Origin of the sequence: Caulobacter radicis (assembly GCF_003094615.1) — a bacterium.
Taxonomy (GTDB): Bacteria; Pseudomonadota; Alphaproteobacteria; order Caulobacterales; family Caulobacteraceae; genus Caulobacter; species Caulobacter radicis.
Genome location: NZ_QDKO01000030.1, coordinates 56786 through 110360, shown reverse-complemented (window position 1 = coordinate 110360; position 53575 = coordinate 56786). Strand labels below are relative to the sequence as shown.

The following is a 53575-nucleotide window of genomic DNA, read 5'->3' as shown; positions in this document are numbered from 1 at the left end:
ACGTTCAGCACGCCCCGGATGCGGCTGAGGTGATCGGCCTGGAAGCGGCGATAGGCGGCGATGTCGGCGGCGACCACGCGCAGCAGCATGTCGCAATCGCCGAGCATGACGTAGCACTCGACCACCTCGGGCATCTTGTTGATCTCGGCCACGAAGTGGTCGACGGCGTCCTCGTGCTGCGAATTCAGCCAGATGCGGGTGAAGAAGGTCTGGCCCCGGCCGACCTTGGCCGCGTCGACCACCGCCACGTAGCGGGCGATGACCCCCGTCTCCTCCAGGATCCGCACCCGGCGCAGGCACGGCGAGGGCGACAGGCCCACGCGCTTGGCCAGCTCGGCGTTCTGGATGCGGCCGTCCTTCTGCAGTTCGCGCAGGATGCGGCGGTCGATATCGTCGAGCTTCATGGAATCGAGAACCAATATCTGGCGATCAGCTTCGCTTGGATGCCAATCATCGATCATATGGGAGCATGATCGCAACCCGATTGCGCGGGCTTTGCGCTAGGCTGCCAATCCTTCCCGCAACCGCTCCTCCCCCGGTCGCCATGACAATCGAAACCTGCGCTCCCGCCGCCATGCCTGGCGAGCGGCCTTCCGAACTGCGTTCCAGATCCAGGCCCGAATTCATGCGGGGCCTGGTCGCCTCGCTGCCGGTGACGGCCGGCTTCGTCCCGTTCGCCCTGGTGCTGGGCGCCCAGGCCGGCCAGAAGGGATTGTCGGCGCTCGAGACCCCGCTGATGACGGGCCTCAACTTCGCCGGCGGGTCGGAGTTCGCGGCCATCGGCCTGTGGACCTCGCCGCCGCACCTGGCCCTGATCACCGCCGTGACCCTGATGGTCAACAGCCGCCACCTCTTGATGGGCGCGGCCCTGGCGCCGTTCCTCAAGGCCCTGCCCAAGCGGCGGGTGCTGCCGGCCCTGTTCCTGATGTGCGACGAGAGCTGGGCCATGGCCCTGGCCGACGCCCGCGCTCGCGGGACCTTCAGCCTGGCGCACTACATGGGCGTGGCCCTGCCGATGTGGCTGGCCTGGATCGCCTTCACGACCCTGGGCGCCCTGGTCGGGCCGGTGCTGGGCAATGTCGAGACCCTGGGCTTCGACATGGCCTTCCCGGCCATCTTCCTGGTGCTGCTGCGCGGCATGTGGACCGGCTTGCGCGCAGCGCGGCCGTGGCTGGTCAGCCTGGCCGTCGCCGCGACCGGCCACCTGCTGGCGCCGGGAGCCTGGACGGTGGCGGCCGGCGCGATCGCGGGCCTGGCCACGGCCTGGCTGTGGGCCGCCCCGCGCAAGACGGGAGCCGCCGCATGATCTCGCTGCCCGTCCTGGCGACCATCCTGGCCATGGCCGCCGTCACCTACCTGACCCGCATCGGCGGCTATCTGGTGCTGAGGAACCGCACGCTGGGCCCGCGCGCCACGGCGGTGATGGAGGCCGCGCCCGGCTGCGTGCTGATCGCGGTGATCGCCCCGCACTTCGTCTCGCCCCGCCCGGCCGACCTGCTGGCGCTGGCGATCACCTTCCTGGCGGCCCTGCGCCTGCCCATGCTGGCGGTCGTGCCGATCGGCATCGTCGCCGCGGCTAGCTTGAGGTGGCTGCTGGGCTAGAGCCGGCGCGAGGTCCTCGTCCTTCGACAAGCTCAGGATGAGGACCATTGCAAAGGCCGGGCAGCCACAAACCTCACCCTGAGCCTGTCGAAGGGCGAGGTTTCGCCCTCCCTCAGGCGTCCAGGCGCCAGGCCGCCTCGAACACCGAGGCCTCCACGGGGGTCAGCGAAAGGCGATCCTCGCCCTCGACGACGTCTTCATCGTCGAGCAGGGCCTCGACCGAGTCGTGGAAGTCGTCTTCCGACAGGCTGGCCTCGCCAGGCAGTTCGTGCTCGCGCCCGACATAGTTGGCGACGGCGTCGCGCTCGCGGCTGCCGTCTCGGAAAACATCGATCAGGCGCAGCACCCGGCCCTCGTCGTCGACCTCGTAGAAGATCGAAACGGGCTCCTCGGCGCTCTCGTGGGCCCAGTCGCAGCGGAAATAGGAAAGGCTCATGGGCGCCCCTTTCCCCGAACTGCGGCCGCGAGGCAAGCGCCGACCTTGCCAGCCGGGGTCCGCACGGCCATGTCTTTGACCATGACCACGCCCGCCGAAGACCTGCTCGACCGCGCGGCGGCCGCCGCGCTTTCCCTGGCCGCCGACCGTCCCTGGCCGCAGATCGCCCTGCGCGACATCGCGATCGCGGCCGGCGCGCCGTTCGCCGAGCTCTATGTGAAGGCCGACAGCAAGGCCAAGGTTCTGGCCCACCTGTCGCGCCGCTTCGACCAGGCCGCCCTGAACGCCGACGCCGGCGAGGGCGCGGCCGCCCACGACCGCCTGTTCGACGCCGCCATGGCCCGGGTCGAGGCCATGGAGCCGCACCGCCACGCCCTGATCGCCATCTCCAAGTCGGAAGGCCTGCCCCGCGCCGCCGTCCGCTTTCCCAAGACCGCCCGCGCGATCCTGGAAGCCGCCGGGATCGAGGCCACGCCCGTGCGGCTGGCGGCCATGACCGCCGTCTGGGCCCGCACCCTTCAGGTCTGGCGCGACGACGAGGGCGCGCTGAACCGCACCATGGCCGAGCTCGACAAGCGCCTGAAGCAGATGGCCGAGCAACTGGCCAAGGTCGGCGCCGGGTTCTGAAGCCAGGTTGCAGGCCCAGGCCGTTACGGCCGATAGTGGCGCCGTAACGACCGTCGGGGGACGAAAGCCGCACATGACCTGGAAGACCACGCTGGCCTGCGCCGCCGCGATCGCCGCCCTTGGCGCCGCGCATTCGGCCGCCGCCGAGGAGACCCGCGACTTCGTCACACGTCCGGTTTGGGCGCGCACGCCGTCGGTCAACGACATGCACAACTACTATCCCGTGCGCGCGGGAACCAAGGGCGGCAAGGCCGTGCTGGAATGCCGGGTCGACGCCGCCGGCGCCGTCTCCGGCTGCACCGTGACCAGCGAGGCCCCGACCGATGCCGACCTCGGCGCGGCCGCCCTCAAGCTGTCGCGCCTGTTCCGGATGAAGCCCAAGGACGCCGAGGGCAAGCCGGTCGACGGCCGCTGGCTGACCCTGCCGATCGAATGGAAGCCGGGCCGCTGGTGACCTCGAAGGCGTAGCGCAATACGCTACACAGACCTTGCCAAACGTAGCGCAACGCGCTACACTCAATCCTCTAATGATCGCCGCCAATGATCCAGAGCTGGAAGAGCGACGCCGCCTTGGCCGTTTTCCTCGGGGGCTCGCCTAGGGGTTTCCCCGCCGACCTCATGAAGCGGACCCGCCGGCTGCTGGCTCAGTTGAACGCGGTCACCGAGGTTGCGCAGATGCGCATCCCGCCGGGAAATCGCCTGCATGCGCTGGAAGGCGATCGGGCGGGCGAATGGTCGGTCAGTGTCAACGACCAGTTCCGCATCACCTTCCGGTGGGGCGCGGACGGACCGGAGGACGTCTGGTTCGGCGACTATCACTGAGGATACGCAACCATGAGCGCCACCTTCCTGGGTCTCGATTTCGTCAGCCCCCTGCCTCATCCGGGCGAGATCCTGCGCGAGGACTTCATGGCGCCGATGGGCCTGACCGCCGGGGCGCTGTCCAAGGCCATGGGCTTGAAGGACCGCACGCGGATCGAACGCCTGACCCGTGAAGCTCAGCCCATCACCCCCGACACCGCCCTGCGGCTGGAGCGGGTGTTCGGCATGAACGCGCAGTTCTGGATGAACCTCCAGGCCCAGCACGACCTTTCGAAAGCCGTGATCGAGCGCCGCGCCGACCTGGAGGCGATCGAGCCTCTGGTCGCCGCCTGACCGATTGCGAGACAGAGGCCCGCCATGCGCTCCGAGCACCTATGGCTTGTCCCGTGCCTCGTCGCCTGCGGGATAGGCATGTTCGCCGGACGCGCACCCTGGCTCCTGCGCTGGGCCATGCTTTCAGGCGGCCTTCTGGGGCCACTGCTCGTCACGGACGCTTCGATCAACGCGTTTCACGTCGTGGCTTGCGTCGGCGGGGCAGGCCTGTTCCTGGCCTGCTCGCACGTTCTGACCCGCCTGATCACCTCGGCGGATCGAGCATCCAGGACGCCTCGCGTTCGCTAGTCAGGCCTCGTTCCACGACAGGCCGGCCGTGCGCGTCACCTTGATCGCACGGGGGACCGGCGGCGGCACGGTGGCGGGCCAGCGGGCGCCGAGGAAGCGGTCCTTGCCCAGCCAGGCCAGCGAGACGCTGTCGGACTGGTTGCCGCCGAGGATGCGGTAGGCGCCGGCCTCGTCCTCGCCGGCGTAGAAGCCGACATGGCCCTTGCCGCCGCCCCGGCTCTCTCGCCAGAACACCATCACCGCCCCGGGCGTCGGGGCGATCGGGATGCCGAACCGCTCCCAGGCCCGCGCCGCCAACAGGTTCGAGGGCGTAGCCTCGCGGTCCAGCGTGCTGCTGACGCAGTGGCCGACGAAAAGGCCGCACCAGGGGATGTCGTCGCCGGTATAGATGCTCTTGAGGCCCTGTTCGGAGGCCCAGTCGAGGATCTCCGGATTGTCGCCCTTGCCGGGCTTCTCGCGCGTGCCGATCAGGCGGCGGGCCTCATGGAACCAGACGAGGCCGGGATCGTCGAAGCCCGTCAGGGACGAGGGCGTCGGGGCGGCGGCGGCCGGCGCGCCCTGGAACAGCGCCGCCAGGGTCAGCGGGCCGACCACGCCGTCGGGCTCCAGCCCGTGCCGCCCCTGGAAACGACGGACGGCGGCGATGGTCTGGCGGCCCCAGATCCCGTCGATCGGCCCCGGCGTGTAGCCGCGCGCGGCCAGTTGCTGCTGGATGTCCTTGATCTTCATGGCGCGACCCCTTTTGCGTGGCGCGAAAGCGGGAAAGGCGAACACGGCGAATAATCAACCCATAGATGCACTCAAGACCGTTGCGCGCAACGCGAAATAGCGGGAGCCTCGCGCCATGCCGCGCATACCCCTCACCGCCCTTTCGATCCTCGTCGCCCTGGGCCTGGCCGGCCCGGCGCTCGCCCAGGCGCCCTCGCCCGACACCCCGGCCAACCTGGCGGCCGCCCGCGCCCTGCTGCCGGCCGACGCCGCCCCGACCGCCCATCGGTTCAGCCCCGACCACATGCTGGCCGTGATGGGCCGCTTCGAGTTCGGCGACGCTCCGGCTCCGATCGCGCCCGGCGTCTGCGGCCGTCGCATCCACGAGGTCGGACTGCGCTACCGCCAGGATCCGGGCGGCGGCGATCCGACGATCGCGCCCGATCCCGCCAAGGTCGGCGTCAAAGAGACCCTGGCCGCCGGCGCCGCCTGCCAAGGCTCGAGCCTGGAGGGCTTCGCCACGGTCTCGGGCGCCTCATCCGAGGAGGCCGCGAAGCTCCTGGCCTGGCTGGTCGGCCAGCAGGCCCGGGGCCGGCGCGCCGAGGCGAGCCTGGCCTGCGACACGATCAGCGGCCCGGCCGCGTGCCCCAAGGGCGAGGCGGCCGCCTTCGCGGCCCTGCCGCTGGCGGGCCTCTATCACCTGCGCAAGGACAAGGACGGCCGCTGGAGCCTGTGGATCAGCCGCCATCCCCGGCCGCTCGGCGACAGCGTTCACCTGATGTACGACGTGTCGGTCGAGCGCGCGCCGGAGGCCCGGCCCAGGATCCTCATCCAGGGCCGCATTCCCGCGCCGTTCTAGCCCGGCAGCCTCATCACCGCCCGCAGGCCGCCCATCGGCGAGCGCTCCAGAACCAGATCGCCGCCCAGCCCGCGCGCCATGTCGCGAGCAAGCGCCAGGCCCAGGCCCACGCCCTTCTCGTTCTGGTTCCGCGACTCGTCGAGCCGGTTGAAGGGCTTGAAGGCGTCCTCGTAGCGGTCCTCGGGAATGCCCGGACCGTCGTCGTCGACGATGATGCTCACCCCGCCCGTCAGCCGCGCCTCCAGAGTCACCCGGACGGTGTCGCCATGGGCGGCGGCGTTGTCGACCAGGTTGGCCAGGGCCCGCTTGAAGGCGCTGGACCGCAGGTTGGCCACAAGATCCTGTTCGAGCACGGTCTCGACCCGCGCCCCGCCGCGCTCGGCCGCCGCGCAGACGCCGGCGATCAGCGGCGCCAGCTCGATCTCCTGCAGCGCCTCGCCGCCCTCTCCGCGCGCGAAGGCCAGGTATTCGTCGATCATGTGCTCCATTTCGGAGAGATCGCGCTTGATGGCCTCGACCTGTGGACCGGGCTCGGAGAGGGCCATCTCCAGCTTCAGCCGGGTCAGCGGCGTGCGCAGGTCGTGGCTGACGCTGGCCAGCAAGGCCGTGCGCTGCTCGATGTGGCGCTGGATGCGGGCCTTCATGGCCAGGAACGCCTGGGCCGCCTGGCGCACCTCGCGCGCGCCGTGCGGCTTGAACTCGTGGTCGGCGCCGCGACCGAAGGCGTCGGCCGCATCGGCCAGGCGCTCGATGGCCCGCACCTGGTTGCGGATGAAGAGGATGGCGATGGCCGTCAGCAGCATCGTCGCCACCACCATCCACAGGATGAAGATGTGCCCCTGGGTGGCGAAGGCGCGGTCGGTGGGGGCGTAGATCCGCAGCACGCCTTCCCTGACTTTCACCTGGATCTGGACGTGGGCGGCGTAGCGGTTGGAGGCGTCGAACCAGAACCGCTCGTCCAGCCGCTCCTCCAGGGCCCGCTGCATCGAGCGGTCGAGCGAGGCGAACATGGCCGGCCGCTTGCCCGTCGGCAACTCGCGCCCCCTCAGGAGGGCGATCGACAGATCCATCGTCTCCTCGGCCCGCTGGGCCATGCGGTCGACGGCGGCGGGGCTGGGGTCGTCCTGGTAGGTGGCCACGGCCCAGGCGATGTCGCCGGCCAGCCCCTCGGACAGGCGGCTGTTCACCGTCTCCCAGTGGGCGTCGAAGAACCCCCAGGTGACGGCGATCTGCATCACCGCCACGGGCAGCACGATGATCAGCAGCGACCGGCCGAACAGCGAGGTCGGCAGCCAGCGCTTGATCTGGCGCGGAATGAACAGGCGGGTGCGCAGGCGCATGACTTAGATCCTCCCCCTGAAGGGGGAGGTGGCGGCGCAGCCGACGGAGGGGGAAGTGAAGTCCCCAGCCCCGCAGATACTTCCCCCTCCGGCGCTTCGCGCCACCTCCCCCTTCGGGGGGAGGATCGCAAACAAGGAACCTCTTCCTGTGGGGGAGGCGATCACCGAGCGATCGGTGGGGGGAGTGAACGCGAAATCGGCCAAGCCCTGCGGAAGCTGAAAACGGCCCCCCACCGGCCTTCGGCCGCCTCCCCCACGGGGGGAGGTTCCTTGCGGCATGATCCTCATCAATCCGGCGCCAGCCGATAACCCACCCCCCGCACGGTCTGCAGGTACCGAGGGTTCTTGGGGTCGGGCTCGATCTTGCGGCGCAGGCGGGTGACCTGGACGTCGACGGCGCGGCCGGTGGCGTCGGCGGTGTCGCGGGCCAGTTCCAGGCGGTCGACCGGCTCGTGCAGGGCCCGGGCCAGGCGCCGCAGCAGCGCGACCTCGGCCTCGGTCAGGCGCACCGGGGCGCCGGCGCGGGTCAGCTCGCCGCGATCGGGCATGAAGGCGCAGTCGCCCATGACGATCTCCTGCGGCCCCATCGGCTTGGGCGCGGCGCGGCGCAGGATCGACTCGATGCGCAGCAGCAGTTCCTGCGGCTCGAACGGCTTGGCCAGGTAGTCGTCGGCGCCGTGGGTCAGGCCCTCGATGCGGTCGCCGGTGGTGTCGCGCGCGGTCAGCATCAGGATCGGCATGCGGCCGACCTCGCCGCCCTTGGCCCGCACCCGCCTGGTGAAGGCGAAACCGTCCTCGCCCGGCATCATCACGTCGAGCACCAGCAGGTCGAAGTCCATCACCCCGATCAGCCGATCGGCATGGGCGGCGTCGGCCGCGGCGCTGACCCGGAAGCCGGCGCGGCTGAGGAACTGCTTGAGCAGCTCGCGGATGCGATCGTCGTCGTCGACCACCAGCAGGTGGCGGTCGCGTCTTTCCTCGGGGCTCACAGCGCCTCCCTTCGATTGACGCCCACCCCCTGGCGTGGACCGGCCAGGGCCGCCAGGATCCGCCGCGCCCCCGGAACCCCGTCGAGGCCGCCGGTGCGATAGGCCCGGCCCAGGAGCGCCCGCAGCCGCTCGCTGACCCGCGCCTCGAAGGCCTTGCCGGCCTCGGTCAGCACCGCCGGACGGCGTCGCGCGTCGAGATCGCCCGAGGCCTTTTCCGCCAGGCCCAGGCGCTGGAGGTCCGAAAGGGTCTTGCTGGCCGCCTGCTTCGACAGGCTGGTGAGCTTGGAAAGGTCCTGCACGCCGATGCCCGGACGCCGGCGCAGCAGGAAGGCCGCGCGCCAATGCGAACGGCCCAGGCCCGGCCCTTCCGTCTCAAGCACGCCATCGACCGCCGCCCACAGGGCCGCCTCGGCCAGGAGAATCAACTCCAGGCCGCCGTCGAGCTCCTCCTCGCGTAGGATCAGACGGGGATCGGCGTGTGGCGTCATGCTCGAGCGTCCATTTCGTTTGACCTTCGGGCTCCTCGGGCGTCTAAGGACCGGGTTCCAAATAAGGAGGTATTGGACCGATGTCTCTCGTTCCCTTCGATGATCGCGACGGATGGATCTGGCTGGATGGCCAGTTCGTTCCCTGGCGCGAGGCGAAGGTGCACGTACTGACGCACGGCCTGCACTACGCCTCGTCGGTGTTCGAGGGCGAGCGCATGTACGGCGGCGAGATCTTCAAGCTGACCGAGCATACCGAGCGCCTCTTCAAGTCGGCCGAAATCCTCGACTTCAAGATCCCCTACACGGTGGCCGAGATCGACGAGGCCTGCAAGGCGACCGCCGCCAAGAACGGCCTGAGCGACTGCTACCTGCGCCCGATCGCCTGGCGCGGCAGCGAAATGATCGGCGTTTCGGCGCAAGCGACCAAGATCCACGTGGCCATCGCCGTGTGGGACTGGCCCAGCTACTTCGACCCGGCGCTGAAGGCCAAGGGCATCCGCCTGACCTGGGCCAGGTATAACCGCCCGGATCCGAAGACGGCCCCCGTCGCCGCCAAGGCCGCTGGTCTCTACATGATCTGCACCATCTCCAAGCACGCCGCGGAGAAGGACGGCTATACCGACGCGATGATGCTGGACTACCGCGGCTACGTGGCCGAGGCGACCGGCGCCAACGTGTTCTTCGTCAAGGACGGCGTGCTGCACACGCCCAAGCCCGACTGCTTCCTGGACGGCATCACCCGCCGCACGGTGATCGAGATCGCCAAGGGCCAGGGGATCGAGGTGGTCGAGCGCCACATCGAGAAGGAAGAGCTGGCCGGCTTCAGTGAATGCTTCATCGTCGGCACCGCCGCCGAAGTCACCCCGGTGGCCGAGATCGGCGAGTTCACCTTCACGCCCGGCAAGCTGTCGCTGGGCCTGATGGACGCCTACGCCGCCCTGGTGCGCCGCGAGGAAGTCGTCCCGGCGTAAGGCCTGGTTCGAGCTTTGAATTGAAAGACCCCGGGGCGGCGACGCTCCGGGGTTTTTTATTGACCTTCCCCCTGAAGGGGGAGGTGGCCCGAAGGGCCGGAGGAGGAAGCGGCTTCTGAAACGCCGCAATCACTTCCCCCTCAGTCGCTCCGCGACAGCTCCCCCTCTGGGGGAGGTGGCCCGGAGGGCCGGAGGGGGGACGTTTTCAGCTTCCGAAACGTCGGAAACAACTTCCCCCCACCGATCGCTACGCGATCGCCTCCCCCAGAGGGGGAGGTTCCTTGCCTCACTCCGTCACGCCGACCGTCGCCACCAGCCATCCGCCGCCCCACGGCGTGTTGACCACGGCCTCGTCGTGAACCTCGCCCATGGCCTTCAGCGTCCGCCACAGGCGCAACGGCTTCAGCGACAGCCACATGGTCAGGCCGACGGCCCCGCCGGGCGCCAGCATGGCCCGATAATGCTCGATCAGCGGCTCGACCTGCCCCAAGTGCTCGATGCACTCTGAGAACACCACCACGTCGAAGGCCTCGTCGGTGGCGAAGGTGCGGCCGTCGCCCAGCAGCATCTGGACCTGGCCCGAGGCGATCTCGGCCGACAGGCGCTTCTGGCCAGTGACCACGGCCGGCTCGGAGAAGTCGACGCCCACATAGCGGGCGGGGCGGTGATTGCGCAGGGCCTCGAAGAACACCCCCTCGCCGGCCCCGATCTCGAGCACGCGGGGGCTGGGCCAGCGGTCGGCGATCATGGCCGCCAGCAGGCGATGATGGTGGCGCTGGTCGGAGCGGTGCAGGCGGTCGTAGACGCCGTCGCGATACTCCTGGTCCCAGCGCTCGACCGGGGCGGCGCGGAACGCCTCGCCCTTGCGCTTCTCCATCAGGTCGCCCAGCCACGGACGATCCAGCGACGCCATCTCGATGAAGCGCCGCCAGCGCAGATAGACCATGACTTCCCCCGATGCGGGGCCGCAGCCCCGAAAACGGCGGATGATGACGGGCGGAAAGCTTGGCTACAAGCGGCGAGGCGGCTTCTCCCTTCCCCCTTGATGGGGGAAGGGTCGGAGATGGGGTGGCGCGGCGGCTAGACGAGACACGGCGGCGGAGTTTCCAGCGCCGTGGTCACCCTCACCCCTGCCCCTCCCCCATCAAGGGGGAGGGATCCCGTGATCACCCCGCGACGCGCGCCTCGATCTCTTCCAGACGGGCCCGCGTCGCGACGAGGTCCAGGCCGAACCGCGCCGGGTCGGCGGCGGCCAGGCGGGCGGTGACGTCGTAGCTTTCGCGATAGAGGTCGAGCGCCCGCATGCGGTGACCGCGATCCTCGCGCAGGTCGGCCAGCCGCTCCAGCGCGACCGACAGCGCCCGCTGCGCGCCGGGATCGGCGGCTTCGCGGCCGCCGGGCGAGCGGCGCAGGGCCAGGGCCTCCTCGAAGGCGGCCAGGGCCTCGTTCAGTCGGCCTTCCGCCTCGGCGGTGTCGCCCACCCCGGCCAGGGCCCCGGCCAGAAGTTCGTCCGCCGACGGATCGCTCGGCTGCGCCTTTCGCACCATGCGGGCGTAGGACACGGCCTCCTCATAGGCCTCGGCGGCGTCGTCATGGCGTCCCTGGGCGGCGGCGAAGTCGCCGAGGTCGCGATAGGCGATCGTCCGCTCACGGTCGCTTTCGGCGGCGCGGACCAGCCGGGCCAGCACGCGGGCGGCGGGGTTCCAGGCCTCAGACCCGCACAGGGCCAGCATCTCGGCGCGCAAGGCTTCGAACTCGGTGGCGCCGACGGGCGTCGGCGCGGGTGCGGCTTGAACGGCGGGAACGATCGTCATGGGGGCCGCAATAGCCGAAACCGGCGCGACGGGCTCGGGCCGATCCATCTTCGGTCCGTCCATCCGGGGCCCGTCCATGTCGAAGGGTTTGGTCAGGGAACGCTCGCCCCCGCGAGCGCTCCCTTTCCTGCGTCGCGTCCCCCGACGCGACGTCCCCTTGCGGGGCAGCAGGGCGGCGACGAGAAGGATTCCCCCCAACGTCATCGCCGCCCAACCGGCGGTCGTCCGATGCGGCTCGAACGGACCGAGATCCCAGCCCAGGGCCCAACTCCCCAGCGTGCCCAGGCCTGAGACCACGTATCCCGACGTCGTCAGGATCAGCCCCAAGATGATCCCTACGATGCGAGCCAGCATGTCGCCCCCTCCACGACTTACTTCCGCCAGGGGCGGAAAGTCATAGGACCGGGCGACCGGCGTCGAGCATACTCGCCTGTCAGGGGAACGTTGATAACCTGGAAGTCGCCCGCGCGGGCGCCGAGGCGCGCTCCTGCCTCTAAATCAACCACGTGCGTGGCCTGGGATAGGCTTCGCCGCGCACCAGGAAGGCGATTCCGGCGATACAGCGGACGACGAACCAGAGGCTGATCGCCGAGATGATCGCCACCCCCGCGATGATCATCGGCACGCCGATCAGCACCAGCGACAGCGGGATGCCGAACAGCACCAGCGCCCCGCCGAGCAGGAACCAGGCGACCGACAGCCAGAAGGTGCGGATCGCGAAGGTGTAGTGGCTCTCGTTGATCGGCCCGGCCTGGCCGCGCTGCACATAGGCGACGATCAGGCCGATGAAGAAGGTCAGGCCGTTGCTGAAGCCCAGCAGGTAGAGGCCGTAGACCACGGCCGGGACGATCTTGTCCTCGGAGTGGCGATCGGCCCCCGGGCCGGATTGGACGACATCGCTCATCGGACCTCAGAGCATCCAGTTGCGGGGCGTCGGATAGGCCTCGCCCTTCAGCAGCCACGACAGGCCGACGATGGCGCGCACGGTCACCCAGATGCCCACGGCGATCAGGATCAGGGCGCCGATGCCGATGATCAGGGTCAGCACGCCGACCAGCCCGAACAGCAGCGACAGCCAGAAGGTGCGAATCTGGAAGACGTAGTGGCTTTGCAGCCACTCGGGCGCCGAGGCCTTGGACACATAGGCCAGGATCACGCCGATGACCGGCGAGATGCCCGTCACCCAGCCGGCGATGTAGCAGGCGTAGGCGATGATCGGCAGGGTCTTGTCGTCCTGCGGGGTGGACGGGACGGCGGGATCGGGCTGGGCGTCGGTCACGGGCTTCCTGGATCGAAAAGCGATGTTTGGCGGATGCTCGCCAAAAACGCGCGTCGATGCAAATGAAGCTTCGGAAAGGACGGCCGGATCAGCCGTCCTTGCGCAGATGCACCAGCGGATAGGCGCGGCCCTGCCCATCGACGGGCGAGCGGCCGGTGACCGAAAAGCCTATCCGCTCGTAGAAGCCCACGGCCTGGACGTTCTGCTCGTTGACGTCGGTGGTCAGGCTCGGCCGGGTGGCCAGGGCGAGCGCGACCAGGGTGCGACCCACGCCTGTCCCGCGATGCTCGGGATCGACGAACAGCGCCTGCATGTGCGCGCCGTCCAGCAGCATGAAGGCCACGGCGACATCGGCATCGTCGACCGCCAGCCACATCGGCGCGGTCGGCAGGAAGGCCAGGACTTCCGCCTCGATGGCGACCCGGTCCTCGGGCTTGAGGAAATCGTGGGTGGCGTCGACGGCCCGGCGCCAGATCTCGACGACGCGCTCGCCGTCGTCGGGGAAGGAAGGTCGGTAGCTGATCATGGCCTCGGAGGTAGAGCGCGCGCCGGGTCGCGGCAAGGCCTCAGGGCAGCCAGCGCGCCGGCAGGTCGTGCGGGTCCAGCGCTTCGCCACGGGGCAGCCAGGGCAGCGCCGCGAAGATCAGCAGCAGCAGGAAGCCCATGCGCGCGGCCAGGTCGATGGCCATGCCCCGCATCGACGACGAGATGGCCAGCAGCAGCAGCGCCCCCATCCCCACCGCCAGCAGACCGGTGACCAGGGTGACGGCGTCGCGCAGCTTGAAGCCTGCGGTCTCGAACCGGGCGTGGGGCGAAAGGTCGGCGCCGACGGCGGCGATGGCGCGGGCCAGCAGCGAGAAGCTCTCCAGCCTATCGTCATAGAGGCCCGGACCGCGCCAGCTCTGCGAAGCGATGGCCACCCGCTGGCGGCCGAAGCTCAGCATCAGGGCGCGCCGGCGTCCGCCGCCGCGCGGCATGGCCAGGCGGAAGCGACGAAGATGGGCAAGGTCGAAGCGGCGCTCGCGCCCGCCGCGGCGCTCCACCAGCGTCCCGCCCTCCAGGGTCCAGGCCGTTTCGGGCTGGAACGGAGCCAGGCGGGCGCTGTGGAGAAGGTCGCTCACCCGCGGACGGCGGTGATCTCGACGCCGGCGGCGGCGGCGTGCGGCGCCAGGGCCAGGGGCTTTTCGACCCTCACCCGGGCGCGGGTGACGCGATGGTCGTCGAAGCAGGCCTGGGCCAGGCGCTCGGCGAAGGTCTCGACCAGGTCGATATGGCCGGCAGCGGCGATGTCCTGGGCGGCGGTGCGGATGGTCTCGTAGTTCACCGTGTCGCCCAGCGCCTCGCAGTGGCTGGCGGCCACGTCGAGTTCGACGTCGATGACCAGCGGCTGCACGCGGCCGTGCTCGTGGTCGTAGACGCCGATATGGGCTTCGACCTTGAGGCCGCGAACGAAGACCTTGGTCACGATGACCTTGGCGGTCTTTGGGGCCAGGGCGGGCGCCGGGAACGGCGTTTCGGAGAGGGGGGAGGCGGACAAGGGCGGGGGCCTTCAGGAACCTAGGACGTCGGGCGTGCGCCAGGCCAGGTGCTGGCCGCCGTCGACCGCAATCATCTGGCCCGTGACCGACGGCGCGTCAATGAGATAGCGCATCGCCGCGGCCAGTTCGGCCGGATCGACAGGGCCGCCCAGAGGCGTGGCGGCGGCCTCGGCCTCGAACTCGCCGGGGGCCTGATGGACCGAAGCCAGCACCGGCCCGGGCCCGATGGCGTTGACGCGAATGGCCGGCGCCAGATCCTGGGCCAGGGTCCGCGTCACCCACCACAGGCCCGCCTTGGAGACGCTGTAGCTGAAGAACTGCGGATTGGGCTTCAGCACCCGCTGGTCGACCAGGTTGACGACCAGACCCTTGGCGCCCGCCGGGAGGGCGGCGGCGAAGGCCTGGGCCAGCAGCACCGGCGCACGCAGGTTGGCGTCCATGTGACGGTTCCAGCTGTCGGCGCTCACGCCTCCGACCCGGTCGTCCTCGAAGGTCGAGGCCGAATTGACCAGCAGGGTCAGCGGCCCGATCGCCCGCGACGCCGCCGCGACCAGGGCCTCGCCGATGTCCGGATCGGCAAGCTCGCCCGGCACGGCGACCGCCCGGCGGCCCAGCGCCGCGATCTCGGCGACCACCGCCTCGGCCTCGTCTCGCGCGGCGCGAAAATGCACCGCCACGTCGTACCCCGCCCGCGCCGCCTCCAGCGCCAGCACCCGCCCGATCCTGCGCCCCGCGCCGGTGACGAGCGCGCCGCCGCGCGGGGATGGGGGGGAGGAAGAGCTGGACATCCAGCCTTCCTACTTCGCCGGCTTCTCCACCGCCAGCGGGCGCACCTTGTCGACCAGCTCGACCAGGAACTTGCCCGGCTCCTCGTGCGGCGGCAGGTGGGCCGAGCTCTCGAACCAGACCAGCTGCTTCCTGGGGGCCTTCAGCCGCGCCAGCCACGGCTCGATCACCGACGAGGGCGTGGTGATGTCGTGGCGGCCCAGGAACATGAAGACGGGGAACTTCGTGGCCGCGATCCTGGTGTGGTCGACGGCGGCCATGTCGGGCAGCAGGGCCGGCACCGACAGCTGGCCGCCCTGGTCGATGGCCAGGCGGTCGGCGTAGTCGTAGAGCGGCGACAGGCGCGCGGCGCGGAAATAGAAGTCGGCGTTGTCGCGCCAGGCGGCGAGGCCTCCGTAGGCCATCACCCACTTGCGCACGACATTGACCTTGGCGAACGGGATCTCGCCGTCGCCAGGATAGGGCGCCAGGGCCTTCAGCTCGGCCAGCGCCGTCTCGTCCTTGCGCTCGGCGGCGATCTTCAGCAGGGCCTCGTACTGGGCTGCCTCATTGGCGCGCAGGGAAAACAGCGGGCCGACGCCGACATAGGCCGCAACCAGGTCCGGCCGGGCCATCGCCGCGTCCAGCGCGATGACATTGCCCCAAGAGTGGCCGAGCAGGATCACCTTGCGCGCGCCGACGCGGGCCCGGACGTCGTCGATCAGGGCCAGCAGGTCCTTGGTCATCTGGGCCCGCGACAGGTGGGCGCGGTTGGCCGCCTCGCCGCCCGAGCGCAGGGTCTTGCCCGCGCCCGGCTGGTCCCACTGGACGACGGTGAAATAATCCTCCCACCCCTGCTGGTAGGGCCATGACCGGCCCATCTCGGTCGCGCCCGGCCCGCCATGGACATAGATGATCACGGGGTTCTTCCTGTCGGTCCCGCGGATCGACACCCACTGCGGCAGACCGTTCAGCTTCACCTGCTCCAGCACCTGGATCCCGTTCGGCGTCACGATCTTCTGGCGGTCGGCGATCACGGCCCGGGCGGTGGCGTAGTGGGCCTCGGTCGGCGGCGGCGCATTGGGGTCCTGGGCCAGGGCGGGACCGGCCAGCAGGGCGGCGGCGACAACGACGGCCGACAGACGACGGAACATGGAAGCGACACTCCGGACGCGAAGGACCAGCGCCCCGTTTAGCCGCCGCCGGCCGCCTCGGCGACCCGCGTCGTGCGAACGACGCTCGCCGCCATCTGCCTGATTTGACAGCAGCGCTGCCTGACCTATGATGCCATCACCATGTATCGCATCGAATTCTTCAATCGCGAGCAGCATAGGGCGGGCCACCTCATCGCAGGAGCCTAGTCCCGAGCCCCTATCGACGCGCCTGCGCCGGGCTCGGGACGAAAACCAGATAGACAACAGCGTTGCGCAAGACTTCGACACATAACCGGTCGAGGTCCAGAAAACTTGCGCCCATAACCCAATTACTACGGCGCGCGGCGACAGCTGCGACGCCGCGCCATGCCGCATGGCCAAACGCCAGGAGCGCTTCGATGCCCGCCTCCCCGCCCGTCCCCCCACTTGGCTCCAAACGCGATCCGCGTCCGCCGATCACCGTCTGCGCCGAGGACTATGACGCCCTCGCCGCCCTGGTGGCCCATCCCAGCGCCGCGCCGGGCCAGGCCCTGCTGGCCGTCGAGCTGGAACGCGCCGCCGTGGTCGAGGGCGCCCTGGCCGCCAACCGCGTGCGGCTGGGCTCGCAGGTCGACTATCACGACCTCGACCGCGACCGGACGCGCACCATCCGCCTTTGCCTGCCGCACGAGGCCAGCATCGACGAGCATCGCGTGTCGGTCACCGCGCCGGTCGGCGCGGCGCTGCTGGGACTAAGGCCCGGCCAGCGCTTTTCGTGGGCGGAAGCCGGCGGCCGGGTCCGCTCGATCAAGGTGCTGGCGGTGCGCAATGACGGCTGACGACACGCCGGGCCCCTGCCCCAGCCCCGGCCACGGGCTGAGCACCGCCGCGGCGGCCGCGCTGCTGGCCGCCGCCGACCATGTGGAGCAGGCCTCTTCCGGCGCCTCGCCGCGCGAGACCGCCACGCGCCTGTCGCTGCACGCCGAGGACCTGGCCCATTCGCCCGTGGCCCGCGACCAGTTGCTAAGCCGCGCCCTGGAGCTGGCGGCCGGCGACCTTTCCGAGGGCCGCCGCCCCCTGGCCCACTGGCCGTTGTTCTTCGCCGAGGAGCTGTCGCCGTCGCTAGAGGCCCGCGAGGACGTGCGCGCCTGGGTGCTGGCTGGGGCCGACCCGATGCTGGCCGACGGCGAGGCGGTGGCCGAGGCCGTCGAGGCCCGGGCCGTCCGCGAGCTGGGCGACGCCTTCGAGACGGCGCGCGGCCTCACCCGCCGCCTGCGCGTCGAGGCCTGGCTGCAGCTGGCGCTGTGGGACGACCCCCGCATCCCGGCCAACGCCGAGACCCGTTTCCTGATGCGCGCCGGCGGCCGGCGGCTGATGGCGCGGGTGGGGGATTAGAGCGCGGCGAAAGTCCGCTTTATATTTTCCCGTCATTCCCGCCCTTGTGGCGGGAAACTCTCTGTCAGCCGCAAGTGCGAATGGGGCGACGCGCCAAGCACGTCGCCGGCGCTTCACGAGCGAGCGTAACCAGGGCTTCCCGCCACAAGGGCGGGAATGACGGGAAATATTAGAGACGCGTGGCCTCGGAAGGCTTTCGCCTTTAGTCGATGCGGCCGAACTCGAAGGCGTTCAGGCCGACGATGACGCCCAGGAAGATGGCGATGATCAGGATCGCGAGCATGTTGGCGCCGCTCCGGCTTGGTTGTTGTTTCCTCGCCCCCGGCTTTAGCGGCCAATGTTCTATGGAGCAAGGCCTGCCCCTCGCCGCCGAAACAGCCTAGCCTGCGCGCCATGCTCTGGCGCCGTAAAATCGAACCCTACACCCGCCCCTTCATCTACGCCTGGTTCCGCATGACCCGAGGCCTGACCCTGGGCGTACGCGGCCTCGTCACCGACGAGGAAGGCCGCGTGCTGATGATCCAGCACACCTATGTCCCCGGCTGGTACCTGCCGGGCGGCGGGGTCGAGCGCGGCGAGGTCGCCGAGACCTCGCTGATCCGCGAGATGCAGGAAGAAGCCGGCGTGCGCGTCATCGGCCGCCCCACCCTGCTGTCGGTGCACAGCAACGAGCCGCGCCACCCGGGCGACCACGTCCTCTTCTACCGCGTCCACGCCTGGGAGCCGTGCGAAGCAGCCGAGCAGGGCGAGATCCACGAGATCGGCTGGTTCCACCCCGACGCCCTGCCGGGCGACGTCACCGACGCCACCCGCCAGCGCATCGCCGAAGCCCTGAAGGGCGCGGACATCGATCCGATGTGGTGAGGCGTCGCGACGCTCAACGTTTCGAATATTGCGTTTATTGCGTTTACAGCGTATAAGCTTGCCTCACTCGGGAGCAGAGAATGACCACGCCTGCGTTCGCACAGGAGCTTGGCGATAGGCTTCCGTCCGCCGACGAACGCGCCGCCGCCAACCAGCTCCGCCAGATTATCGCCGCCCAGACGGTCGGCGAGGAAGAAACCCGGCTGCGCCTCCTGCAGGAGGACAAGTCGACCGCCGAGGTCGTCCTCACGCCCGGCCTGTCGCGACTGCTGATGGAGGTGCTGCGCCATGTCGGACGCGGTGATGCGGTCACGCTCGTCCCCGTCAGCCAGATGCTGACCACGCAGCAAGCTGCAGACATCCTCAATGTCTCGCGCCCCTATCTCGTGGGCTTGCTGGAAAAGGGGGAGATCCCCCACACCCTCGTCGGTCGCCATCGGCGGATCAAGGCCGAGCACCTGTTCGCCTACAAGCGCGGCCGAGACGCCAAGCGCGCCACGGCGCTGTCCGAATTGGCGGCGCTGGACGCCGAGCATCTCTGAAAGATGTTCGCCAATCGCTTCACCGCCCTGGTCGACGCCTGTTGCCTGGCCGGGGCGCTGAAACGAAACCTCCTGCTCACCCTCGCAGAAGCGGAATTCTTCCGGCTCCGTTGGTCCGCGACGGTTCTCGATGAGACGGAAAGGGCGATCGCCGCCATCCTGAGCGCCAAAGGCGTGACGGATGCGGTCGAACGAGCGCGCCGCGCCCGTCGCGTTATGCAGGCGGCATTCGAGGAAGCCGACGTCGGCGACTACCAGGCCTTGCTGCCCGCCTGCTCTCACCTGCCCGACCCCGACGACGCCCATGTGCTGGCCGCGGCGCTGAAAACGCAGGCCGCGATAATCGTCACCGACAATCTCAAGGACTTTCCATCCGCGGTGCTCTCGCCGCTGAACCTGGAGGCGCGCTCGGCGGACGACTTCATCGCCGACACGATCGCGCTGGATACGGGTCGCGCCGTGGCGGCCATAAGGCGGATGCGCGAACGCCTGCGCCGTCCCGAGAAGACAGCCGAAATCCTATTGCTCGACATGGAGGCCGAAGGGCTGACCGAAAGCGTCGACATCCTGCGCGCTCACGTCGCCTCGCTCTGAAACGCGCCCCATCCCCAGCCCGCGACTTTGAGCACAATCCGTGCTAAGCGCCCGCCCAACGAAATTCACGAGAGTTCCATGGCCCTGAAAGTCGCCATCGTCGGCCTGCCCAACGTCGGCAAGTCCACCCTGTTCAACGCCCTGACCCAGACGGCGTCGGCCCAGGCCGCCAACTATCCGTTCTGCACCATCGAGCCGAACACCGGCGACGTGGCCGTGCCGGAAGCGCGCCTGAACGCCCTGGCCGCCATCGCCGGCTCGAAGGAAATCATCCCGGCCCGCATCAACTTCGTCGACGTCGCCGGCCTGGTGCGCGGCGCTTCGAAGGGCGAAGGCCTGGGCAACCAGTTCCTGGCCAACATCCGCGACTGCGACGCCGTGGCCTTCGTGGCCCGCTGCTTCGAAGACGGCGACATCACCCACGTCGAAGGCCGCATCGATCCGATCGCCGATCTCGAGATCATCGAGATGGAGCTGATGCTGGCCGACCTGGAAAGCCTGGAAAAGCGCCTGCCCAACGTCGAGAAGCGCGCCAAGAGCGGCGGCGACAAGGAAATGATCGCCACCCTGCGCCTGATCAACCTGGCGCTGGAGCAGCTGCGCGCCGGCCGCCCGGCCCGCGCCGCGACGATCGACAAGGAAGACGCCAAGGCCTGGGCCATGCTGCAACTCCTGACCTCGCTGCCGGCCCTCTATGTCTGCAACGTCGACGAAGCCAGCGCCGACAAGGGCAACAAGTTCTCCGACCTGGTGGCCGAGCGCGCCAAGACCGACAACGCCAAGAGCGTGGTCATCTCGGCCCAGATCGAGAGCGAGATCGCCCTGCTGGACGAAGCCGAGCGCACCGAGTTCCTCGAGACCCTGGGCCTGGAAGAGCCGGGCCTCAACCGCCTGATCCGCGAGGCCTACAAGCTCCTGGGCCTGCAGACCTACTTCACGGTCGGCCCCAAGGAAGCCCGCGCCTGGACGATCCCCGTGGGCGCCACCGGCCCGCAGGCGGCCGGCGTGATCCACACCGACTTCGAGAAGGGCTTCATCCGCGCCGAGACCATCGCCTACGAGGACTACGTCAAGCTGAACGGCGAGGCGGGCGCCAAGGAAGCCGGCAAGATGCGTTCGGAAGGCAAGGAGTACGTCGTCAAGGATGGCGACGTGATGCACTTCCGCTTCAACGTTTGATTGCGGGCTTGAAATAGTTCGCGTTTGAGCCAAGCTTCACCGCAGTTGTTCGGGGGAGCTTGGCTCAGCGTGAAACCAGTATTGTTCGGGCGCGCCGCACGGGTTGGCGGCGCCCTGCTGGCGGCTCTTGCCGCCGTCGGCGGCCCGGCCGCCGCCCAGACCCGCACCCAGTCAGCCAGCTACGTCATCCTGCCGGTCACCGCGCCCGAGGGCGAGCAGGTCGCCAAGAAAGGCCAGCCGCTGCTGGTGCAGCAGGCCGTCGCCCCGCGCGCCGCGCGCCTGACGGCCCAGGCGACCCTGGGCAGCGGCAAGAAGGCCACCGTCTTTCCCGCCGGCGCCAAGATGTTCGGCGTGCCCTCGCAGGGCGGCTTCGCCTATTGCGCGGTCAGCGAGGGCAAGCGCTGGTGGTCCAGCGCCACCTTCTCGTGCTTCGAGGATGTCGACGCCGACGGCGACTTCGACCAGGTGCGGCCGTCGGGCTCGCCGTTCATGAACGTGGCCCTGTTCGTGTTCACCCTGGGCGCGCCCAAGCCGCTGGAGACCTCGGTCGCCTACGAGCGCACGCCTTATGCCCAAGGCCCTTCGGTCGACTTCGGCCTGATCTGGAACGCCCAGGCTCCCCGGGCCAAGGAAGGCGAACCGACCAAGCCCGGCACGGTCACCGTCCAGCCCGCCTTCGAAAGCCCCCTGGGCTTCCAGGCCATCCGCAACGGCGGCGCCACCCGCCCGCTGCTGGGCGACGGCAGTCCGGCCAGCGTCACGATCCGCGGCTCGCGCATCGATGTGCTCGGCCTGACCCCCGAGGGCGACCTGCGCTACCGCGTGGTCGAGGCCATCCCCGCGCAGGTCGACCGCGTGACGCTGTCGATCACCACCACCACCACCTACATTCCGATATACCGATGAGCCGCTCGATCCCCGCCATCCTGCTGGCCGCCGCTGGCCTCGCCTCCGCCGGCCTGACCGCCCTTCCCGCCGCCGCCCAGCAGGCCAAGCCGGCCGCGCCGCCGCTGGCCATCCCCCCGGTCCAGCGCGAGCCGCTGAGGATCCCGCCGGCCGGCGCCAACCGGCAGACGTCGGCGTCGCCGCCGATCCGGTTCCAGCTTCCCAGGACCTGGGACGACCTGCCCCCCGGCGTGCAGCAGAGCCTGACCCCGATGCTCGACAAGGCCCCGCCGCAATCGCGGCTGGTGGTCGAGCAGGCGCTTGAACCGTTCGCCGCCCGCTCGGTCGACCAGCGCGCCGTGATCGGCGTGCAGGTGGTGCGGCCCGCGCCGGGCGTGACCCTGACCAAGACGCCGGACGAAAAACCCCGCCTGGGCGCGGCCGGCGAGGCGCTGTGGCCGGCCGTGATCGACGGCCGCACCATCTACTGCCGCCGCCAGAAGCCGGCCGCGGGCGACGTCTACTGCTTCGCCGACAAGGACGACGACGGCCGCTTCGAGACCCTGACCCGGGCCTATTCCGACAGCCTGCGCCCCGGCAGCATCTTCCAGATCTCCGAGGCGGGCCGCCCCGAGAAGCTGCTGGCGCCGGCGCCCTACACCAAGTCGGGGGCGATCGCGCCGTTCACCGAACTGCTGGGCCTGCGCTACGGCGGGCCGGTGCAGGGCCGGATCTCGCCCGATGGCAAGCTGCGCGACGGCGTGGTCGAGTTCCAGGTCGTCGCCGGCGCCAGCCGCGAAGCCCTCTTCGACAGCGATCCCCAGATCGTCCAGATCGAGGACGGCAAGGGCGAACTGGTCCTCGGCGCCTATCGCGTCGAGATCTCCGACGTGACGATCGACGGTCCGGCCACGGTGCGGCTGGTCTCGGGCATGGCCCCGGGCGAGACCATGCTGTCGCCGCCGATCAGCAAGGAGGACGTGGTCAAGATGCTGCGCGAGCGGCTGGGCGCGACGGACTGAGGCAGAAAGGCTTGCGCATGCGCCCCGTCCTCGCCGCCCTGGCGGTCCTGGCCCTGGCCGGCTGCGGCGCGACCGCCGCCCAGCCGCCGGCCGTCGAGGGCTCGGTGGACCGCATCGTGATCGAGAAGGCCGCCCACCGCATGAGCCTCTATGCCGGCGACCGGCTGGTGCGGACCTATGCGATCTCGCTGGGCGGCGGCGGCCTCGCGCCCAAGGTCCGCTCCGGTGATCGGCGCACGCCCGAGGGCGACTACCGCATCACCGGCCGCAACCCGCGCAGCCGCTACCACCTGGCCCTGCGCATCGGCTATCCGACCCCGGCCCAGACGGCGGCGGCCCGCGCCCAGGGGATCGATCCTGGCGGCGACATCATGATCCACGGCCTGCCCAACGGCCGCGGCGCGCTCTCGGCGCTCTACAAGGGCCAGGACTGGACCGACGGCTGCATCGCCGTCACCGATCCGGAGATAGAAGAGGTCTGGACCCTGGTGCGCGACGGCGCTGCGGTGAGGATCACGCCATGACCGACATCGCCGACGCCGGTCCGCTGCTGGTGCGCCGCGACTGGCGCAAGTCCGCGCTGAGCTCGGCCGTCGTGCTGCTGGTCATCGCCGGCTGGATGGGCTGGCGCAGCATCCAGGGCGAACATCCGCCCTGGATCTTCCCGATCCTGTTCGCGGCATGGTGCCTGATCAGCGCGCCCTTCGTCATCAGCGACCGGACCCCGCGCATCATCATCGCCGGCGGCGGCCTCAGCTGGCGCCACGCGCGCAGGGACCCGCTCCATTTCCTGGCCTGGCCCCGCATCCTGTCGGCCAAGTTCGAGGACCTGGGCGAGGACGGGCGCGTGCTGCGGCTGACCCTGACGCCGCCGCCGCCGCCGCCGCCGCCGCCGCCGCCGCCGCCGCCGGTCGTCGAGCAGCAGGCCTCCGGCCGCAACGGTCCGTTCGTGGTCGACATCGACGCCGCCAGCCTGGATCAGTCCCGAAGGGCGCTGCGGCGCGCCATCCACCACCGCGCGCCGCACCTGTTCGCCGACCGGTCGGGAAAGGCGGCGTGAGCGACCTCCCGCACGTCGATCGCGCTGAAGAGGACGCCCCGGCGCCGCCGCGCCTGCCCTTCGTCGTCAGGCCTTCCAACTGGAAGAACTGGATCAGCACGGCCGTGTTCGCCGCCGTCACCTTCGTCATGCTGATGTTCGCCTCGCCGGCCCTGCGCGGGGTCGGGGTCTGGCTGGCCGGGGCGGGCGTTGCGTTCTCCTGCCTGTGCAACCTGCTGGCCAGCCTGGATCGCCGGGCGCGTCTCGTCCTGGAGCGCGACGGCCTGCGCTGGCGGCCCCATCTCTGGACGCCCCTGCGCTTTGCGCCCTGGAGCCAGGTGCGCGCGGTCGGCCACCGAGACCACCCCCGCAAGCACGACGACGGCTGGCTGGAGCTGGAACTCGACGAAGCGCAGGGCGGACGGGTCTCGATCCGCATCAGCGGCCAGAACGCCTGGGGCGAGGACCTGCCGGACATGGTCCGCGCCCTGGCCCCGCACGTCCGGCTGTTGGACTTCGACGACGCCGCGCCTTGACCGGAAAGGCGGCGCGGTTCTGGATGCGCGCGCCAGAACAAGACGCCGGAGATCCCATGTCGCAGACCCTCGCCCTGACCTCCGCCATCGACGGCTTCGAATTCTCTGCTCTCGGCGTGCAGCCCGAAGGTCCGCGCAAGGGCGGGGTGGTGGTGATCCAGGAGATCTTCGGCCTGGACCAGTACGTGCAGGCCGACCTCGCGCGTTGGGCCGCGCGCGGCTACGAGGCCATCGCGCCGTCGCTGTTCGACCGCGTCACCCCCGGCTATGTCGCCGAGCATGACCCCGAGGGCTTCCAGAACGGCGTCGCCGCCGTCGGCAAGGTGGGCATGCCGGCCATGCTGTCGGACATCCAGGCCTGCATCGACGCCCTGAAGGACAAGGGTCCGGTGTTCGCCGTCGGCTACTGCATGGGCGGTTCGCTGGTCTGGCTGGCGGCCTCGAAGCTGGAAGGCCTGGCGGCGGGCTCCAGCTATTACGGCAGCCAGGTGCGGGCCAACGCCGCCCTGCCGCTGCACTGCCCGGTGATCGTCCACCTGGGCGCCCAGGACGCCCACATCGACGCCGAGGCCACCAAGGCGGCCATCTGGACGACCCACCCCGACGTTCCGGTGCATGTCTACGAGGCCAGCGGCCACGGCTTCAACAACGACGGCCGCCCCGACAGCGATCTGGCCGACGCCGAGCTGGCGCGCGAACGCACCGTGGCCCTGTTCGAGGAAGTCGCCGCGTCCCAGGGCGGGGCGGGAGCATGACCACCACCGGAACCCGCATCGCCCTGTGCGACCGCGAAGGCGGCCCGCTGTCGGCCTTCCACGTCCAGCCGGGCGAGGCCCGGCGCGGCGGCCTCGTCGTGCTGCACGCCATCTGGGGGATCACCCCGCACATCCGCGAGTTCAGCGAAGGCCTGGCCGAGCACGGCTACGAGGTGATCGCCCCCGATCTGCTGGACAGCGCCGACGCCCCCTGGCCCGAGCTCAACACCGACCCTTCGATCCTCGACCAGCGCATGGCGCTGGGCGAGCAGGCCGGCTGGGGCGCGGCCAGCGTGCCGCGCGTCCAGGCCGCCATCGACGCGCTGGAGGGGCCGGTCTTCGTCCTGGGCTTCTGCTTTGGCGGCACCACCGCCTGGCTGACCTCGACCCGCGCGCACGGCGTGACGGCGGTCTCGTGCTTCTACGGCGGCGACATCGTGCGCTATCGCGACGAGACGCCCAAGGTCCCGACCATCCTGCACTTCGGCAAGACCGACGAGATGATCCCGCCGGCCGACGTGGCGGCCATCGAGGCGTCCCATCCCGACCTGCCGATCTTCCAGTACGACGCCGGCCACGCCTTCGTCGCCCCCAGCGGCCATCACGCCGACAGCGCCCGCCTGTCGATGCTGCGCACGTTGCAGCTCTTCCAGCGCTCAGGCGGGAGCAAGGGCGAGGCGTAAGGGCCCCTAGGTCGCCTCAACCGCATAGAAGGTGTTGAAGCCGACGAACATCGCCACGGCCAGCACGGCGATGACGATGGCGATCACGGCCAGCGCCTTGACGTGCCGGCGCCTGACCGGCTTGGGCTGCTGGTCCGGGTGAATGTCGGGCTTGGTGTCCAGGTCCATGCGATCTCCATCGGGTTGGCCAGGACAACGCCGCGACCGCTCCGATCGCTCCGCGGCGGCCGCCCCAACGCACGAAACCCGATCCGGATTGTTGAGCAGCGCTCAACACCCCATGCACCGTCAGGCGACTAATGCGCCGCCCCCGCCGCTGTTACGCTTCGCGTCTTTCGCTGGGCCGACACCCGCGACGAAACCGCCCGCGCGCCCGGCCGCTTTAACCGCGGACCCTTGGCGCGTGGAGGACCGGAGGATGGGATGGCGATACTCGACGACCTTCAGCTTTCCAGGCGCGAAGTGATGGCCACCGGCGCCGCAGTAGGGGTGGCGACAGCCCCTGGCGTGGCCGCCGCCGCGCCCGCCGAACCGGGGCCTTCGGTGATGAAGGTGTCGTTCACGGTCAACGGCCAGCGCCAGACCCTGGAGCTGGACACCCGCACCACCCTGCTGGACGCCCTGCGCGAGCACCTGAAGCTGACCGGCAGCAAGAAGGGCTGCGACCACGGCCAGTGCGGCGCCTGCACGGTCATCGTCGACGGCCGGCGGATCAATTCCTGCCTGTCGCTGGCGGTGATGCACGAGGGCGACGAAGTCACCACCATCGAGGGCCTGGGCAGCCCTGAAAAGCTCCACCCGCTGCAGGCGGCGTTCGTCCGGCACGACGGCTACCAGTGCGGCTATTGCACGCCGGGCCAGATCTGCTCGGCCAAGGCGGTGCTCGACGAGATCAAGGCCGGCGTGCCCAGCCACGTCACCGCCGACCTCAACGCCAAGGTCCAGTTCAGCGAGGACGAGCTGCGCGAGCGCATGAGCGGCAACATCTGCCGCTGCGGCGCCTATTCCAACATCGTCGCGGCCGTGGCCGAAGTCGCTGGAGGCCCTATCCTGGGTAAAGGGGCATGAGGGCCTTCACCTACGAGCGCGCCAAAAGCCCGCGCGAAGCCGCCGCGGCCGTCGCCGCCGACCCGACCGCCCGCTTCATCGCCGGCGGCACCAACCTCCTGGATCTGATGAAGCTGGAGATCGAGACGCCCGCGCGGCTCGTGGACGTGAACGGCCTGAAGCTGGACGAGATCGCGCCGACCAAGGACGGCGGCCTGCGCATCGGGGCCCTGGTGCGCAACACCGACCTGGCCGCCGACAAGCGGGTGCGCAAGGACTATGGCGTGCTGTCGCGCGCCCTGCTGGCCGGTGCCTCGGGCCAGTTGCGCAACAAGGCCACCACCGCCGGCAACCTGCTGCAGCGCACCCGGTGCCCGTATTTCTACGACACCAACATGCCCTGCAATAAGCGCACCCCCGGCGCGGGCTGCTCGGCGATCGGCGGCTTCACCCGCAGTCTCGCCGTCCTGGGCGCCAGCGAGGCCTGCATCGCCACCCACCCCAGCGACATGGCCGTGGCCCTGCGCGTGCTGGACGCCACGGTCGAGACCGTGACCCCGGACGGGACCGAGCGCTCGATCCCGATCGCCGACTTCCACCGCCTGCCGGGCCAGACGCCCCATGTCGAGACCGCCCTGGCGCGCGGCGAACTGATCACCTCGGTGACCCTGCCCAGGCCCGTCGGCGGGGTTCATGCCTATCGCAAGGTGCGCGACCGGGCCTCCTACGCCTTCGCGCTCGTGTCGGTGGCCAGCGTGATCCACAAGGACGGCTCGGGCCGCATCGCCCTGGGCGGCGTCGCCCACAAGCCCTGGCGCGTGGAGACGGCGGAAAGCTCGCTGCCGCGCGGCGCGAAAGCCATCTCCGAGGGCCTGCTGGCCGGCGCCAGGACCACCAGCCAGAACGCGTTCAAGCTGACCCTGACCGAGCGCGCCATCGGCGCGGCCGTGGCCGAAGCGAGGGCCTAAGCGATGAAATTCGACACCCCCGCCACGACCAATCCGATCGACCAGCTGAAGGTGGTCGGCAAGCCGGTCGACCGGATCGACGGTCCGCTGAAGACCACCGGCCGCGCCCCCTACGCCTACGAGCGCCACGACGCGATCCCCGACATCGCCTACGGCTACGTGGTCGGGGCGGCGATCGCCAAGGGCCGCATCGTCTCGATGGACCTGTCGCGCGCCAAGGCCGCGCCGGGCGTGCTGGCCATCGTCACCGCCGCCGAGGCCGGCAAGCTGGCCAAGGGCGACTTCAACACCGCCATGCTGCTGGGCGGACCGGATATCCAGCACTACCACCAGGCCATCGCCATCGTCGTGGCCGAGACCTTCGAGCAGGCCCGCGCCGCCGCCGGCCTGGTGAAGGTGGACTACGAGCGCGCCAAGGGGACCTTCGACCTGGTCTCGGCCAAGGACGGGGCGACCAAGCCCAAGGACGGCGGGCCCGACAGCGCGGTCGGCGACTTCGAGGCCGCCTTCGCCGCCGCGCCGGTGAAGCTGGACGAGACCTACACCACCCCCGACCACGGCCACGCGATGATGGAGCCGCACGCCAGCATCGCCGCCTGGAAGGGCGACAAGCTGAGCCTGTGGACCTCGAACCAGATGATCGCCTGGGGCGCCGGCGACGTCGCCAAGACCCTGGGCGTCCCGCGCGAGAACGTGCGGCTGATGTCGCCGTTCATCGGCGGCGGCTTCGGCGGCAAGCTGTTCGTGCGGGCCGACGCCATCCTGGCGGCCCTGGGCGCCAAGGCGGCGGGACGGCCGGTGAAGGTGGCCCTGACCCGGCCCTTCATGTTCAACAACACCACCCATCGGCCGGCGACCATCCAGCGCATCCGCATCGGAACCGACCGCGCCGGCAAGATCACCGCCATCGGCCACGAGAGCTGGTCGGGCGACCTGCCCGGCGGCGGGCCCGAGACGGCCGTGCAGCAGACCCGCCTGCTCTATGCGGGCGAGAACCGCATGACGAAAACCCGGCTGGCGGTGCTGGACCTGCCGGAGGGCAACGCCATGCGCGCGCCCGGCGAGGCGCCCGGACTGATGGCGCTGGAGGTGGCGGTCGACGAGCTGGCCGAGAAGCTGGGGATCGACCCGGTCGAGTTCCGGGTGCTCAACGACACCCAGGTCGATCCGGAAAAGCCCAGCCGGCCGTTCTCGCAGCGGCGGCTGAACGAGTGCCTGCGCACCGGCGCCGACAAGTTCGGCTGGAGCCGCCGGGCCAAGCCCGGCCAGGCCCGCGACGGCCGCTGGCTGGTCGGCATGGGCGTGGCGGCGGCCTTCCGCAACAACCTCGTGATGAAGTCGGCCGCCCGGGTGCGGCTGGAGACCAGCGGCGTCGTCACCGTCGAGACCGACATGACCGACATCGGCACCGGCAGCTACACCATCATCGCCCAGACCGCGGCCGAGATGATGGGCGTGCCGCTGACCCGCGTGAACGTCCGCCTGGGCGACTCGTCGTTCCCGGTCTCGGCCGGTTCGGGCGGCCAGTGGGGCGCCAACAGCTCGACCGCCGGAGTCTATGCCGCCTGCGTGAAGCTGCGCGAGGCCGTGGCCGGCAAGCTGGGCCTGGATGCCGCCCAGGCGCAGTTCGCCGACGGCCGGGTGAAGGTGGGGAACCAGAGCCTGCCGCTGGAACAGGCCGCCGCCTCGGGCCCGGTCACCGCCGAGGACTTCATGGAGTACGGCGACCTCACCAAGACCCACCAGCAGTCGACCTTCGGCGCCCACTTCGTCGAGGTCGGCGTCGACGCCGACACCGCCGAGATCCGCATCCGCCGGATGCTGGCCGTCTGCGCGGCGGGCCGGATCCTCAATCCGAAATCGGCCCGCAGCCAGGTGATCGGCGCCATGGTCATGGGCGCCGGCGCGGCCCTGATGGAGGAGCTGGTGGTCGACAAGCGCATCGGCTTCTTCGTCAATCACGACCTGGCCGGCTACGAGGTGCCGGTGCACGCCGACATCCCGCACCAGGAGGTGATCTTCCTGGACGAGACCGACCCGATGTCCTCGCCGATGAAGGCCAAGGGCGTGGGCGAGCTGGGCATCTGCGGCGTCGGCGCGGCGGTGGCCAACGCCGTCTACAACGCCACCGGCGTGCGGGTGCGCGAGTACCCGGTGACGCTGGACAAGCTGCTGGAGAAGATGCCGGTCCTGGCGTGAGGATCATTCTCTTCGTCATCCCGGAAAGCCCCGCGGGGCTTGTCCGGGATGACGGTTGATGGCGCCTAGAACCAGCCGGCGTCCTTCAGCACCGGCGCGTGGGTGCGGCTGACCGGCGCGACGAGGCCGCCGGCGAGGCTGACCTCGCCCGCGCCGCGTCGCCAGCGCACCGCCTCGACCGCCTCGGCCGCAATCCACCACGAGCGGTGGACGCGCCAGCCATGCGCCTGCGCCAGTTCCTCCAGGGCCTCGCTGAAGCGCAGGGTGATCATCTCGACGCCGGCGTCGGTGTGGACCTTCAGGTAGTGGTCGTGGGCCTCGACGGCGATCAGCCGCGCCCCGCGCCGCTTGGCTGACAGACGTCGTCGGAAGACCGCTTCGGCCTGCGGTAGCGGCGGGGCGATGACGGTCCGGGTCTCGACCCGCGCAACCGCCCGTCGCCAGGCCAGGGCCCGCACCACCATCACCGCCAGCGAGATGGGCCACACCTGCCAAAGCAGGCGCACATAGCCGTGCGGCTTGAACGCGCCGCCCATGACCAGGTGCTCGGTCGTCAACACGAACAGCGACACCAGCGGCGTCATCAGCACCGACACCACGATCACCCGCGGCCAGGTCGCGGGCACGAACCGGCTCAGAACGGCGTCCACGCCGATGCCGATCAGCCCGCCGCCGACCATGCAGATCATCCAGTAGACATAGCGCTGCACCACGGGCGCGCGCTCCGAGGCGAAGGGCCCGAGGAACCCCATCACCAGGCCGATCGCCACCAGCATGGCGAGGTCTATCGCCCAACGCCGCGCGGCGAGGTTTCCGCCCGCCCTGTCCGTCCAGCTGTCCGTCCCGCTGTCCATGCCGTCCCGTTCGCGCAGCCCCGGCGCCGTTCGCGAAGCAAGGCCTAGCGAGCCGTCGGCCGTCCGGCAACGAGGTTGCGTCAATTCGCAACGGGGACCTTAGCCTTGACCGCCACGACCGCCGCCCTCCGACCCGCGCCCCACCCAGCGCCCCACCCAGCGCCTATGTCCTGGCGCGCCCGCCTCGCCTGGATCGTCATCGGCCTTCTCTGCCTGGGGATCGCCGCCTATTCCGCGCGCTACCTGCTGAGCCCGCCCCAGACCCCGGCCCAGGCCCTGGGCAATCCGCGCGGGGTTCCGTGGCTCTTCGTCCACATCGCCGGCTCGGTCACCGCGCTGGTGCTGGGGTCGCTGCAGTTCATCCCCGCCCTGCGCCGGGGCGCTGGCCCGCCGCATCGCTGGACAGGCAGGGTGTATGTGCTGGGATGCCTGGTCGGCGGCGTCGCGGGCCTGGTCCTGGCGCCCGGCTCCCATGCCGGATCGATCGCCACGGCGGGTTTCGGCCTGCTCGCGGTCATCTGGATCGCCGTCAACGTCCTGGGCTGGCGCGCGGCCGTGCAGGGCCGCTATGTCGAGCACCGCCGCTGGATGATCCGCTCCTGGGCCCTGACCCTGGCGGCCGTCACCCTGCGGCTCTACCTGCCGCTGGTGATGGTTCTCGACCTGCCGTTCCTGCCCTGGTACCGCGCCATCTCGTTCCTGGCCTGGGTTCCCAACCTGATCGTCGCCGAGCTGTGGCTGCGGCGCGCGAGCCGGCCCGCCTAGGCCGGCGTCAGCGAGCCGACGAGCTCGCCCTCACCGCCGTCAACGCCGACAGCGGTGAGGTCCTGCACCTCGATCTCGCTGCTCACCGGATTGACGCCGAAGAACCGTCCCTTGACCACCGCCTCTCCGGAGAGACGGCCGGAGACCGACGATCCCAGACGCAGGGTCGCGATGAACGGCGCGATGACCCGGGCATACTGGACCACCACCCGGTAGCCATAGATCCGTCCCGGCGGGACCTCGATCAGCACCTGCGCCGGGTCGTCCACCATCTCCAGTTCCAGGTCGTCGGAACGCCCCTCCGCCATGGGACCGATCGGGCGCTCCAGAACCTGGCGGTCGGGCGCGCCCTCCGCGGCGAGGTGGAAACCGAAGACCGGCCCCAGCGCCGGCAGGCCGCCGCGCTTGCTGGCCTCGTCGATGACGAACGCACGCTCGATCTTGTAGCTACGCGGCGCCCAGCGCACGTCGGTCAGCAGCGTGTCTCCGGCGCGGTTGTCGACCGTCATGACCGGCCCCGGCCGCCCGGCGAGATACTCGAGCTCGACCGCCCCCTGCCCGACGTACCGCATGTCGGCGACGATCACGTGGCCGTTCTCGACCAGCAGATCCCAGCACTCGTTGTTGGCGCCGCGATCCCAGGGGTAGACGCCGATGTCGCCGCGCGGGTCGGAGCGATAGACGTTCAGCTTGCGCTCCCAGTCGAGGCGGGTGTTCAGCGCCACCCAGCCGTTCACCGCTTCGGCGCGCCAGACCTGCCGCACCTCGCCCGGAACGAGCGGCGTCAGGTGCACGAGCCCCTCGGGCGTCTCGTAGCCGCCGGCCCTGGGCGTCGAGTAGCGCCGGGTTCGATAGGTCAGGGCCAGGCCGCTGGCCAGGTGCCGCAGCACCGACCCTTCCTGCGCGTGGTCCTCGGTCGTCCACAACTGCTCGAAGGCGCCGACCAACGGCTGCAGCGCCACCTTGTCCCCGTCGCCTTTCGTCAGCGCCATGCGCTCGTCGCCGGGCAGCTTGGAGACGATGTAGAAGGACCGGTTCGGGAACGGGACTTCCGTGGCCATGGCGCGCGCCTCAGGTCAACCTTGAGCAGCGGCTTAGCAACAGACGCGCGTGCTGTACGCACCACCCGCCCAGAATGGGTAAGCGACACGCCCGGCACGCAAAACGCCGCCCGACCTCTCGGTCGGACGGCGTCCCAGAGCCTGCACGCAGGCTCGTCTCCAAGTGGCCGCGTGACGGGCGCCGAAACCGCACACACTTTCGGCTGTCACGCGGCTAGCCCTTGACGCACACCACCTGGCGCAGCGTGTGGACGATCTCCACCAGATCGCTCTGGGCGGCCATGACCGCGTCGATGTCCTTGTAGGCCATCGGGGTTTCGTCGATCACGCCTTCGTCCTTGCGGCATTCCACGCCGGCCGTGGCCGCGACGTGGTCCTCCACCGTGAACCGGCGCTTGGCTTCGTTGCGGCTCATCGCGCGGCCCGCCCCGTGGGAGCAGGTGCAGAACGAGTCCGGGTTGCCCTTGCCGCGCACGATGAACGACTTGGCGCCCATCGAGCCGGGGATGATGCCCAGCTCCCCGGCCTTGGCCGACACCGCGCCCTTGCGGGTCAGGTAGACGTCCTTGCCGAAGTGCTTCTCCTTGGAGACGTAGTTGTGGTGACAGTTCACCGCCTCCTGCGTCACCACCAGGTCAGGGAACCGCTCGCGCAGCACCGAGAGGACCTGGTCCATCATCACCTCGCGGTTGGCGCGGGCGTACTTCTGGGCCCAGGCCACCGCCCGCACGTAGTCGACGAAGCCGTCGCTGCCTTCGGCGAAGTAGGCCAGGTCCTCGTCGGGCAGGTTGATGAACCAGCGCCGCATCTCGTGCTTGGCCCGCTCGATGAAGTAGGTCCCGAACCTGTTGCCGACCCCGCGCGAGCCCGAGTGCAGCATCACCCACACGTCGCCGGCCTCGTCGAGGCACAGCTCGACGAAGTGGTTGCCCGTGCCCAGCGTGCCCAGATGCCCGAACCCGCGCGGGTGGGCGGCCTTGGGGTTACGGTCGACGATGTCGTCGTATCCGGCCTTCAGGTAGGCCCACTTCGCCGCGGCGATCGCCGGGGGTTCGGTCTGCCAGGCTCCCTTGTCGTTGCGCCCGCCGTTGTCGGTGCGGCCGTGCGGCACGGCCGCCTCGATCGACGAGCGGATCGCAAGCAGGTTGTCGGGCAGGTGCTCGGCGCGGATCGAGGTGCGCACCGCCATCATGCCGCAGCCGATGTCGACGCCCACGGCGGCCGGGATGATCGCCTTCCAGGTCGGGATCACCGAACCCACGGTCGCGCCCATGCCCCAGTGCACGTCGGGCATCACCGCCACGTGCTTGTGGATGAACGGCAGGCTGGCGACGTTGCGCAGCTGCTTGAGCGCCGGCTCCTCGATCGGCACCCCTTGGGTCCACGCCTTGATCGGCGCGCCCCCGCTTTCGATGTCCATGAAGCCGCTCATCGGCTTCTCCTTTCCAATCCGCCCCTCCCGGCGTCATGGTCGTTGGAACTTCCGCGCAAAAACGAAAAACCCCTCCGGCCAAGGCCAGGAGGGGTTTTCTTCGTACTTCCCGAAATCCTTTCGGACCTAGGCCGTCTTCCCCTCCAGCATGCACGCGTCGTTACCCTCGACCTGCAGGTCGAGTTGGTAGCTGACGGTCATGAAGGCTGGGGCTTTGCGCGCCATGGTCTCGAAGGTCCTTATCGGGAGGCGGGCGATTACAGGGTTATGCGAGGTCGCGCCAGGGGGCGGCGAGCGGCGCGCGCGGAAGTTGCGGCGAGTGTGGCGGATTTGGCGCAATAGATCCTCTCCCTCTGGGAGAGGTGTCGGCGAAGCCGACGGAGAGGGGAGGAGCAAGGGATGAGGGACGTCAGCGGAAGCTGAAAACGTCCCCCCCCTCCGGCCATCCGGGCCACCTCCCCCAGAGGGGGAGGATCTCTTGGCTTACGCCAGCTCGGGTCCGTCCGAGAGCGCTTCGCCGATGGCGCGGGCGCAGCCCGGAAGGCCAAGGGCGCCGATGAACGACAGGGCCACGGCGCAGACCAGCATGATCGGTTGGAAGATGCGCATGCGTTATTCTCCACCTTGTCCCGCCGCCCTCGGGGGAAGGGGTCGGCCGCGGGGTTGATAGACCGCCGTCCAGCACGCTTAAATCGCAAGCTTGACGTTGGTTCCGGGTGCGACTCCGGAAAACTCAGCATGCGGCATAAATGCCTCAAACTTATGTCAGTCGTCCAGCTCACACATCGAAGTCGTAGGCCGCCCGAGCGTTTTCGATCCGCGCCAGCTTGTCGTTCAGCGGCGCCCAGTCGTCGGACTGGTCGATCGGCGCCCACAGGGCCTCGACCTCCTCGATCAGCAGCTCCTCCGGCTCGGTTCGTCCGAACACGGGATTTTCCAGGCGTGCGGGACGATCCGGCTCGAAGCCCGACAGCCGCGACCGGAAGTCGGCGAAGGCCGGATCCTGGTACAGCGCGCCGCGCGGCCCCTCCAGCGCCCGGCCTTCCGAGGCCTCGCCGCCGAACCAGTCGAAGAAGAACGGCTCCCAGCGCAGGGCCTCGCCGCCGGAAAGCTTGCTCCCTTCCGCCAAGGCCTTGAAGGCGGCGTTGACCAGCTCGACATCGGCCTCCGCGCCCCGGCTCTTCACCGCCAGCCGCGCGATCATCGCCTCGCGCAGGCCGTCCTTGTAGGCGTCGGAGAAGCGGTTCAGCGCCGCGATCAGCCCGGCCTGGTCGGGAGCGACCAGCACCAGGCAGGTGGCCAGCTGCTGCAGGTTCCAGAATCCGGCCTCCGGCTGGCGGCCGAAGCTGTAGAGGCCCGAATGGTCGAAATAGGCGGCCGTGAAGTTGGGGTCGTTGCGCGGCAGGAAGCGCCACGGGCCGTAGTCGAAGCTCTCGCCGGTGACGACCATGTTGTCGGTGTTGAGCACGCCGTGGACGAAGCCGGCGGTCATCCAGCGGGCGACGAGGCGGGCGGTGCGGGTCACCACCGCCTCGAACATCGCCGTCGGCCGGTCGGGCGCGTCGGCCAGGTGCGGGAAATAGGTCTCGACCACGTGGTCGACCATCTTGGAAATCAGGTCGGCGCGCTCGAAATAGGCCAGGCGCTGGAAGGTCCCGAAGCGGATGTGGCTGTGCGACAGCCTGGTCAGCACCGCCGAGCGCGTCGGGCTGGGCTCGTCGCCGCGGGTCAGGGCCTCGCCGGTCTCGATCAGGCTGAAGGCCCGCGAGGTGGGCACGCCCAGGGCCTCCAGCAGGCCGGCCGCCAGGATCTCGCGCATGCCGCCCTTCAGGGTCAGGCGGCCGTCGCCGTGCCGCGACCACGGCGTCTGGCCCGAGCCCTTGGTGGCCAGGTCGAGCAGGCGATCGCTTCCCTCTTCCCGCGTCTGCGCGAACAGGAAGCCCCGGCCGTCGCCGAGTTCGGGATTGTAGGAGCGGAACTGGTGGCCGTGATAGCGCATGGCCAGCGGCTGGGCCTGGGCGCCCGGCAGGGGCTGGAACCGCCCGAAGTGCGCGACCCATTCGGCGTCGGTCAGCGTCTCCAGGCCCACGGTCGCGGCGGCCCGATCATTGCGGAATCGCAGGATCGTTTCCGGAAAATCGGCGGCCGCCACCGGGTCGGCGAACTCTCCGCCCAGCGGGGCGAAGCGGGAATCGGGGCGATAGCGTGCGTTGACCGGCATGGACGCCAGATGCGCCCGCCCCTCCCCCGGCGCAAGTCGAGGCGGCCGAGAGGACGGTTTTAAGAAGCTCGGCATGTTCGCATAACGCTGTCGCAGTTTCGCAACAGGAACCTTCGAACCGTTTCACAGCAAGGTTTTCGCTTGCCGAGCATACGGACCGCCCATAACCATTGGCTGTCCATTCGAACGATCGTTCGGGTGAAGGCCAATCAAAAAACCGGCGGGGGCGGTGCAAGCGCTCTCGTCATAACGAACCGAGGTAGGAAATGCGCTTTACCCAGGTGCTTCGCGGCACGGCCTCCGCCGTCGTGCTCGCGGGCGTCGCCGCCGTCGGCGTCGCCCATGCTCAGGACTCGGCCGCGGCGGCCGCCCAGGAGCCCGAAACCCTTACCGTCGACAGCATCATCGTCACCGCCCAGAAGCGCGAGCAGAACCTGCAGGACACCCCGGTGGTGGTCACCGCGGTCGGCGCCAAGCTGCTGCAGGACACCGGCGTGCGCGACATCAAGGACCTGACGATCCTGACGCCGGGCCTGACCGTGACCTCGACCACGTCGGAAGCCTCGACCACCGCCCGCATCCGCGGCGTCGGCACCGTCGGCGACAACCCCGGCCTGGAAAGCTCGGTCGGCGTGGTGATCGACGGCGTCTACCGCCCGCGCAACGGCGTGTCGTTCGGCGACCTGGGCGAAATGGACCGCATCGAGGTGCTTAAAGGTCCGCAAGGCACCCTGTTCGGCAAGAACACCTCGGCCGGCGTCATCAACATCATGACCAAGGAGCCCGAGTTCGGCTTCGGCGCCAACGCCGAGGTCACCGCCGGCAACTACGGCGCCAAGGGCGCGGCCGCCTCGGTCACCGGTCCGCTGTTCGGCAGCGACAAGTGGGCGGGCCGCCTCTACGCCGCCGCCCGCCAGCGCGACGGCTTCAACGACGTGGTCACGGGCGAGGGCCCGAGCACCGAGAAGGAAGACGCCGACCAGAACTTCTACACCGTGCGCGGCCAGCTATTGTTCGTGCCGGACGACAACTCGACCTTCAAGATCATCGCCGACTACACCAAGCGCGACGAGAACTGCTGCGGCGCCGTGCAGATCCGCACCGGCCCGACCGCGGCCGTGATCAACGCCCTGTCGACCGGCCCGGGCATCTCCACCCCGGCCAAGCCCTTCGAGCGCGTGGCCTATTCCAACCGCGGCGCCCCGCAGGAGATCGAGGACAAGGGCGTCTCGCTGCAGGCCGACATCGACCTGCCGATCGGCACGCTGACCTCGATCAGCGCCATCCGCAACTGGCGCATCGACAGCGGCCAGGACAGCGACTTCACCTCGGCCGACATCACCTATCGCGCCAAGGACGGCACCAACTACGCCGAGTTCACCACCTTCAGCCAGGAACTGCGCCTGGCCGGCAGCACCGAGCGCCTGAACTGGCTGGTCGGCGCCTTCCTGGCCGACGAGCGCCTGGACAACGAAGCCAACTTCCGCTTCGGCGCCGACTATGAAGCCTACATGTCGACGATCGTCCTGTCGGGCGTCGCCGGCGCCCTGGCTCCGGCCGGCATCACGGTCAACCAGGCCAACAGCGCGCTGTTCGCCTCGCAGATCACCGCCCTGCCCTACGGCAGCTCGTTCACCGCCGGCACCGGCCTGCACGACACCTACAAGCAGCGCTCCAAGACCATCGCGCTGTTCACCAACAACACGCTGAAGATCACCGACGCCTTCGACGTCACCGTGGGCCTGCGCTACACGGCCGAAGAGAAGGACCTGTCCACCTACCAGACCGGCGCCTCCAACGCCTGCGGCGTGCTGCTGACCCCGGCGGGCCAGGCCCGCGTGGCCTCGACCCTGGTCGGCCGCGGCGTGCCGGCCGCCCTGTTCGGCACCGCCACCGGCACCAGCATCGTCTCGACCGTCGTCGGCAACATGTGCCTGCCCTGGGCCAACCCGCTGTTCAACGGCCGCGGCACCGAGCAGAGCCTGAGCGAGCGTGAGTGGACCGGCACGGTCAAGGCCAGCTACCGCCTGAACCCGTCGGTGTTCGCCTACGGCTCGTACGCCCGCGGCTACAAGGGCAGCGGCTTCAACCTCGACCGCACCCAGTCGTCGAACGGCACGCCCTCGGGCGGTGTCGGCGTGGTGCCGATCAACGACACCTCGTTCCCGGCCGAGTTCGTCGACAGCTACGAGCTGGGCCTGAAGAACACCCTGTTCAACCGCACGGTTCTGTTCAACGTCACGGGCTTCTACCAGAAGTTCTCGGACTTCCAGCTGAACACCTTCCTGGGCACCTCGTTCGCGGTGCGCTCGGTCGAGGAAGTGACCTCCAAGGGCGTCGACGTCGACTTCCTGTGGTTCACCCCGGTGCGCGGCCTGACCGTCCAGAGCGGCCTGACCTACGCCAAGACCGAGTACGGCGACCAGCCGGTGGCCAACGACCCGACCAACGCCCTGGCCCTGCTGCCCGGCTCGCAGATGTCGTTCGCCCCGGAATGGTCGGCCTCGGGCTCGATCACCTACGAGCACGCCGTCGGCGGCACGCTGAAGGCCAAGTACAACATCGGCGCCAAGTATTCCTCGGAATACAACACCGGCTCGGACCTGTTCCCCTTCAAGATGCAGGACGCCTTCACCCTGGTGAACGCCCGCGTCGGCCTGGGCGACGCCGACGACAAGTGGGCCGTCGAGCTGTGGGCCCAGAACCTGTTCGACGAGGACTACTACCAGGTGGTGTTCAACGGCCCGCTGCAGGGCTCGTCGGGCCTGTCGGCGACCAACAAGGTCTACAACCCCGCCGCCGACACCCTCACCTACGACGCCTTCCTCGGCGCGCCGCGCACCTACGGCGTGACCCTGCGGGCGAAGTTCTAATCGAAACAGCTAGGGCGCCCGGCGACGGGCGCCTGGGGCAGGGAAAGGGCGGCCTTGGCGGGCCGCCCTTTTTCTTTGGAAGTGATGAGAGCCGACGGAACAAAGCCAGCCGCTCTGGCCGATCGATGCATGGATGACACCGATATCAGAGCTTGTTCCCAAGGAGTACAAACGGCATCATTCACGCATGTCCTTGCCAGACCTCAGCCTCGCTCGTGTCTTCTATGACCGCGCCAGAGAGGTCTACCTCGAAACTAGGCCAAGCATTGACGTTACGCCCGACCAACTGCTCGCCATCGCCAGCGATGTCTCGACGCAGCTCGAACTCGTGCGGCTTGTAAGGGAACTGAACGACCCCGAGTTCAGACAACTGCTGATCCTTTTTCTCGAAGACGCCGCCGACAAGCTGGAAGAGGCCGCCGGCAACGCGGATGACGCCGCCGACCTGCTGGATAGGGCAGGTCTCGCGCCAGCGGTAACCGTCACCACTGGTGCGATCGCCCTGACCCTTGCGACGGGTGGCGCCGCCGTGCCTGTCGTAGTAGTTTTCCTGGGCGCTGGCGGAATGATCGCGCTCGGCTTCGGGCGCACTACCTTGAAGTCGAAGAGCCGCCGCGAGAAATCGGGAGCGAAGAAGCTGCTGAGCCTGGCGGCAAAGCTGAAGGGCGTCTGATGGGACTGGACTCGCACCGCGTTGAACTACTGCTGGCGCTGTTCGGTGTCGCCAACGCCGTATGGTCGGTCGTCCTGACACATATCACGACCCGCAAGGCCAAGGCAGACATGCGCCAGATCGCCGAGACGCTGACAGCGTCGTTCAGCCAGATCGCTGCAGAACTGGTTCGCAATCGAAAGCCGAGCAGCGGTCGCAGGATCACTTGAGGATCACGACCCGCCGCTTCTTCTCGTCGCTCACCCCGCCGCGTACGCCGCCTTCAGCTGCCGGTAGGGCCGTGAGTTGAACGCCGCCACGGTGGCCAGCACGCCGACCACGCCGGCCAGGGTGAACACCAGCGCGATCCCCCGGTCGGGCCCGCGTCCGAACCAGTCGCCGATGGCGTCGGCGCCCGCGCCGCTGGTCATGAACGGGATGACCACGAACTGGGTCAGCGGGCCGATCAGGAAAGCGGTCAGGGGCGAGGCGGCCTGCTCCACCGACTGGGCGAAGCCGAAGACGCGACCCTGGCGCTCCAGCGGCACGACCTTCTGAAGGGTGGTCTGCTCGGCGGCCTCGGCATAGGGCCCCAGCAGCATCCAGACGAAGCAGCCGCCCGCCAGCAGCCAGATCGACGACTGCAGGGTGAAGACGCAGCAGACGCCCCAGGTGACCAGGTTGACCAGCAGCAGGGTGCGCAACGGGCTGGGCCCCAGGCCCGTCCGCGCGATGACGATCCCGCTGAGGATGAAGGCCGTCGACAGCACGCCGAACAGCAGGCCCCAGGCCTGCACCGACACCAGCGACAGGCCGTAGGCGTCGAGCAGGGCCATGAAGATCCCGCCCAGGAAGTTGTTGAAGGTCGCGAACAGGATCAGGGCGAACAGGCCCGGCACCCCGGCGATCACCCGCACGGTGCCGGCGATGTCCACCCGGCGCGGGGCGGCGTGCTCGCCGGCCTCCGCCGTGGCGCGCGGCTCGTCGACCTGCACGGCCAGCAGGTGGACGAAGGCCGCAAGGGTCAGGACCAGGGCGAAGGCGAGGCTGAGCCGCATGCCGCCCCAGGCCACCAGGAAGCCGCTGATCACCGAAGTGGTCAGGAAGCCGATGCCGCTGACCATGCCCACCAGGCCGTTGGCCTTGTCGCGCTGGCCCTCCGGAATGAGGATCGTCACCAGGGTGGGCAAGGCCACGCCGCGGATGTTGCCGGCGATCACCCCCAGCATGCACAGGCCGATGAACACCCACAGCCAGGGCCGGCCAACATCGGCGATCGCGCCCTTCGGCGCCGCCTCGTGCACGGCCAGCGCCAGGACGTAGAGCCCCAGCGAGGCCAGGCTGGACCCCAGCATCGCCGTCTTCTTGCGGTGATGGTCCACCAGGCTGCCGAACCAGAAGCCGCAGGCCGCCGTCAGCACCAGATAGACCCCGGCGATCATGCCGGTGGCGAACACCGAGCGGGTCTCCAGATAGACGTAGAAGGTCAGGGCGAACCAGACCGTGAAGTTGGTGATGTTGGCGACGAGATTGTTGGCCAGCAGGTGGTGGAACGGGGTCACGATGCGCCTCCGCGCGGCGCCGAGGACCGCTCGGCGGCGACCGTGCCAGCCGGGCGCGGCGGGCGCAACGGCGGCCGCGATCCTCCCTTGCCCGCGCGCCTACGCCGTGCGTCCATCAGGGCGGCGAAGGGGGACGGCATGAAGCGGGCGGCATTGGCGACCTTGATCCTGGCGGCGGCCTTGAGCGCCTGCGAACCCGCGCCGCCGCCGTACCATCTGCTGTCGCTGGGGGCCTTGCCTCTGGGGGCCAACGACTATGCCGACCGCTTCGACATCGAGACCTTCGGGGTCGAGATCGTCGCGGTCTGCCGCGTGCCCTTCGGCTGGGTTGTGAGCGCCGGCAACGACAGCTCGGTCACCGGGACGATCGTCGGCCAGGCCTCGGTCGGGGCCGCCGCGGTCAGCCCGGCCAATGGCGATCTGGACGCGCTCGGCGGCCTGATGCTGGTCAAGGTCGGCGAGCGCCAGCCCGGCCAGCCGCCGCCTTTCGCCGGCCAGGCGACGATCGGAACCTATGGCGACGACGAGGCCGAGCGCACCGTTCCCCTCACACAGGCCCAGCTGCGCCTGAAGCCCGCCTACCGCTGCCCGCCGATCCCGAAGGCGCGACCTTAAGGCTTCTCCCGAACCACCTGGTTGTCGACGCCGGTCACGCTGCGGCGGACCTCGCCGGTCGAGCGCCAGCGCACCTTCTGGTCCGTGCCGGTGACCGACAGCACCCCGCCGGGCGCGATGGTCGCCGTGACGGTGTTGCCGCTGCCCGAGATCTCCAGGCTCTTGCACACGCCGGTCAGGGTGACGGTGTTGTCGACCCCGGTGATCGCCACGGCGCGGCCCTCGCACGCCAGGGTCTCGACATGGTCGGTCCCGGAAATGGCGATCGCCTTGCCGTTCGCCTCGGTCGGCCCCGTCGCCTGGGGCGGCGCGCCGGCCAGCATGGCCAGGATCGCGAAGGCGGGAACGATGCTCATCGATGACCTCGATAGAAGTGACGGAGGACCCGACGCATAGCGCGGCCGCCCCGTGCCGCCATGCTGGGGAAAACCCTAGCGCCTGGGGCCCATTTTCGCTCCGCACGCCCGCCTTTCCCGTTCCCCCCGCGCGCGAACACCCGCACCCTCGCCGAGGGGGCGAACCGCCGGGGATGGACGCGAGGGCGAGCCGCGCATGAAAGCGATCAGACTTCTGGGTTTCTGGATCTGCCTGCTGCTGGGCCTGGCGCTGGCCGCCCTGGCGCAGAGATCGCCGCCAGTCGTTCCCGCCAGCGCCCCGCCCGACGCGTTTTCGGCGCAGCGCGCCATGGCCGACGTGCGCACCATCGCCCTGCGCCCCCACCCCACCGGCTCGACCGACATCGTCCGGGTGCGCGACCACCTGATGGCCAAGATCTCGTCGCTGGGGCTGGAGCTGTCCGTGCGCGCCGACGAGGGCTACACCGGCCCGCGCAACGACGGCCGCTGGCTGGTCGCCGGCTCGGTGCAGAACATCATCGGCGTGCTGCCGGGCGCCGACCGCTCAAAGCCCGCCGTGCTGATCATGAGCCACTACGACTCGGTGGCCAATTCGCCGGGCGCGGCCGACGACGCCGCCGGCGTGGCCGCCGCCCTCGAGGTCGCCCGCGCCCTGAAGGCCGGGCCGACGCCGGCCCGCGACGTGATCTTCCTGTTCACCGACGGCGAGGAACAGGGCCTCTTGGGCGCCGACGCGTTCTTCGCCCGCGACCCGCTGCGCCAGAAGATCGGCGTGGTCATCAACATGGAAGCGCGCGGCGACAGCGGCCGGGCGGCGATGTTCCAGACCGGTCCGCAGAACGGCGCCCTGATGGCCCTCTTCGCCCGCGAGGCCATGCGGCCGGCCGCCAACTCGCTGGCCGCTGCGGTCTATGAAAAGATGCCCAACGACACCGACTTCACCCACGCGGTGAAGGCCGGCCTGCCGGGGCTGAACTTCGCCTTCATCGACGACCAACTGGCCTATCACACGCCGCTGGCCAAGGCCGACCACCTCGACCAGGGCAGCCTGCAGCACTTCGGCGACCAGGTGCTGCCCACCGCCCGCGCCCTGGCGACGGCCCAGACCCTGCCGGGCAAGGCGCCCAACGCCGTCTATTCCGACGTCTTCGGCCTGTTCCTGGTCAGCTATCCGGTCGAGGTCGCCTGGGGCCTGCTGGCCCTGGCCGGCGTGCTGGTGCTGTACGCCCTGGCCCGCGGCCTGATGATCCGGGGGACCAGCGTCGTCGAACTGCTCAAGGGCCTCGCCGGCTTCCTGCTGGTCGGGACGTCGGGCGGCCTCGTCCTGCACCTGACCGGAAAGCTGCTGCATGTCGCCGACCTGCAGGCCCACTACGCCCTGCTCGGCCGGTTCGACCCGCTGCTGCTGGGCTGCACCGCCATACTGGTCGGCGTCGCCCTGGCCGTGGTCATCGGCCAGGCCAAGGGCGCGGCGCGGATCTGGCCGAGCCTCCTTTCCCTGGCGGCCGGCGGCGCGACCTGCCTGATCGGCGGCCCGCCGGCCCTCGACCCCGTGGGCGCCGGCCTGGGCGTCGCCAGCGCCGTGCTGGTCTGGGCGTCGCTGGGCAAGCCGGTGGGCGTGCTCGGCGCCTGGATCGGCGCCCTCGTCGGCCTGCTGGCTATCGCCGTCGCGGCCATGGTCCTGCTGCCCGGCGGCTCTGTGATGGCGGTGTGGCCACTGCTGGTCGCCGCCCTGGCCGCCGTTCTGGTGCTGGCCAAGGGCGGCACCCGCGACCGCCGCGTGGCCTGGGCCCTGACCGCCTGCGTCGCCCTGTCGGCGATCGTGGTCGTCGTCCAGGTCGGCGCGTGGGGCGCGTGGACCTTCGCGGGGCTGGGCGTTGGCCTACCGGCGATCCTGGCGGCGTTCGGCCTGCTGGCCCTGCCCGCCCTGATCCCGCTGGCCCACGACTTTTCGGCCCTGAAGCTGGCGGCCATCCCCGCCACCCTGGTGGCGGCGGTCGGCGGCGGCCTCGTCGCCTACGCCGTGCTGGCCGGCGCCACGCCGGCCCGGCCCGAACTGACCGAGGCCGCCCACCTGTCGGACCTGTCCAGCGGCCAGGCCTGGCGGATCTCGACCCTGCCGCGCCTGGACGCCTGGTCGCGCGGCGCCCTGGTCGCCCAGGGCGGAACCCCGGCCCAGAAAGAGCTGCCGCCGTTCTTCCGCTCCAAGGTCTGGATGGCCGAGGCCCGGCCCGTGCCGCTGGATCCGCCGCAGCTGATCATGGAACACGCCGGCGAGCGCCTGCTGGTGCGGGTGATCCCCGGCCCCGGCGCCGAGTACGTCACCCTGCGCATCAAGCCCGACGGCATGCTGGCCGGCGCGCGCCTCAACGGCCGTCCCGTGCCCCTGACCACCAAGCGCGGCGAGTGGACCAGCCTGACCTACCACGCCCCCGATCCCAACGGCGTGACCCTGAGCTTCAGCCGCCTGAACGGCGCCGGCCGCGTCGAAGCCGCCGCCCTGGAAACCCGCGAAGGCTGGCCCCGCGCCGCACCCTCGCCGGGCGCCAAGCCGGAGGGCCTGATGGGCTGGGGGATCTCGGACAAGACCCTGGTGCTGACCCGGGCCAGCGTGAGCTGGTGAGCGACGACCTTGCTCTCACGCTGACCCAGGGCGAGGCGCTGGTCCTGTTCGAGTGGCTGTCGGAAATGGACGACGGCGTCCTGGCGCCGGCGAAACGGGCGGTGATCGACGACTTGGTCGCGATGCTGGAAAAGTAACTCACAGCGCCGTTCGCCCCAGACTATGACGAGCAGGTCCTCGCGGCGCGAGCGCGGCTCTCCGAGTAACCTCTTCCACAGGGAGAGGGAGGGGCCCGCCGCGCAGCGGTGGGAAGGTGAGGGGTTAAACCCTCACCGCTTTATCCAAGATCGTACCGGCGCGCCGGCCGGCCTCGTAACCCCTCATCCTCCCAGGCTGCGCCTGGGCCCCTCCTTCTCCCTATGGGAGAAGGGGAGCTCGGTGGGAGAAGGAAACTACGCCTACTCCGCCGCCTGCTTGGGCGCGTAGCCGAGGATGGCCTTGGTTTCGAGGAACTCGCCGAAGGCGTGGTCGCCCCATTCGCGGCCGTTGCCGCTCATCTTGTAGCCGCCGAACGGGGCCATCAGGTCGGGACTGGCTCCGTTGAGGTTGACCTGGCCGGCGCGCAGCTTGGCGGCCACCGCGCGGACGCCGGCGGGGTCGCCGCCGGAGACGTAGGCCGCCAGGCCGTATTCGGTGTCGTTGCCGATCGCCACGGCTTGGTCGACGCTGTCGTAGCCGAGGATCGACAGCACCGGGCCGAAGATCTCTTCCTTGGCGATGGTCATGTCGGGGGTGACGTTGGCGAAGACGGTCGGCTTGACGTAGTAGCCGGTCTCCAGCCCCTCGGGCTTGCCCGGACCGCCGGACACCAGGGTCGCGCCCTCGTCGACGCCCTTCTGGATCAGGCCCTGGATCTTGGTCCACTGCACCTCGGAGACCACCGGGCCGAGCTTGGAATTGCCGTTCGGGTCGCCGACCGTGTGGGCCTCGGCGGCGGCCCTGGCGATGGCGATCACCTCGTCCATGCGCTTGGCCGGGACCAGCATCCGGGTCGGGGCGTTGCACGACTGGCCCGAGTTCATCATCACCGAGGCCACGCCGCCGCCGACGGCGCGCTGGAAGTCGGCGTCGTCGAGGATGATGTTGGGGCTCTTGCCGCCCAGCTCCTGGTGCACGCGCTTGACGGTCGGGGCGGCGTTCTTGGCCACCTCGATGCCGGCGCGGGTCGAGCCGGTGAACGACACCATGTCGACTTCAGGATGGCTGGACAGCGCCGCGCCGACCGTGGGGCCGTCGCCGTTGACCAGGTTGAAGACGCCTGCCGGCACGCCTGCGGCCTCGAGGATCTCGGTCCACACCCAGGCCGAGAACGGCGCCACTTCCGAGGGCTTCAGCACCATGGTGCAGCCGACGGCCAGGGCGGGCGCGACCTTGCAGGCGATCTGGTTCACCGGCCAGTTCCACGGCGTGATGAAGGCGCAGACGCCGATCGGCTCCTTGACCAGGCGCGTCGTGCCGCGATCCTCCTCGAACCTGTAGTCCTTCAGCACCTGCAGCGAGGTCTGGACGTGGGCGATGCCCATGGCCGCCTGGGCGCGCTGGGCCAGCCACGCGGGGGCGCCCATCTCCTCGGTGATGGCCTTGGCCATGTCCTCGAAGCGCTTCTGGTACTCGGCGATGATGCGCTCGAGCAGGTCGATGCGCTCCTCGCGGCTGGTCTGGGAATAGGTCGCGAAGGCCTTGCGGGCGGCGCGGACGGCGAGGTCGACATCTTCCACCGAACCCAGGGTCACCCGGCCGGCGACGGCTTCCGTCGCGGGGTTGATGACGTCCACCGTCTTGTCGGACTTCGCTTCGACCCATTGGCCGTCGATGTAGAACTTCAGGTAGTCGCGCATGGGTTCCTCCTGCCGGGCCGCTCTAACCTGGGACGGGGGCGGGCCTCGTTCAAACACTCATTTTAAAGAACGGCGATCAGGTGGGAAGCCTATCTTTCCTGAGAGGGTGGCCCAGATGCTCCCCCTGAAGGGGGAGCTGTCGCGGAGCGACTGAGGGGGAAGTTCTAGCGGCATGTCAGCAGCCGCTTCCCCCTCCGGCCCTCCGGGCCACCTCCCCCTTCAGGGGGAGGATCTTGGTTCAGCACTCCACCCGATTGACCGACAGGCCCACGGCGAGGCCGCCGAGCGAGGTCTCCTTGTAGATCTCGTTCATGTCCTCGCCGGTGCGCTTCATCGTGGCGATGACCTTGTCGAGGCTGACCGAGTGCTGGCCGTCGCCCAGCAGGGCCAGGCGGGCGGCGTCGATGGCCTTGATGGCGCCCATGGCGTTGCGCTCGATGCAGGGGATCTGCACCAGGCCGCCAATGGGATCACAAGTGAGGCCCAGATTGTGCTCCATGCCGATCTCGGCGGCGTTCTCGATCTGGGCGTTGGTGCCGCCCAGCGCGGCGCACAGGCCGCCGGCCGCCATCGAACAGGCCACGCCCACCTCGCCCTGGCAGCCGACCTCGGCCCCGCTGATCGAGGCGTTCCTCTTGTAGAGCGCGCCGATCGCCGCCGCCGTCAGCAGGAAGGTGCGGATCTGCTCGGGCGTACCCTTGTGGAAGCGGACGAAGAACCGCAGCACGGCCGGCACCAGGCCCGCCGCCCCGTTGGTCGGGGCGGTGACGACGCGGCCGCCGGCGGCGTTCTCCTCGTTGACCGCCATGGCCCACAGGTTGACGAAATCCATGGCCGCCAGCGGATCGCTCATCTGGCGCTCCATCCGGCCCAGGATGGTCTGGTGGATCTGGCGGGCGCGGCGCTTGACCGACAGGCCGCCGGGCAGGACGCCGTCCTCGCGCATGCCGCGGTCGATGCAGGCCTCCATGGCCCCGAAGATGCGGTCGAGGCCGGCGTTCATCTCGCCCTCGCTCATCCGGGCTAGCTCGTTGGCGGCCATCACCTGGGCGATGGTCAGGCCCGCCTTGTCGGCGCGCTCCAAGAGGTCGGCCGCACTTTCGAACGGGAACGGGATGGCCGGGCCTTCCTCGGGCGGGGCATTGCGGCCCATCTCGCTCTCGTCGCGCACGAAGCCGCCGCCGATCGAGAAATAGGTGCGCTCGGCCAGCACGCCGCCTTCGGCGTCGAAGGCGCTGAAGGTCAGGGCGTTGGGGTGCTGGGGCAGGCGCTCGTGGCCGGCGAAGACGATGTCACGGGCCTCGTCGAAGCCGATCCCGACCTCGCCGCCCAGCATCATCCACTGCGTCGCCTTGGTCTGCGCCAGCGCGGCCTCGCCGGCGTCGGGATCGAGCTGCGCCGGCGCGAAGCCCATCAGGCCCAGGATCACCGCGCGGTCGGTGGCGTGGCCTTTGCCGGTCAAGGCCAGCGAAGCGTAGAGCCGGATCTCGACGCGGGACGTGATGGCCAGCTTGCCGGCGACCCGCAGCCGCTCGACGAACATCACCGCCGCCGTCATCGGGCCCATGGTGTGGCTGCTGGAAGGGCCGACGCCCAGCTTGAAGAGGTCGAAAACGGAGGCGGTCATGTTGCGTGAGCGGGTCCGCCCTCGTCCTTCGACAAGCTCAGGATGAGGGCTAGTGATACGTCATTGAACGCGCCCGCTCGGCAACGGGCGCAACCGAGATCCTCACCCTGAGCTTGTCGAAGGGCGAGGATCTCTAGGCACGGCGGCAGAACTTACTTCCGTTCGGCCTTGGTCTTGTCGCGCAGGTCCTTGAACTCCGACCCCGCCTGCCACTCGGGCCAGGCGCGCGAATTCGCCAGGTCCGCGCCGACCTTGTAGAACAGGCCGATGTCCATGGCCTGGCCCGACAGGTCCCAGTCCGCCGACCATTCGTCGGCCGGCTGGTGGTAGCGGTTGGCGTTGTAGTCGGCCTCGGCCTTCTCGCCGGCCTCCTTGCCGCCCTTCACGAGATCGCTGCCCGACCCGACCGAGATCGCCGGCACGCCGCGCTTGGCGAAGGGGAAGTGGTCCGAGCGGTAGAAGTGGCCGGCCTGCGGCACGGGATCGGGCGTGAAATAGCGGCCCTCTTCCTTGGCCTTGGCCACCAGCATGTCCTGCAGGTCGACCTTGCCGTCGCCCGAGGTGGTGACGTCCTTGGCCGGGCCGGCGGCCGACAGGGCGTCGATGTTGAGGTCGGCGACCGTCTTGGCCAGCGGGAACAGCGGGTTGGCCGCATAGTATTCCGAGCCCAAAAGGCCCTTTTCCTCGGCCGTGACGGCCAGGAACATCACCGAGCGCTGCGGCGCGGGCGCGGCCTTGAAGGCGCGACCCAGTTCCAGAAGGGCGGCGATGCCATCGGCGTTGTCGACGGCGCCGTTGTAGATCTTGTCGCCCTTGGCGTCCGGCAGGCCCACGCCCAGGTGGTCCCAGTGGCCGCTGTAGATGATGGTCTCGTCCGGATACTGCGTGCCCTTCACGCGGCCGGCGATGTTCTTGGAGACGATGACCTCGTGCTTGACCGCATAGTCGGCCGAGAAGGTCGCCTTCAGGTCCACCGGCTTGAAGTCGCGGGTCTGGGCCTGCTTCTTCAGGGTCTCGAAGTCGAGGCCGGCCTTCTTGAAGAGGTCGACGGCCACGTCGCGCTGGATCCAGCCTTCCAGGGCCGGGTGGCTCTTGGAGGGATCCTTGCGGACGATGTCGAACATCGTGTTGGTGTTGGAGTTCTTCACCGTGGCCCAGCCGTAGGAGGCCGGCGCGGTCTCGTGGACGATCAGCAGGCCGGCGGCGCCGCGACGGGCGGCCTCTTCGTACTTGTAGGTCCAGCGGCCGTAGTAGGTCATGGCCTTGCCGCCGAAATCGCCCTTACCCGTCTCGAAGTCCGGGTCGTTGATCAGCACGACGACGATCTTGCCCTTGACGTCCAGGCCCTTGAAATCGTCCCAGTTGCGCTCGGGCGCGGTGACGCCGTAGCCGGCGAAGACCAGCGGGGCGTCCTTGATCGACACCTTGTCGACATTGGTCATGGCCGCGCGGATGGCGATCTGCTCGCCCTGGCTCAGCATGACGTGGTCGGGGCCGGCCATGATGTGGGCGCTGACGGGCCCGGCGATCTCGAACTTGGCCAGCGGCACGTCCTGGGTCCAGGCGCGCTTGCCGTCGGTCTGCAGGTCGCCGGCCGGCTCCAGGCCGATCGCCTTCATCTGCTCGACGACGTAGGCGACGGTCTTCTTCTCGCCCTCGGTGGCGGGGCCGCGGCCCTCGAATTCGTCGGACGACAGCACCTTGATGTGCTGCGACAGCCTGGCGGGATCGATCTTGGGCGCGTCGGCGGCGTGAGCCAGCATGGGCGCGGCGATCAGCGCGGTTGCGAGGAGAAGGCGTTTCATCGTCGCTACTCTTTTCGAGCGGTTCGTTTCGAGGTCGCGGACCCTAGCGGGAGGTTTTGACCGCGACTAGGGGGTGGCGAGAAAGTGGGCTTGCTTCAAGAACCTCCCCCTGTGGGGGAGGCGATCGCAACGCGATCGGTGGGGGGAATAGCCACACAGCCGATCAGCTCGGCGGAAGTCGAGAACGTCCCCCCTCCGGCCTACGGCCGCCTCCCCCACAGGGGGAGGTTCCTCATCCGACGGCCTTCGGCCGCCACCTTCTCCCGCAAGGGGAGAAGGATCGTTGTTAGCCTCCCAACACCCCCGCGAACACCGCCGGATCCACGTTCCCGCCCGACAGCACGATCACCGCCGTCTGGTCCCGCACGTCGATCTTGCCGGCCAGCGCCGCGGCCAGGGCGACGCAGCCGCCGGGCTCGACGACGAGCTTGAGGTTCATGAACGCCCAGCGCATGGCGGCGGCGACCTCTTCGTCGGTGACGGCGGCGACGCCGGTGAGGGTGCGGCTGTTGATCGGCCAGGTCAGGGCGCCGGGCGTGGGGGCCAGCAGGGCGTCGCAGAACGAGCGGGCTTCGGGGTCGATCACCTCGCGATGGCCGCTGCCCAGCGAGCGGCGGGTGTCGTCGAAGCCGGCCGGCTCGGCGCCCCAGACCTGGGTGGCGGGCGACAGGGCCTTCACCGCCGTCGAGGTTCCCGCGATCAGGCCGCCGCCGCCGATGGGGCAGAGCACCTTGTCCAGGCTCGCGCCAGCGGCTTCGGCCTGGTCGATGATCTCGAGCCCGACCGTGCCCTGGCCGGCGATGATGTGCGGATCGTCGTACGAGGGCACGACGATCATGCCGCGCTCGGCGGCGATCTGCGCGGCGATGGCCTCGCGGTCTTCCTTGAAGCGGTCGAAGAAGCGGATCTCGGCGCCGAAGCCGCGCGTGGCCTCGACCTTCACCGACGGCGCGTCGGCCGGCATGACGATCAGGGCCGGCATGCCCAGCTTGTCGGCGGCCAGGGCCACGCCCTGGGCGTGATTGCCCGACGAAAAGGCCACGACGCCGCGTGCCCGCTCTTCCTCGGTGAACTGCGACAGGCGATTGTAGGCGCCGCGGAACTTGAAGGCGCCGGCCAGCTGCAGGGTCTCGGGCTTGACGAAGATCCTGCCGCCCAGGCGGTCCGACAGGGCCGCGCTCTCGAGCAAAGGCGTGACCACGGCCTGGCCCCTGAGGCGTTCGGCGGCGGCCTGGATGTCGGCGAGCGAGACGGTCATGAGGCCCCTCAATGGCTATGTGGCCGTGCGGCCACAGCATTCGATCGCCCCTGCTCTAGCTCGCACCGACGGTTCGCGCCATAAGGGAGCCGGATACTGCTGAGGGGTCAGACACCATGAAATTCGCACTGTTGGCCGCCGTGGCCGGCGCCGCGCTCGCCTGCGCCACGACCGCATCAGCCGGCGAACTGATCGTCGGCGCCTACAAGCACGACGTCACCTTCATCGGCGAGGCCGTGGGCCTGGGCGCCGCCGGCCGCGAGGACGGGGTCGACCTGCACCTGGGCTACCGCACCGATCGCCTGGAGAACCTGACCTGGCTGGGCAAGCCGCAGGTCCACGCCTTCGTGTCGCTGAACAGCGAGAACACCTCCAACTTCGTGGCCGCCGGCTTCTCCTGGCCGATCGATTTCGGCGACAAGGGCGGCTTCTATTTCCGTCCGGGCATGGGCCTGGCCTACACCGACGGCGAGACCGGCCTGCCGCCGGTCAACGAGCCCGGCATCAGCCAGGCCGAGATCGATCGCCGCCTGAAGCTCTACAACACCCGCATCGACTTCGGCTCGAAGGTGCTGTTCCAGCCGGAGCTGGCGCTCGGCTACCGTTTCAACGACCGCTGGGCGACCGAGCTGTCCTACGTGCACCTGTCGAACGGCCAGATCTTCCATCAGGGCAAGAACCAGGGGCTTGACGATCTGGGCGTACGCCTGCTTTACGCCTTCTGACTTCGCGGGGGCCGCCTGACGGCCCCTGCCCGTCACCTACAATCGAGACAACGTCCGCCGCCGAGTCCTGTCGAAGGGCCGCGGGCGCTACCGGGCAGGTGACAAGGCATATCTCTATCATGGCCAACGTGACCGTCGTGGGCGCCCAGTGGGGCGACGAGGGCAAGGGCAAGATCGTCGACTGGCTCTCCAACCGGGCCGACGTCGTCGTGCGCTTCCAGGGCGGCCACAACGCCGGCCATACGCTGGTGGTGGACGGCAAGGTCTACAAGCTGGCCCTGCTGCCGTCGGGGGTCGTGCAAGGCAAGACCTCGGTCATCGGCAACGGCGTGGTCGTCGACCCGTGGCACCTGCTGACCGAGATCGGCAAGATCGCCGACCAGGGCGTCAACATCACCCCCGACCTGCTGGTGCTGGCCGACAACGCCACCCTGATCCTGCCGCTGCACCGCGACCTGGACCAGGCGCGTGAAGCCGCCTCCAGCCAGAAGATCGGCACCACCGGCCGCGGCATCGGCCCGGCCTACGAGGACAAGGTCGGCCGCCGCGCCATCCGCGTCGCCGACCTGGCCGATCCCGAAGCCCTGAAGCCGAAGATCGAGCGCCTGCTCAGCCACCACGGCGCCCTGCGCCGCGGCCTTGGCCTGCCGGACGCCGACGCTACGCAGCTGTTCGACCAGCTGATGGAGATCGCCCCGCAGATCCTCGCCTACGCCCAGCCGGCCTGGCGGGTGCTGGACCAGGCCAAGAAGGCCGGCCGCCGCATCCTGTTCGAAGGCGCCCAGGGCGCCCTGCTGGACGTCGACCACGGCACCTATCCGTTCGTCACCTCGTCCAACACCGTCGCCGGCCAGGCCGCCGCCGGTTCGGGCATGGGCCCCAAGGGTCCGGGCTACGTGCTGGGCATCGTCAAGGCTTACACCACCCGCGTCGGCGAAGGCCCGTTCGCCTGCGAACTGTCGGACGAGGTCGGCAAGCACCTGGCCACGGTCGGCCGCGAGGTCGGCGTCAACACCGGCCGTCCGCGCCGCTGCGGCTGGTTCGACGCGGTGCTGGTGCGCCAGTCGGTGGCCATCAACGGCATCGACGGCATCGCCCTGACCAAGCTGGACGTGCTGGACGGCCTTGAGACCCTGAAGATCTGCGTCGGCTACAAGATTGGCGACAAGGTCGTCGACTACCTGCCGGCCGGCATGCGCGACCAGGCCGCCGCCGAGCCGATCTACGAGGAAATGGAAGGCTGGAGCGAAAGCACCGCCGGCGCCCGCTCGTTCAAGGACCTCAACGCCAACGCCATCAAGTACGTGCGCCGCGTCGAGGAACTGATCGGCGCCCCCGTGGCCCTGCTGTCGACCAGCCCCGAGCGCGACGACACCATCCTGATGCGCGATCCGTTCGAGGGGTGATGAAATGCTCCCCCTGAAGGGGGAGGATCTTGAGCGAGAAACCTCCCCCTGTGGGGGAGGCGGCCGAAGGCCGGTGGGGGGCCGTTATCAGCCTCCACCGACCTTCGCCGATTTCGCAAACTCCCCCCACCGATCGCTGCGCGATCGCCTCCCCCATAGGGGGAGGTTCCTTACAAAGCCGGCGCTCCCGCCATCCGCTAAT

60 protein-coding genes (1 of these 60 only partly in view) are annotated in these 53575 nt (G+C 69.7%); 33 read left to right on the top strand and 27 right to left on the bottom strand.

Going from position 1 to position 53575, the window contains the following annotated elements:
* A protein-coding gene (locus DDF62_RS17575; RefSeq protein WP_116490302.1) for an Lrp/AsnC family transcriptional regulator crosses the window boundary here: on the bottom strand, positions 1–404 show its 5' portion. 55 nt of this gene lie to the left of the window's left edge; 404 of the gene's 459 nt are visible here — the first part of the coding sequence; it begins with the start codon at positions 402–404; the stop codon falls past the left edge of the window.
* A gap of 221 nt (positions 405–625) precedes the next feature.
* Between DDF62_RS17575 and DDF62_RS17570 the strand changes: the two genes are divergently transcribed.
* Positions 626–1306 carry an AzlC family ABC transporter permease gene (locus tag DDF62_RS17570; RefSeq protein ID WP_208866893.1) on the top strand — a complete coding sequence of 227 codons (681 nt, stop codon included), beginning with the start codon at positions 626–628 and terminating at the stop codon, positions 1304–1306.
* A complete protein-coding gene (locus tag DDF62_RS17565) occupies positions 1303–1602 on the top strand; it encodes an AzlD family protein (RefSeq protein WP_116490300.1) in 300 nt (99 codons plus the stop codon). Before DDF62_RS17570 ends, DDF62_RS17565 begins: the two co-directional genes overlap by 4 nt.
* Before the next feature lie 112 nt (positions 1603–1714).
* Here the strand turns inward: DDF62_RS17565 and DDF62_RS17560 are convergent, their stop codons facing one another.
* Positions 1715–2038, bottom strand: a complete 324-nt coding sequence (locus DDF62_RS17560) for a DUF6881 domain-containing protein (RefSeq protein ID WP_101716798.1) — start codon at positions 2036–2038, stop codon at positions 1715–1717.
* Between the two features lie 81 nt (positions 2039–2119).
* On the opposite strand from DDF62_RS17560, the gene DDF62_RS17555 reads away from it, so the two are divergent.
* The 4 genes from DDF62_RS17555 (at position 2120) to DDF62_RS17540 (ending at position 3820) form a co-directional block, all read left to right on the top strand.
* Entirely contained in the window at positions 2120–2665 is a 546-nt protein-coding gene (locus tag DDF62_RS17555) for a TetR family transcriptional regulator (protein ID WP_116490341.1), read from the top strand.
* A 73-nt stretch (positions 2666–2738) separates the two neighbouring features.
* Positions 2739–3119 (top strand): TonB family protein, encoded by a 381-nt coding sequence (locus DDF62_RS17550; RefSeq protein ID WP_116490299.1) that lies wholly within the window; start codon positions 2739–2741, stop codon positions 3117–3119.
* A gap of 86 nt (positions 3120–3205) precedes the next feature.
* Positions 3206–3487 (top strand): type II toxin-antitoxin system RelE/ParE family toxin, encoded by a 282-nt coding sequence (locus DDF62_RS17545; protein ID WP_116490298.1) that lies wholly within the window; start codon positions 3206–3208, stop codon positions 3485–3487.
* A 12-nt stretch (positions 3488–3499) separates the two neighbouring features.
* Positions 3500–3820 carry a HigA family addiction module antitoxin gene (locus DDF62_RS17540; RefSeq protein ID WP_116490297.1) on the top strand — a complete coding sequence of 107 codons (321 nt, stop codon included), beginning with the start codon at positions 3500–3502 and terminating at the stop codon, positions 3818–3820.
* Positions 3821–4108: 288 nt separating this feature from the next.
* Here the strand turns inward: DDF62_RS17540 and DDF62_RS17530 are convergent, their stop codons facing one another.
* A complete protein-coding gene (locus DDF62_RS17530; RefSeq protein WP_116490295.1) occupies positions 4109–4837 on the bottom strand; it encodes an NlpC/P60 family protein in 729 nt (242 codons plus the stop codon).
* A gap of 115 nt (positions 4838–4952) precedes the next feature.
* On the opposite strand from DDF62_RS17530, the gene DDF62_RS17525 reads away from it, so the two are divergent.
* Positions 4953–5675 carry a hypothetical protein gene (locus DDF62_RS17525; protein ID WP_116490294.1) on the top strand — a complete coding sequence of 241 codons (723 nt, stop codon included), beginning with the start codon at positions 4953–4955 and terminating at the stop codon, positions 5673–5675.
* On the opposite strand, the gene DDF62_RS17520 is transcribed toward DDF62_RS17525, so the two are convergent.
* The 3 genes from DDF62_RS17520 to DDF62_RS17510 form a co-directional block, all read right to left on the bottom strand.
* The gene (locus tag DDF62_RS17520) at positions 5672–7015 is read right to left on the bottom strand and encodes an ATP-binding protein (RefSeq protein WP_116490293.1); all 1344 of its coding nucleotides are present in this window, start codon (positions 7013–7015) and stop codon (positions 5672–5674) included. The two genes, DDF62_RS17525 and DDF62_RS17520, sit on opposite strands and share 4 nt — an antisense overlap.
* Before the next feature lie 287 nt (positions 7016–7302).
* Positions 7303–8004 carry a response regulator gene (locus tag DDF62_RS17515; RefSeq protein WP_116490292.1) on the bottom strand — a complete coding sequence of 234 codons (702 nt, stop codon included), beginning with the start codon at positions 8002–8004 and terminating at the stop codon, positions 7303–7305.
* The gene (locus tag DDF62_RS17510) at positions 8001–8492 is read right to left on the bottom strand and encodes a MarR family winged helix-turn-helix transcriptional regulator (protein WP_101716807.1); all 492 of its coding nucleotides are present in this window, start codon (positions 8490–8492) and stop codon (positions 8001–8003) included. The genes DDF62_RS17515 and DDF62_RS17510 overlap by 4 nt, the downstream gene beginning before the upstream one ends.
* An 80-nt stretch (positions 8493–8572) precedes the next feature.
* Between DDF62_RS17510 and DDF62_RS17505 the strand changes: the two genes are divergently transcribed.
* Positions 8573–9463: a branched-chain amino acid aminotransferase gene (locus DDF62_RS17505; protein WP_116490291.1), complete on the top strand. Its 891-nt coding sequence runs from the start codon at positions 8573–8575 to the stop codon at positions 9461–9463.
* Between the two features lie 286 nt (positions 9464–9749).
* Here DDF62_RS17505 and DDF62_RS17500 read toward each other — a convergent pair whose 3' ends face one another.
* The 9 genes from DDF62_RS17500 to DDF62_RS17460 form a co-directional block, all read right to left on the bottom strand.
* Positions 9750–10409, bottom strand: coding sequence for an SAM-dependent methyltransferase (locus DDF62_RS17500; RefSeq protein ID WP_116490290.1), 660 nt, complete (start codon positions 10407–10409; stop codon positions 9750–9752).
* Positions 10410–10629: 220 nt separating this feature from the next.
* Entirely contained in the window at positions 10630–11631 is a 1002-nt protein-coding gene (locus DDF62_RS26725; protein WP_116490289.1) for a tetratricopeptide repeat protein, read from the bottom strand.
* Between the two features lie 139 nt (positions 11632–11770).
* Positions 11771–12181 carry a DUF4870 family protein gene (locus DDF62_RS17490; RefSeq protein ID WP_116490288.1) on the bottom strand — a complete coding sequence of 137 codons (411 nt, stop codon included), beginning with the start codon at positions 12179–12181 and terminating at the stop codon, positions 11771–11773.
* Between the two features lie 6 nt (positions 12182–12187).
* A complete protein-coding gene (locus tag DDF62_RS17485; protein ID WP_116490287.1) occupies positions 12188–12556 on the bottom strand; it encodes a DUF4870 family protein in 369 nt (122 codons plus the stop codon).
* Positions 12557–12644: 88 nt separating this feature from the next.
* Positions 12645–13082: an acetyltransferase gene (locus DDF62_RS17480; RefSeq protein WP_116490286.1), complete on the bottom strand. Its 438-nt coding sequence runs from the start codon at positions 13080–13082 to the stop codon at positions 12645–12647.
* A 40-nt stretch (positions 13083–13122) separates the two neighbouring features.
* On the bottom strand, positions 13123–13677 hold the full coding sequence (locus DDF62_RS17475; RefSeq protein WP_116490285.1) for a hypothetical protein: 555 nt from the start codon (positions 13675–13677) through the stop codon (positions 13123–13125).
* On the bottom strand, positions 13674–14093 hold the full coding sequence (folB, locus tag DDF62_RS17470; RefSeq protein WP_165832283.1) for a dihydroneopterin aldolase: 420 nt from the start codon (positions 14091–14093) through the stop codon (positions 13674–13676). The genes DDF62_RS17475 and folB overlap by 4 nt, the downstream gene beginning before the upstream one ends.
* Positions 14094–14105: 12 nt before the next feature.
* Positions 14106–14882, bottom strand: coding sequence for an SDR family oxidoreductase (locus tag DDF62_RS17465; protein ID WP_116490284.1), 777 nt, complete (start codon positions 14880–14882; stop codon positions 14106–14108).
* Positions 14883–14891: 9 nt separating this feature from the next.
* On the bottom strand, positions 14892–16013 hold the full coding sequence (locus DDF62_RS17460; RefSeq protein ID WP_165832282.1) for an alpha/beta fold hydrolase: 1122 nt from the start codon (positions 16011–16013) through the stop codon (positions 14892–14894).
* Positions 16014–16411: 398 nt separating this feature from the next.
* On the opposite strand from DDF62_RS17460, the gene DDF62_RS17455 reads away from it, so the two are divergent.
* The 13 genes from DDF62_RS17455 to DDF62_RS17395 all read left to right on the top strand — a co-directional run bounded on the left by DDF62_RS17455 (position 16412) and on the right by DDF62_RS17395 (position 25486).
* Positions 16412–16831 (top strand): GreA/GreB family elongation factor, encoded by a 420-nt coding sequence (locus DDF62_RS17455; protein ID WP_116490282.1) that lies wholly within the window; start codon positions 16412–16414, stop codon positions 16829–16831.
* Complete coding sequence (locus tag DDF62_RS17450; protein WP_116490281.1) at positions 16821–17387, top strand: hypothetical protein; 567 nt, start codon at positions 16821–16823, stop codon at positions 17385–17387. Before DDF62_RS17455 ends, DDF62_RS17450 begins: the two co-directional genes overlap by 11 nt.
* 393 nt (positions 17388–17780) lie before the next feature.
* Positions 17781–18251 carry an NUDIX domain-containing protein gene (locus tag DDF62_RS17445; protein WP_116490280.1) on the top strand — a complete coding sequence of 157 codons (471 nt, stop codon included), beginning with the start codon at positions 17781–17783 and terminating at the stop codon, positions 18249–18251.
* Between the two features lie 80 nt (positions 18252–18331).
* Positions 18332–18793 carry a helix-turn-helix domain-containing protein gene (locus tag DDF62_RS17440; protein WP_116490279.1) on the top strand — a complete coding sequence of 154 codons (462 nt, stop codon included), beginning with the start codon at positions 18332–18334 and terminating at the stop codon, positions 18791–18793.
* A 3-nt stretch (positions 18794–18796) separates the two neighbouring features.
* Entirely contained in the window at positions 18797–19387 is a 591-nt protein-coding gene (locus DDF62_RS17435; protein WP_116490278.1) for a PIN domain-containing protein, read from the top strand.
* A gap of 78 nt (positions 19388–19465) precedes the next feature.
* Positions 19466–20566, top strand: coding sequence for a redox-regulated ATPase YchF (gene ychF / locus DDF62_RS17430; protein ID WP_101716821.1), 1101 nt, complete (start codon positions 19466–19468; stop codon positions 20564–20566).
* 69 nt (positions 20567–20635) lie between these two features.
* On the top strand, positions 20636–21472 hold the full coding sequence (locus DDF62_RS17425; protein WP_133244946.1) for a hypothetical protein: 837 nt from the start codon (positions 20636–20638) through the stop codon (positions 21470–21472).
* Positions 21469–22473 carry a hypothetical protein gene (locus tag DDF62_RS17420; protein WP_116490276.1) on the top strand — a complete coding sequence of 335 codons (1005 nt, stop codon included), beginning with the start codon at positions 21469–21471 and terminating at the stop codon, positions 22471–22473. Before DDF62_RS17425 ends, DDF62_RS17420 begins: the two co-directional genes overlap by 4 nt.
* Before the next feature lie 17 nt (positions 22474–22490).
* A complete protein-coding gene (locus tag DDF62_RS17415; RefSeq protein WP_116490275.1) occupies positions 22491–22997 on the top strand; it encodes a L,D-transpeptidase family protein in 507 nt (168 codons plus the stop codon).
* A complete protein-coding gene (locus DDF62_RS17410; RefSeq protein ID WP_116490274.1) occupies positions 22994–23533 on the top strand; it encodes a hypothetical protein in 540 nt (179 codons plus the stop codon). The genes DDF62_RS17415 and DDF62_RS17410 overlap by 4 nt, the downstream gene beginning before the upstream one ends.
* Positions 23530–24048, top strand: coding sequence for a hypothetical protein (locus tag DDF62_RS17405; protein ID WP_116490273.1), 519 nt, complete (start codon positions 23530–23532; stop codon positions 24046–24048). The genes DDF62_RS17410 and DDF62_RS17405 overlap by 4 nt, the downstream gene beginning before the upstream one ends.
* A gap of 56 nt (positions 24049–24104) precedes the next feature.
* A complete protein-coding gene (locus tag DDF62_RS17400; RefSeq protein ID WP_116490272.1) occupies positions 24105–24803 on the top strand; it encodes a dienelactone hydrolase family protein in 699 nt (232 codons plus the stop codon).
* Positions 24800–25486, top strand: a complete 687-nt coding sequence (locus tag DDF62_RS17395) for a dienelactone hydrolase family protein (RefSeq protein WP_116490271.1) — start codon at positions 24800–24802, stop codon at positions 25484–25486. Before DDF62_RS17400 ends, DDF62_RS17395 begins: the two co-directional genes overlap by 4 nt.
* 6 nt (positions 25487–25492) lie before the next feature.
* Here DDF62_RS17395 and DDF62_RS25705 read toward each other — a convergent pair whose 3' ends face one another.
* Complete coding sequence (locus DDF62_RS25705) at positions 25493–25654, bottom strand: hypothetical protein (RefSeq protein WP_165832281.1); 162 nt, start codon at positions 25652–25654, stop codon at positions 25493–25495.
* Positions 25655–25909: 255 nt separating this feature from the next.
* On the opposite strand from DDF62_RS25705, the gene paoA reads away from it, so the two are divergent.
* Genes paoA through paoC form a run of 3 tightly spaced genes read left to right on the top strand, consistent with a single transcriptional unit; the run spans position 25910 to position 29700 of the window.
* Positions 25910–26554, top strand: a complete 645-nt coding sequence (gene paoA, locus DDF62_RS17390; protein WP_116490270.1) for an aldehyde dehydrogenase iron-sulfur subunit PaoA — start codon at positions 25910–25912, stop codon at positions 26552–26554.
* The gene (locus DDF62_RS17385; RefSeq protein WP_116490269.1) at positions 26551–27501 is read left to right on the top strand and encodes an FAD binding domain-containing protein; all 951 of its coding nucleotides are present in this window, start codon (positions 26551–26553) and stop codon (positions 27499–27501) included. Before paoA ends, DDF62_RS17385 begins: the two co-directional genes overlap by 4 nt.
* A 3-nt stretch (positions 27502–27504) precedes the next feature.
* On the top strand, positions 27505–29700 hold the full coding sequence (gene paoC / locus DDF62_RS17380) for an aldehyde oxidoreductase molybdenum-binding subunit PaoC (protein ID WP_116490268.1): 2196 nt from the start codon (positions 27505–27507) through the stop codon (positions 29698–29700).
* A 65-nt stretch (positions 29701–29765) separates the two neighbouring features.
* Here the strand turns inward: paoC and DDF62_RS17375 are convergent, their stop codons facing one another.
* Entirely contained in the window at positions 29766–30554 is a 789-nt protein-coding gene (locus DDF62_RS17375) for a LytTR family DNA-binding domain-containing protein (RefSeq protein WP_116490267.1), read from the bottom strand.
* A 165-nt stretch (positions 30555–30719) separates the two neighbouring features.
* Here DDF62_RS17375 and DDF62_RS17370 point away from each other — a divergent pair, with 165 nt between their 5' ends.
* Positions 30720–31319, top strand: a complete 600-nt coding sequence (locus DDF62_RS17370) for a DUF2306 domain-containing protein (RefSeq protein ID WP_116490266.1) — start codon at positions 30720–30722, stop codon at positions 31317–31319.
* Here DDF62_RS17370 and DDF62_RS17365 read toward each other — a convergent pair.
* The 4 genes from DDF62_RS17365 to DDF62_RS17350 form a co-directional block, all read right to left on the bottom strand.
* The gene (locus tag DDF62_RS17365; RefSeq protein ID WP_116490265.1) at positions 31316–32380 is read right to left on the bottom strand and encodes a hypothetical protein; all 1065 of its coding nucleotides are present in this window, start codon (positions 32378–32380) and stop codon (positions 31316–31318) included. The genes DDF62_RS17370 and DDF62_RS17365 overlap by 4 nt on opposite strands.
* Before the next feature lie 214 nt (positions 32381–32594).
* Entirely contained in the window at positions 32595–33812 is a 1218-nt protein-coding gene (locus DDF62_RS17360) for an RtcB family protein (protein ID WP_116490264.1), read from the bottom strand.
* Positions 33813–34295: 483 nt separating this feature from the next.
* Positions 34296–34421 (bottom strand): hypothetical protein, encoded by a 126-nt coding sequence (locus tag DDF62_RS17355; RefSeq protein ID WP_101716832.1) that lies wholly within the window; start codon positions 34419–34421, stop codon positions 34296–34298.
* Positions 34422–34590: 169 nt separating this feature from the next.
* Complete coding sequence (locus DDF62_RS17350; protein WP_116490263.1) at positions 34591–36033, bottom strand: protein adenylyltransferase SelO; 1443 nt, start codon at positions 36031–36033, stop codon at positions 34591–34593.
* Positions 36034–36299: 266 nt separating this feature from the next.
* Between DDF62_RS17350 and DDF62_RS17345 the strand changes: the two genes are divergently transcribed.
* The 3 genes from DDF62_RS17345 to DDF62_RS17335 all read left to right on the top strand — a co-directional run bounded on the left by DDF62_RS17345 (position 36300) and on the right by DDF62_RS17335 (position 39788).
* Positions 36300–38906 carry a TonB-dependent receptor gene (locus tag DDF62_RS17345; RefSeq protein WP_116490262.1) on the top strand — a complete coding sequence of 869 codons (2607 nt, stop codon included), beginning with the start codon at positions 36300–36302 and terminating at the stop codon, positions 38904–38906.
* Positions 38907–39093: 187 nt separating this feature from the next.
* Positions 39094–39579: a hypothetical protein gene (locus tag DDF62_RS17340; protein ID WP_116490261.1), complete on the top strand. Its 486-nt coding sequence runs from the start codon at positions 39094–39096 to the stop codon at positions 39577–39579.
* A complete protein-coding gene (locus DDF62_RS17335) occupies positions 39579–39788 on the top strand; it encodes a hypothetical protein (RefSeq protein WP_116490260.1) in 210 nt (69 codons plus the stop codon). Before DDF62_RS17340 ends, DDF62_RS17335 begins: the two co-directional genes overlap by 1 nt.
* Before the next feature lie 30 nt (positions 39789–39818).
* On the opposite strand, the gene DDF62_RS17330 is transcribed toward DDF62_RS17335, so the two are convergent.
* Positions 39819–41123 carry an MFS transporter gene (locus DDF62_RS17330; protein WP_244286855.1) on the bottom strand — a complete coding sequence of 435 codons (1305 nt, stop codon included), beginning with the start codon at positions 41121–41123 and terminating at the stop codon, positions 39819–39821.
* A 150-nt stretch (positions 41124–41273) separates the two neighbouring features.
* On the opposite strand from DDF62_RS17330, the gene DDF62_RS17325 reads away from it, so the two are divergent.
* A complete protein-coding gene (locus tag DDF62_RS17325; RefSeq protein WP_116490258.1) occupies positions 41274–41735 on the top strand; it encodes a hypothetical protein in 462 nt (153 codons plus the stop codon).
* Here DDF62_RS17325 and DDF62_RS17320 read toward each other — a convergent pair.
* Complete coding sequence (locus DDF62_RS17320; protein WP_116490257.1) at positions 41732–42091, bottom strand: DUF3060 domain-containing protein; 360 nt, start codon at positions 42089–42091, stop codon at positions 41732–41734. The genes DDF62_RS17325 and DDF62_RS17320 overlap by 4 nt on opposite strands.
* Positions 42092–42287: 196 nt before the next feature.
* Between DDF62_RS17320 and DDF62_RS17315 the strand changes: the two genes are divergently transcribed.
* Together DDF62_RS17315 and DDF62_RS25700 are read left to right on the top strand one after the other, a co-directional pair.
* On the top strand, positions 42288–44714 hold the full coding sequence (locus tag DDF62_RS17315) for a M20/M25/M40 family metallo-hydrolase (protein WP_116490256.1): 2427 nt from the start codon (positions 42288–42290) through the stop codon (positions 44712–44714).
* Complete coding sequence (locus tag DDF62_RS25700) at positions 44711–44851, top strand: hypothetical protein (RefSeq protein ID WP_165832280.1); 141 nt, start codon at positions 44711–44713, stop codon at positions 44849–44851. Before DDF62_RS17315 ends, DDF62_RS25700 begins: the two co-directional genes overlap by 4 nt.
* Before the next feature lie 261 nt (positions 44852–45112).
* Here DDF62_RS25700 and DDF62_RS17310 read toward each other — a convergent pair whose 3' ends face one another.
* From DDF62_RS17310 to DDF62_RS17295, 4 genes are all read right to left on the bottom strand, one after another.
* On the bottom strand, positions 45113–46552 hold the full coding sequence (locus DDF62_RS17310; RefSeq protein WP_116490255.1) for an aldehyde dehydrogenase family protein: 1440 nt from the start codon (positions 46550–46552) through the stop codon (positions 45113–45115).
* Between the two features lie 238 nt (positions 46553–46790).
* Positions 46791–48179 (bottom strand): L-serine ammonia-lyase, encoded by a 1389-nt coding sequence (locus tag DDF62_RS17305; protein WP_116490254.1) that lies wholly within the window; start codon positions 48177–48179, stop codon positions 46791–46793.
* A gap of 152 nt (positions 48180–48331) precedes the next feature.
* The gene (locus DDF62_RS17300) at positions 48332–49984 is read right to left on the bottom strand and encodes a M28 family metallopeptidase (RefSeq protein ID WP_116490253.1); all 1653 of its coding nucleotides are present in this window, start codon (positions 49982–49984) and stop codon (positions 48332–48334) included.
* Between the two features lie 286 nt (positions 49985–50270).
* Positions 50271–51242 carry a threonine ammonia-lyase gene (locus tag DDF62_RS17295; protein WP_116490252.1) on the bottom strand — a complete coding sequence of 324 codons (972 nt, stop codon included), beginning with the start codon at positions 51240–51242 and terminating at the stop codon, positions 50271–50273.
* A 116-nt stretch (positions 51243–51358) separates the two neighbouring features.
* Here DDF62_RS17295 and DDF62_RS17290 point away from each other — a divergent pair, with 116 nt between their 5' ends.
* Positions 51359–51967 (top strand): acyloxyacyl hydrolase, encoded by a 609-nt coding sequence (locus DDF62_RS17290; protein ID WP_116490251.1) that lies wholly within the window; start codon positions 51359–51361, stop codon positions 51965–51967.
* A gap of 119 nt (positions 51968–52086) precedes the next feature.
* On the top strand, positions 52087–53373 hold the full coding sequence (locus tag DDF62_RS17285; RefSeq protein WP_116490250.1) for an adenylosuccinate synthase: 1287 nt from the start codon (positions 52087–52089) through the stop codon (positions 53371–53373).
* Positions 53374–53575: the final 202 nt, after the last annotated feature.

Coding starts and splice junctions, on each gene's coding strand:
- paoC (WP_116490268.1), top strand. CDS start 27,505: ATGAAATTCGACACCCCCGCCACGACCAATCCGATCGACCAGCTGAAG.
- DDF62_RS17305 (WP_116490254.1), bottom strand. CDS start 48,179: ATGACCGCCTCCGTTTTCGACCTCTTCAAGCTGGGCGTCGGCCCTTCC.
- DDF62_RS17525 (WP_116490294.1), top strand. CDS start 4,953: ATGCCGCGCATACCCCTCACCGCCCTTTCGATCCTCGTCGCCCTGGGC.
- ychF (WP_101716821.1), top strand. CDS start 19,466: ATGGCCCTGAAAGTCGCCATCGTCGGCCTGCCCAACGTCGGCAAGTCC.
- DDF62_RS17480 (WP_116490286.1), bottom strand. CDS start 13,082: ATGATCAGCTACCGACCTTCCTTCCCCGACGACGGCGAGCGCGTCGTC.
- DDF62_RS17540 (WP_116490297.1), top strand. CDS start 3,500: ATGAGCGCCACCTTCCTGGGTCTCGATTTCGTCAGCCCCCTGCCTCAT.
- DDF62_RS17315 (WP_116490256.1), top strand. CDS start 42,288: ATGAAAGCGATCAGACTTCTGGGTTTCTGGATCTGCCTGCTGCTGGGC.
- DDF62_RS17360 (WP_116490264.1), bottom strand. CDS start 33,812: ATGAGCGGCTTCATGGACATCGAAAGCGGGGGCGCGCCGATCAAGGCG.
- DDF62_RS17460 (WP_165832282.1), bottom strand. CDS start 16,013: ATGTTCCGTCGTCTGTCGGCCGTCGTTGTCGCCGCCGCCCTGCTGGCC.
- DDF62_RS17450 (WP_116490281.1), top strand. CDS start 16,821: ATGACGGCTGACGACACGCCGGGCCCCTGCCCCAGCCCCGGCCACGGG.
- DDF62_RS17345 (WP_116490262.1), top strand. CDS start 36,300: ATGCGCTTTACCCAGGTGCTTCGCGGCACGGCCTCCGCCGTCGTGCTC.
- DDF62_RS25705 (WP_165832281.1), bottom strand. CDS start 25,654: ATGGACCTGGACACCAAGCCCGACATTCACCCGGACCAGCAGCCCAAG.
- DDF62_RS17560 (WP_101716798.1), bottom strand. CDS start 2,038: ATGAGCCTTTCCTATTTCCGCTGCGACTGGGCCCACGAGAGCGCCGAG.
- DDF62_RS17410 (WP_116490274.1), top strand. CDS start 22,994: ATGACCGACATCGCCGACGCCGGTCCGCTGCTGGTGCGCCGCGACTGG.
- DDF62_RS17385 (WP_116490269.1), top strand. CDS start 26,551: ATGAGGGCCTTCACCTACGAGCGCGCCAAAAGCCCGCGCGAAGCCGCC.
- DDF62_RS17435 (WP_116490278.1), top strand. CDS start 18,797: ATGTTCGCCAATCGCTTCACCGCCCTGGTCGACGCCTGTTGCCTGGCC.
- DDF62_RS26725 (WP_116490289.1), bottom strand. CDS start 11,631: ATGCTGGCTCGCATCGTAGGGATCATCTTGGGGCTGATCCTGACGACG.
- DDF62_RS17500 (WP_116490290.1), bottom strand. CDS start 10,409: ATGGTCTATCTGCGCTGGCGGCGCTTCATCGAGATGGCGTCGCTGGAT.
- DDF62_RS17440 (WP_116490279.1), top strand. CDS start 18,332: ATGACCACGCCTGCGTTCGCACAGGAGCTTGGCGATAGGCTTCCGTCC.
- DDF62_RS17320 (WP_116490257.1), bottom strand. CDS start 42,091: ATGAGCATCGTTCCCGCCTTCGCGATCCTGGCCATGCTGGCCGGCGCG.
- DDF62_RS17350 (WP_116490263.1), bottom strand. CDS start 36,033: ATGCCGGTCAACGCACGCTATCGCCCCGATTCCCGCTTCGCCCCGCTG.
- DDF62_RS17365 (WP_116490265.1), bottom strand. CDS start 32,380: ATGGCCACGGAAGTCCCGTTCCCGAACCGGTCCTTCTACATCGTCTCC.
- DDF62_RS17530 (WP_116490295.1), bottom strand. CDS start 4,837: ATGAAGATCAAGGACATCCAGCAGCAACTGGCCGCGCGCGGCTACACG.
- DDF62_RS17490 (WP_116490288.1), bottom strand. CDS start 12,181: ATGAGCGATGTCGTCCAATCCGGCCCGGGGGCCGATCGCCACTCCGAG.
- DDF62_RS17570 (WP_208866893.1), top strand. CDS start 626: ATGCGGGGCCTGGTCGCCTCGCTGCCGGTGACGGCCGGCTTCGTCCCG.
- DDF62_RS17445 (WP_116490280.1), top strand. CDS start 17,781: ATGCTCTGGCGCCGTAAAATCGAACCCTACACCCGCCCCTTCATCTAC.
- DDF62_RS17290 (WP_116490251.1), top strand. CDS start 51,359: ATGAAATTCGCACTGTTGGCCGCCGTGGCCGGCGCCGCGCTCGCCTGC.
- DDF62_RS17415 (WP_116490275.1), top strand. CDS start 22,491: ATGCGCCCCGTCCTCGCCGCCCTGGCGGTCCTGGCCCTGGCCGGCTGC.
- DDF62_RS17295 (WP_116490252.1), bottom strand. CDS start 51,242: ATGACCGTCTCGCTCGCCGACATCCAGGCCGCCGCCGAACGCCTCAGG.
- DDF62_RS17355 (WP_101716832.1), bottom strand. CDS start 34,421: ATGCGCATCTTCCAACCGATCATGCTGGTCTGCGCCGTGGCCCTGTCG.
- DDF62_RS17465 (WP_116490284.1), bottom strand. CDS start 14,882: ATGTCCAGCTCTTCCTCCCCCCCATCCCCGCGCGGCGGCGCGCTCGTC.
- DDF62_RS17400 (WP_116490272.1), top strand. CDS start 24,105: ATGTCGCAGACCCTCGCCCTGACCTCCGCCATCGACGGCTTCGAATTC.
- DDF62_RS17370 (WP_116490266.1), top strand. CDS start 30,720: ATGTCCTGGCGCGCCCGCCTCGCCTGGATCGTCATCGGCCTTCTCTGC.
- DDF62_RS17545 (WP_116490298.1), top strand. CDS start 3,206: ATGATCCAGAGCTGGAAGAGCGACGCCGCCTTGGCCGTTTTCCTCGGG.
- DDF62_RS17310 (WP_116490255.1), bottom strand. CDS start 46,552: ATGCGCGACTACCTGAAGTTCTACATCGACGGCCAATGGGTCGAAGCG.
- DDF62_RS17510 (WP_101716807.1), bottom strand. CDS start 8,492: ATGACGCCACACGCCGATCCCCGTCTGATCCTACGCGAGGAGGAGCTC.
- DDF62_RS17335 (WP_116490260.1), top strand. CDS start 39,579: ATGGGACTGGACTCGCACCGCGTTGAACTACTGCTGGCGCTGTTCGGT.
- DDF62_RS17285 (WP_116490250.1), top strand. CDS start 52,087: ATGGCCAACGTGACCGTCGTGGGCGCCCAGTGGGGCGACGAGGGCAAG.
- DDF62_RS17420 (WP_116490276.1), top strand. CDS start 21,469: ATGAGCCGCTCGATCCCCGCCATCCTGCTGGCCGCCGCTGGCCTCGCC.
- DDF62_RS17455 (WP_116490282.1), top strand. CDS start 16,412: ATGCCCGCCTCCCCGCCCGTCCCCCCACTTGGCTCCAAACGCGATCCG.
- DDF62_RS17550 (WP_116490299.1), top strand. CDS start 2,739: ATGACCTGGAAGACCACGCTGGCCTGCGCCGCCGCGATCGCCGCCCTT.
- paoA (WP_116490270.1), top strand. CDS start 25,910: ATGGCGATACTCGACGACCTTCAGCTTTCCAGGCGCGAAGTGATGGCC.
- DDF62_RS17395 (WP_116490271.1), top strand. CDS start 24,800: ATGACCACCACCGGAACCCGCATCGCCCTGTGCGACCGCGAAGGCGGC.
- DDF62_RS17505 (WP_116490291.1), top strand. CDS start 8,573: ATGTCTCTCGTTCCCTTCGATGATCGCGACGGATGGATCTGGCTGGAT.
- DDF62_RS17565 (WP_116490300.1), top strand. CDS start 1,303: ATGATCTCGCTGCCCGTCCTGGCGACCATCCTGGCCATGGCCGCCGTC.
- DDF62_RS17375 (WP_116490267.1), bottom strand. CDS start 30,554: ATGGACAGCGGGACGGACAGCTGGACGGACAGGGCGGGCGGAAACCTC.
- DDF62_RS17520 (WP_116490293.1), bottom strand. CDS start 7,015: ATGCGCCTGCGCACCCGCCTGTTCATTCCGCGCCAGATCAAGCGCTGG.
- DDF62_RS17300 (WP_116490253.1), bottom strand. CDS start 49,984: ATGAAACGCCTTCTCCTCGCAACCGCGCTGATCGCCGCGCCCATGCTG.
- DDF62_RS17555 (WP_116490341.1), top strand. CDS start 2,120: ATGACCACGCCCGCCGAAGACCTGCTCGACCGCGCGGCGGCCGCCGCG.
- DDF62_RS17340 (WP_116490261.1), top strand. CDS start 39,094: ATGTCCTTGCCAGACCTCAGCCTCGCTCGTGTCTTCTATGACCGCGCC.